Genomic DNA, 44114 nt, shown 5'->3' on the forward strand with positions numbered 1-44114 from the left:
CAAGAGATAAAAAATGAAGTAGTTTATGATTTTGCTTTCATTGGTGTTCCTCTATCGAAAAGTTCAATGAGTTTTTCTGGAGCTCATTTAAACCCGGAAGCTTTTCGTCAGTTATGGGGAGGTTTTACAACCTACAATATAGATAATGATATCGACTTAGCTGCATTAAAATCCGTGGATTTAGGGAATGTGAAAATGCATATTACAGATATTAAGCAATGTCATAACAATATAGAAGAGGCGCTTAAGGAAGTTAAGCAGCAATTTAAGAAAACGACATTGATTACTATTGGCGGAGACCACTCGATCACGTATCCCATTATTAAAGGGCTTAAAGATGATACAAAGGCAAAAATAGGGCTGATTCACTTTGATGCCCACTTAGACGTTAGAGATACATCTTTTGGTGGCCGGTTTAATGGCACGCCTGTACGAAGTCTGATTGAAACAGAAACAGTAAAAGGCGATCACATCGTTAGTATCGGCATTAGGGATTTTGCTAATTCCAAGGCATACCGAGATTATGCTTTGGAGGAAGGAATAACAATTTATACTGCTAACCAGGTTTACGAAAGAGGAATTGCGCCGATTCTGGAGGAAAGTGTAGCAGCTCTGAAGGATAAATGTGATGAAATTTATGTAACATATGATATGGATGTGATGGATCAAGCATATGTTCCCGGTGCACCAGCAATTGGACCTGGCGGTTTAAATCCTCAAGACATTTTTTATACAGCTGCTGAATTAGGAAAACTAGAAGAAGTTACAGGTATTGATATTGTATGTAATGATCCATCAAAGGATTTTAGGGATGTAACAGCTCGTGTAGCTTTGCATATTTTCCTCAATTTTGCAAAAGGATATTATATCCGGAAACACAGTGCCCAATAAGCAAAACAAAAAGCGGACTTTGCAAAAATTGCGAAGTCCGCTTTTTTTAATTTCGAATCATATAATCAAAGGCACCTAATGCAGCAGTTGCACCTGATCCCATTGAAATAATAATTTGGTTATAAGCGCTGTCTGTGCAATCTCCCGCAGCAAATACGCCAGGAATTGTTGTTGCTCCGCGCTTGTCAACGATGATTTCACCGATGCGATTGCGCTCAACAGTGCCTTCAAGCCATTCAGTGTTTGGCACAAGACCGATTTGGACAAATACACCTTGAAGTTCAACATGATGTTCTTCGTTTGTTTCACGGTCTGTGTACGTAATGCCAGTTACATTATCAGTACCAGTAATCTCTTTAGTCGCAGCATTTGTGACAACTGTTACGTTTGGCAGGCTGTTTAAGCGTTCTTGAAGTACGCTGTCTGCTTTTAGTTCAGAAGCGAACTCAAGAACTGTGACATGTTTCACAATCCCAGCCAGATCAATCGCTGCTTCAATACCAGAGTTACCGCCGCCGATTACGGCTACGTCTTTACCGGCAAATAATGGACCATCACAGTGCGGGCAGTATGCTACACCTTTGTTTTTAAGCTCTTGTTCACCAGGAACATTAATATTGCGCCAGCGGGCACCAGTTGAAATGATGACGGTCTTACTCTTAAGAACAGCACCGTTTTCAAGTTCAAGTTCAAAAAGGTCTTTCTTTTCAAGACGCTTTGCACGCTGTAAGTCCATGATATCAATATCATACTCTTTTACATGCTCTTCAAGCGCTTGTGCAAGTTTTGGACCTTCTGTTGCTTTTACGCTGATAAAATTTTCGATGCTTAGAGTGTCAAGGATTTGTCCGCCAAAGCGTTCCGCAACAATACCAGTACGGATTCCTTTACGAGCAGAATAAATAGCAGCACTTGAACCGGCTGGTCCGCCGCCGACAACTAAAACATCATATGGTTCTTTATCTGCAAAATCTTCAGCACTTAAGCCTTCGCCTAATTTTGCTAAGATTTCCTGCAGTGAAATACGTCCGCCGTTCCAGAACTCTCCATTTAAGAAGACAGCTGGTACTGCCATAACGTTTTTGCTTTCAACTTCTTCTTTAAAAGCAGCTCCATCAATCATCGTGTGCGTAATATTTGGATTAAGTACACTCATGATATTTAGCGCCTGTACAACATCAGGACAATTGTGGCATGTTAAGCTAACATATGTTTCAAAGTTATACTTGCCATCGATTTTTTTGATTTGGTCAATGACGCTTTGCTCAACCTTTGGAGCTCGGCCGCTGACCTGAAGCAATGCTAATACTAAAGAAGTAAACTCGTGTCCTAAAGGAATTCCGGCAAACGTTACGCCAGTATCCTCGCCAGCACGGTTAATGCTAAAGCTAGGTGTTCTATATAACTCTGCTCTTTCGACAGTGATTTTAGATGACATGGAAGCTAGCTCTTCAACAAGAGCTAGCATTTCCTTTGAAACGTCATCTGTACCTGCACTGACTTTAAGCAGAATGTCATTTTCTAAAAGCTGAAGATATTGATTTAATTGTGACTTGATTTCTGCATCCAGTGCCATTGTTTAAGCCTCCTTAGATTTTACCAACAAGGTCAAGGCTTGGCTTAAGTGTTTCGCTGCCTTCTTGCCATTTAGCCGGGCAAACTTCGCCTGGGTTGTTGCGAACATATTGTGCTGCTTTAATTTTGTTCACGATTGTGCTAGCGTCACGGCCAATGCCATCAGCATTAATTTCAACAGCTTGGATTACGCCGTCAGGATCAATGATGAAAGTACCGCGGTCAGCTTGTCCTAATTCTTCAACTAATACATCAAATTGACGAGAAAGAACGTGAGCTGGGTCACCGATCATTGTGTAAGTGATTTTGCCGATTGCTTCAGAAGTATCGTGCCAAGCTTTGTGTGTGAAGTGAGAGTCTCTAGATGCAGAGAATACTTCTACTCCAAGTTCTTGAAGTGCTGGGTATTGGTTTTGAAGATCTTCAAGCTCAGTTGGACAAACGAATGTGAAATCTGCAGGGTAGAAGCAAAGAACGCTCCAGTTGCCTTTGAAGTTTTCTTCTGTTACTTCGATGAAATCACCGTTTTTGTAAGCTTGTAATGTGAATGGTTCAACTTGTTTACCGATTAATGGCATAATAAAATTCCTCCTAAAATTTAATATGTAGATATTATAGAAATGTATAGTTCCTATAATAGATACTAATTTGTAATTATTATTATATAGGATTGATTCTCTTTGTCAACTGATTTGAGGTGGTTTTCATTTATATTAATAAACTTGTAACAAAGAAGCAGTGATGAGAGCAGGAAATGGATGAATTCCCGAACTTGATGTAATAATATCTGATGGCTGGGAAACATAACCACGCCGATTAGTATAATCTAATCATTTTTGTTCTATACATTAGAATTCATAGGGTTACAGGTTAGGTTTTGATTAAAAAGGTTAATCGAATGAAAGAAAAATAAGAAGCAAATGAATAGGGATTGCGGCAGCAGGATGCATATGTTTCGGATATAAAGACGGATTTGTGAAACCGTTCCTCCCTTTCTAATCTATCAATAACAGGGGAAAATGGCAAAAGAAACGATTAAAAATTCTCAATGAAAATAAATGTTACAAATAGATGAACATACCATTGTTCCTTATGCTATTTTCAATTGTACCCTTCCTGATGAAAATACCATTTCTTCTGACGATGGTGAGTGTCAGTTAGATTAAACACAATTTCTTATGATGAGAGTAAAGAAATAATGAGATATGATGATATTGTTTAGATAAAAGAATACAGCACTAAGGAGGCTGAGCGCTTTGTACCTTTCAATTGAACTGCAAATGCTTATTCAATTAATCGAACGAGCAGCACTTTTACTGATTACATTATTCTTTATGACCAGAGTGCCAAGATTTAAAGAAATATTGCAAAGAGATCGGCATTCTCCTACAGAGCTATCTATTATCACGGTGATCTTCTGTTTATTTGCCCTATTTGGAACCTATTCAGGAATAGAAGTTGAAGGCTCGATTGTGAATATCCGAACAATCGCCATCACCGCTGGAGGCATTCTTTTTGGTCCTTGGGTTGGGATTATAACTGGAATTGTCTCAGGGGTTCACCGGTATTTAATCGATATTGGGGGAGTAACGTCTATCCCCTGTTTGATTACGAGTATTCTTGCTGGGATTGTATCCGGTTATATCCATCTTTATATGAAAAAAGCGAGAAGGTGGATATATGGAATTGCAGCCGGAATGTTTTGTGAGATCTTAACAATGATCCTTATACTTCTTATGGCAGAACCATATCAACTAGGAGTGGACATCGTTTCAAAAATTGCATTTCCTATGATTTTAGGGCAGGGAAGTATTGGATTGATCGTATTGATGATTGCCAGTGTGGAGGGTGAAAAAGAGCGTATTGCTGCACAGCAGTCACAATTAGCTCTTAATATTGCGAATAAAACACTGCCTTATTTTCGATCCATCAACACGGAATCTCTTCATACCATTTGCACCATTATAAAAAAAGATATTAAAGCAGATGCCGTTGCGATTACAGATACAAGGGACGTGCTAGCCTATGTGGGATTTGGGGAAGAAAAATATCAAATTGGCCAAGAGATTATAAGCGATCTAACGAAAGAGACAATCCGCAGCGGGATGATAACGATCCGAAACAATATTGCAGATCATCATACTCCGCAGATTCATTGCCTGCTGATCATTCCTTTAGAGGAAAGGGGTATTATTACGGGCACGCTGAAAATCTATTATCGTAAGGCTTATACGATTACATATACACTTCAGACAATGGCCATCGGACTTGCCCAGATTATTTCTACCTTAATGGAAGTTTCAAGGGTAGAGCAGATTAAGGAAGAGGCAAATAAAGCAGAATTAAGGGCGCTGCAGACAAAAATTAATCCTCACTTTTTATTTAACGCATTGAATGCAATCGCTTCTACAACAAGACGTGACCCTGATAAGGCAAGAGAGCTGATCATCAGCTTATCAGGCTATATGCGCTATAATTTAGAGGTGGATGAAGAGCTAATTGATATTGGTACAGCTCTGCAGCAAGTAGAGAATTATATCAAAATCGAAAAAGCAAGATTTGGAGAGCGTCTTCAAGTTGAATATGATATAGATGATATCCAGCTGAAATTGCCGAGTTTGCTGATCCAGCCATTGGTAGAAAATGCTGTAATTCATGGTATTCTCAAAAGAAAAGGGCCAGGAAAAATAACAATTTCAATTAAAGATACAGGCCGGAAAATTCGAGTAAGTGTTCGGGATACAGGAGTGGGTATTGGTCAGGATGTCATTGATCATTTATACCAGGGAACGGTTTCATCTAAGCAAATCGGTTTATCAAATGTACATCAGCGTGTGAAATTAATTTACGGAACAGGTCTAGTCATTCATCGGCTGGAGCCGGGAACGGAAGTTTATTTTGACATTATAAAGGAGATATCATGAGAGCGATTATTGTAGAAGATGAGATTCCTGCGAAGGAAGAGCTGGAATATTTAATAGAAACGCATAGTGGAATTGACATTGTTGCAGCATTTGAAGATGGTCTGGATGTCTTGAAGTTTTTACAAGAAGAAGAAGTGGATGCGATCTTTTTAGATATCAATATTCCTTCATTGGATGGCATGCTCCTTGCTGGAAGTATAAGCAAATTCGCCAAAAAACCGTATATTATTTTTACAACAGCTTATAAGGAACATGCAGCACAGGCCTTTGAGTTAGAGGCTTTTGATTACATCTTAAAGCCATACGAGGAAAAAAGAATCGCAGCGATGTTAGCGAAGCTGGAATCAGCTTTTAAAAAGGAGCAGCAGCCGCAGGATGAGGTGCTATCCGATTCTAATCGCAGAATTAACCTCCGAAAAAATGAAAATATTATTGTTACGAACGTGAATGATATTTATTATGCAGAAGCAAGTGAGAAGACGACACGTGTTTATACTAAAACAGATGAATATACCATGCCCATGTCGATAAGCGAATTTCATGATAAGCTGCCGCAGGATGCTTTCTTTAAATGTCACCGTTCCTACAGCGTGAACCTGTCAAAAATACATGAAATTGTTCCTTGGTTCAACAATACTTATATCGTACGTTTAAAGGATATAAAGGCAGAAATACCAGTCAGCAGAAGTAAATCAAAAACCTTTCGGCAGATTATGCATTTGTAAATACCATTCATTCCAAATCTGATGCATTTCATTCTGATACCGATTTCACAAAGCTTTCTAGCGGTAAAATTCAAGTATAGAAACCGTTAAGAAAGAGGAGATCGGAATGAATAACCAAAATGTAAATCGCTTTCTTATTATAATAGGTACAGTAATTGTTCAAATGGGTCTGGGAACTATTTATACATGGAGTTTATTTAATCAGCCGCTAGTCGAAAAATTTGGCTGGGATTTAAGTGCAACAGCTATTACGTTCTCGATCACAAGCTTTGCGCTTGCGTTCGCTACCCTTTTCTCAGGGAAGCTGCAGGACAAGTGGGGACTCCGCCGCTTGGTTGCTGTGGCTGGGATCTTATTAGGTGCTGGGCTAATTTTAAGTTCCCAAGTATCTTCTTTATGGATGCTATACATTGTTGCAGGTGTCATTGTTGGTTTTGCTGACGGTACAGCATATATTACTTCCTTAAGTAATTTGATTAAGTGGTTCCCGGAGAAAAAAGGATTGATCTCTGGAATTTCAGTGGGTGCATTCGGAACAGGCAGCTTGATTTTCAAATATGTCAACGCAAGCTTCATTTCTTCATTTGGTGTTTCAACAGCCTTCTTATTATGGGGAATCATCGTGTTAGTCATGGTCGTTGGCGGTTCTTTCTTATTAAAAGAAGCGAAGGTTTCTGGAGAGAGCACAGCACAAACTGCATCAGCTCAAAGAGATTATACAGTAAAAGAGATGCTTAAAACGAAACAGGCATACATGCTATTTATCATCTTCTTTACAGCTTGTATGAGCGGTTTATATTTAGTTGGAATTGTTAAGGACATTGGTGTGAGTCTAGCTGGCTTAGATGTAGCCACCGCAGCCAATGCAGTTGCATTAGTAGCAATCTTTAATACAACAGGCCGAATTATTTTAGGGGCTCTGTCAGACAAAGTGGGCCGGATGCAGGTCATCTGCGGAACACTATTAGCCACAGCTATTGCTGTATCAGTACTAAGCTTTGTGCCATTGAATTTCCCAATTTTCTTTGCCTGTGTAGCAGCCATTGCCTTCTGCTTTGGAGGAAATATTACTGTTTTCCCGGCCATCGTAGCCGATTTCTTTGGACTTAAAAACCAAGGTAAAAACTATGGTGTCATTTATCAGGGCTTTGGAATAGGTGCTTTAGCAGGGTCGATCGTTGCAGCGATTCTTGGAGGCTTCCAGGCAACGTTTACAGTTATTGCTGTTCTATGTATTATTTCTCTCATCCTTGCGATTACAATCAGACCTCCGCATGAAGCGGATCAAGTGAAAGAAAGTACGGGTAAGATGAAGAATATGCAGGCTGGAACAAGAATGGGATAAGAAAATGAGAGGTAATACCAGGTGCGGTACTCAGCGCAAAGCCTCGTTGTTTCTACCAAAATAATGCAGTAATTTCTAAAAAATATTAATAAATCCAAGAAACTGATGAATTTTTATTTCAGTTTATAATACACCCGAACAATTAGCAGGTATTAAAAAGATCTGTCTAATTGTTCGGTTTTTTTGTTGCTTTTAAGATTAAATATTTGATGAGTTCATTTGTCTTTTGCGTGAAAAAAGTGTTTATATTCATAATAGTTTTTTGTTCGGAAAGATTGAAACAATATTCCCTCTTTATTCGTATGCTGAAAAAGAAATTGAATTTAGAAAATGAAATACAATTGATTGAATACATATAGAACTGGGGTGATAACATGCCAAGTATGGAAGAAGTCCAGCAGCAGCTTCAAGAACTGCATGTAAGTGATCAAAGAAGAAAATTAATGAAAAAAGAGATTGAAGAACTGCCCAATATTTTAAAGGGAAATGAAAAGATTTACCGTTTAATGGGCGGCACATATCAAACATATACTGGAATGTTCATTGCAACCAATAGCCGGTTTCTTTTTACTGATAAAGGCTATAAAGGAAAATTAACAGTGTATGAATTTAAGTATGATGAGCTTTTAGATATGAAATACAATCTAGGCTGGGTTTATGGAAAAATAGATATATTCTACTTGGGAAAATGGATTAAATTAGAGATGTTGGAGAAAGAAGAAACAGAGTCTTTTTTTCACTTTATAAACGACCAGAGGGGTCGTTTTAGCTCATCAGTTGATGACAGCACTATGGCAGAAATAAAAATCGAAAAAGAGATGAATCCTCCATCTCATCGCAAATCTGGCCTATTTTATGAAGTATCTGATTTTCAGATTGAAGAACGTCCCGTATTGAAGGAGAAGGTAAGCAGCTGGCTCGGCTTCAACCCTTTAGATCCTTCTCAGGAGCAATATATAAAGAAGCTGAAAAAACGTTATTTTTGGAGAGTATTTTTAACGGCTTTTATTATGGCAGCGATGGTTATAAGCCTCGTTGTACGCAGTTCCTTAACAGAAGTATGGGAATTTGCTGTTTTCTTGAGTGTTCTTTGGATTGGAGGAGCATGGGTACTGAGAAAAGATCTGAATGAAGATACAAATAGAAAGAAAAATACTTCTTCACTCGTAATCTATAAGTATTGCATCAGATATTGGAATAGTTTCTTTGAATATCTTATACCTAACAGTGGCTATAGAACAAAACCTGATGTCACTAAAATGTTTTTTAAATATGGTTTTGAGAATCGCAGGAACATAAAGATAACTAGGTTCTTTCAATTTCCGAAGCTGCAAAAAGACCGTATTTATTATATCTCTTATAAAATGAAGAAGCATACTGAAAATACGAGAAGGCTGGGATTATATTTCGAGCTTACGCTGCCAAAAGAAACGAGGCAGAGTTTAAATTCCTTTTTGCTAATCCCTAAAGGCAATAAAATAAAAATTGAAAAGTATAAATTGCAGCAATCACTAATTGCTCATAATCTTTTTACAGAGAAGGCAATCCCTCAAGTACAACTCGATGAAATCCTTGCTTTTCTTCAGCCGCTTATCAAACGAGACATTGGAGTTGCTGTGAAGTTCCATCATCATTTAGAAATCTATCTTCCTTATTTTCTGGAGACAAAGGAACAGCTAAAGTCAGAAGAGCAAATACAGCAGATTATAGAAGATATTCACTTATGGTATGCATTTTACGAAAGAAGTATCATCTGGCGTTATGGACAGCTTCCAGCAGAATGGAAAGAAGGAGAAGAGAAGGCGCTGGAGTATTAAAATGATATTGTCCTTTTGGAAGTACTCTTCTTTCATCTTAAATTCTTTTAATTCTGTTTAGCAGGCGTACCATAAAAGAACTGTAAAAATGGTACAATGATGCCGATAAAGTTAATGTTGTCATTTGTGCTAATGATTCATAAATCAGAAATAGGATGTGAGAGGTTGTTTAATCAAGTTATACCTGCGATCCGTAATATGAAGGATTTTGAATATGCGTTAAATAAAGACCATGAATATATCATTTTTTTAGAAACCCGCCTTTCCCAGGCAGAAAGTGTTGTTAAGTATGCGAAGAAGAACGGTAAAAAGGTGTTTATGCATGCGGATCTGATTCAGGGCTTGAAAATGGATGAATATGGGATCGAATATTTAATCAATAATGTGAAGGTGGATGGTATTATCTCCACTAGAGTAAATGTGATTACTTTGGCAAAAAAGCACAATATTATTGCCATTCAGAGGCTGTTTGCATTAGACAGTCATGTGCTTGAGAACAATGTGAAAGTATGCAGAAAAATCCAGCCCGATTATATAGAAGTGCTGCCGGGTATAATACCAGGCATCATGGAAGAAATTCATGAAAAAACAGGTATTCCGCTGATTGCTGGCGGTTTAATCCGTACGAAAGAGGATATCGAGAAGTCTATAGAAAACGGTGCTATCGCCGTTACGACATCAAATAAAGAACTTTGGTAAGATCCGTAGAAGGCCTTTTTGAAATAATCTTAACTCATCCCCCCGAAATATTTTGTTGACACCGTTTTCATATAGTTATACACTGTATTTAAGTTAATAACTAGTGACCGTGATCAGGAGACACATTAAATGCTTTGGATTTATATTCAAGGGTATTTAATGTGTCTTTTTTATGCTCTAAAAAGGTCATCGTTATTGGGGGATGGAGTTTTAAAGAGAGATAAAAAGGGGGATTAATATGAAAAACATGAAAAAAACAGTCATCTTATTAGTGTTGTCATTACTGCTGATTTTAGTTGGCAGCTTTTCAGCTTCTCAGTTTAATAGTTCGAGTGGGGATGTGGATGTATCAAGGATTTACTTTGATACACCAAGAGGAGAGCTTTCTGGTCTCTTGTATAAACCAGAAGGAAGTGACGAACAGCCGCGGCCAACGATTATTGCGACTCACGGTTATCTGAATTCTGGTGAGATGCAAGATGCACAGACAATTGAAATGTCCAAAAGAGGCTATGTCGTTTTAGCATTAGATCAATATGATCATGGACATTCAACAGGTACAATGGAAAAGCCAGTTCCGTTCTTCTCATTCTGGCCTCAAGCCATTTATGATGCCGTTCAATATATGTATGATCAGGACTTTGTTCTGAAAGATGAAAGCGGTAATGGAATCATGGCAGTTTCTGGGCATTCAATGGGTGGCTTCTCGTCAACTCACGCCGTTATGCTTGATGAAATGGATTTTCAGGAAACTGGCATTAGAAAAATCTTTAGTTCTCTAACAATGGGCTCTGATTATCAGTGGCTGAGATCACTGGAATACACAGATGAAATCATCAACAATTCATATGGTCCAAGAACGTCTGGTAAAATTGCAGGTATCTATGATGAATTCTTCTTTGATGCTGACGCAGCAGCGGCCGGGGCACCTGTAGTGAAGAAAAATTACATAGGTACAGCAGAAGGGCAAGGATTTTTAGGCAACCCGGAAAATCCAGCGGCAGGCACTATATATGAAGTCAATGGCGGAAAAAGGGTTATTTATCAGCCAAATGAAACACACCCTTGGAATCATTTTTCAAAAACATCTACAGAATACGCTATTGATTTTTATGATATGACATTTGCTGATTACAGTAATATTGTAACAGTAGATGCGGACGGTCAGACATGGATGTATAAAGAGTGGTTCTCTTTCCTTGCGCTGATTGGATTCTTCATGCTATTCATACCAGTTGTATCATTGCTTTCGAAACTGCCTTTCTTGAAAAACGTTTATAGTGGCAGACCTGATCTGCTTCCAGAAGCAAAAACAAATGGATCAAAGCTTGCAGGTTTATTCTTAATTGTCATTGGTCTGCTGTTCCCTGCTTTATTCTTCTCTGCATTATATAGTGGAGATCTATACGGAATGAGGCTCTTGAGACAAGTGAGTATGGTCTTTATTACTATTTCTGCCATTGCTCTAATCTTCTCAATGGTGAAAAAGTCAGAGCGTACAATCACAGTAGTTTCTTCTATTATGCTTGTTTTGAGTGTGGTTCAATATGTTATTTTAAGAAACCAAGATACTCTTATTGCAACAACAGAATTCTTTGGAGCACCAACTGTAAATCCGGTTCTTTATTGGGCTCTTAATGTCGCGATTGTCACTTTAATGATTATGGTTGGCTATCACTATATTGCTAAAAAGCCTGAGGGTGCAACGATTAAGAGCTATGGAATTAAGGTTTCTATTAAAACGGTTCTAGCAGCCTTCGTAACGGCTATTGCAGCAGTAGCGATCGGCTTTGGAATTCTATATCTTGCAGATGCTTTATTCAAGGTTGATTTCCGTCTGTGGACACTAGCTGTGAAAACGTTTGAAGATCAGCATCTGGTTGCTTTATTAAAATATGCTCCACTATTCTTTATTTACTATTTCATCGTTGGCTTATCTGTCAATATGAATACAGCTGGTGTAAAATATGATGGATTTAAAGGTTATTTCGTTTCCATCGTTCACTTTATAGGCGGTTTAGTTTTATATTTAGGCTATCAATATGGTTTACTATTTACGACAGGTACAGCAGGTTATACGGGAGAATCGCTATCCTCTATTATCGTCATTGGACTGGTGCCCGTTCTTCTCGTAGCTGCCATCTTTAATCGCTACTTTTATAGAAAAACCGGCAATGTGTATGTAGGTGCTATTCTAAATACCGTGTTAATGACACTCATTACACTGGCAAATACTGCGCTGTATACAATTTTTTAATAGAATATAAATTAGGAGAGAGCAAGGAGCAATGTGTTTCGGGCTCTCTTTTATTCACAATCTAAGACGTGGAAGAGTACGGCAAGTAATGATAGATGAAAGAGGAGGAATACGGATGGGAAAATATATATTAGCATTGGACCAAGGAACAACAAGCTCCCGTGCTATTCTTTTTAATCAAAAGGGCGAAATTGTTGGGACCGCTCAGCAGGAGTTTGAACAATTTTTCCCGAAACCAGGCTGGGTAGAGCATGATGCAAATGAAATTTGGACTTCCATCCTTGCTTGTATTGCCTCTGTGCTGCGAAAGGCAGATGTAGAGCCTGGGGAAGTAGCAGGAATAGGCATTACAAACCAGCGTGAAACAACCATTATTTGGGATAAGAACACCGGGAAACCAATTTATCATGCGATCGTCTGGCAGTCACGCCAAACGGAGGGCATTTGCCAGGAACTGCGTGACAAAGGATATAATGAATTATTTAACAGTAAAACAGGTCTGCTTTTAGATCCCTATTTCTCTGGAACGAAAGTAAAATGGATTCTTGATCATGTAGAAGGTGCCAGAGAGAAGGCTGATAATGGAGAGCTTTTATTTGGTACGATTGATACTTGGCTGGTCTATAAGCTTTCAGGCGGCAAGGAGCATGTAACCGATTATTCAAACGCTTCCCGGACACTTATGTTTAATATTTATGACCTGCAATGGGATGATGAGCTGCTTGAGATTTTAGATATACCAAAAAGCATGCTGCCTGAAGTCCGTCAGTCTTCAGAGGTTTACGCACATACAGTAGACTATCATTTCTTTGGCCACAACGTACCGATTGCCGGTATTGCCGGCGATCAGCAGGCAGCTTTGTTTGGCCAGGCATGTTTTGAGAAGGGCATGGCTAAAAATACGTATGGAACAGGCTGCTTTATGTTAATGAATACCGGCAGTGAAGGAGTTAAGTCCGAGCATGGACTTCTTACGACGATTGCATGGGGTGTTGACGGGAAAGTTGAATACGCGCTGGAGGGAAGTATATTTGTCGCTGGATCTGCCATTCAATGGCTGCGTGATGGAATGAGAATGATTGACAGTGCCAAGGCAAGCGAAGACTATGCCAGCAAAGTCGAATCAACTGAAGGCGTATATATGGTACCTGCCTTTGTAGGAATGGGTACCCCTTATTGGGACAGTGATGCTCGCGGAGCCGTATTTGGTCTGACACGCGGTACAACCAAGGAGCACTTTATTCGTGCGACATTGGAGTCTCTTGCCTATCAGACAAGAGATGTATTAGATGCAATGACTGCAGACTCTGGCATTGATTTAAAATCATTGCGAGTGGACGGTGGTGCTGTTCAGAATGACTTTTTAATGCAATTCCAAAGTGATATTTTAGGAGTTCCTGTGGACCGGCCTGTTGTGAATGAAACTACAGCACTAGGCGCTGCTTTTCTTGCTGGCCTTGCAGTTGATTTCTGGTCTGAAAAAGAAGAAATCGCTCAGCAATGGAGAAAGGATCGTACCTTTACAGATAATATGGCGGAGGAGAAGCGTGAACTGCTCTATAATGGCTGGAAAAAAGCGGTCAAAGCAACACGTGAATATAAATAGATTTTACATTTGCTGTAACGTTAAACTTTAAAATATATGCATCAAATGTTATACTAAAGATAAGTTAATAATATTTGGCTGGAGATCTCGAGAGACCACAATCACCCTTTTTTGGCAACAAAAAGCAGGGTCGGTTTGTGGTCTCTTTTTTTGTACCTTCAGAAAGCAGGGACGAAAACATTTTTTAATAACATTTAATGACATAGTGAATGAAGAACATAAAACGAGAGGATTGACTTGTATGAAATTCACGAACTTAGTAAGACAAGATGTTAAAGATCAAATGCAAAAAGAGCCTTTGGATCTCCTTGTGATTGGAGGCGGAATCACTGGAGCGGGAATTGCACTGGACGCTGTTGCACGGGGAATGAAAGCAGCTGTTGTAGAAATGCAGGATTTTGCTGCCGGCACATCAAGCAGATCGACCAAACTTGTCCATGGAGGATTGCGCTATTTAAAGCAGTTTGAAGTTGGAGTTGTGGCTGAAGTAGGAAAGGAAAGAGCCATTGTATATGAAAATGGCCCACATGTAACAACGCCAGAGTGGATGCTGCTGCCTTTCTATAAAGGAGGAACTTTTGGTCCTTTTACCACAAATATTGGCTTAAGAGTGTACGATTTTCTAGCGGGAGTCAAAAAAAGTGAAAGAAGAAAAATGTTTACCCCAGAGGAAGCGTTAAGACGTGAGCCATTATTGAAAAAAGAAGGAATGAAAGGTGCAGGCTATTATGTAGAATACAAGACAGATGATGCCCGCCTGACCCTCGAAGTAATGAAAAAGGCTGTTGAAAAAGGCGCATTGGCTCTCAATTATATGAAGGTCATTGACCTAGTATATGAAAATAGGAAAGTCGTTGGGATTACAGCAGAGGATTTAACAGATGGATCTGTTCAGGAGATTCGGGCAAAGAAAATTGTGAATGCTGCAGGCCCTTGGGTCGATACTCTAAGGGAGATTGACAAGTCAAGAAAAGGCAAGTCACTGCAGCTGACAAAAGGTATTCACCTTGTCTTCGATCACAGCCGTTTTCCATTAAAACAGGCAATATACTTCGATACACCTGATGGGCGCATGGTATTTGCCATTCCAAGAGAAGGCAAGACATATGTGGGCACGACAGATACGGTTTATAAGGGGGATATTGCTCATCCCAAAATGACAGTTGAAGATCGTGATTATGTATTAAAAGCGATTGATTTTATGTTTCCAGAAGTGAAGATTACATCAGAGGATGTGGAATCAAGCTGGGCAGGGCTTAGACCATTGATACATGAGGATGGAAAGTCTCCATCAGAAATTTCAAGAAAAGATGAAATTTTTGTTTCAGAATCGGGATTTATCTCCATAGCTGGAGGGAAATTGACAGGCTACCGTAAAATGGCGGAAAACATTGTTGATTTAGTGGCGGAGCAGCTTCACAAAGAGGAAGGAAGAGAATTTCCTGCAACACAAACAAAGCATATGGCCATTTCGGGCGGTGATGTAGGCGGTTCGAAAGGATTCATCGCATTTGCACAGAGCAAGGTAGAAGAAGGCAAGAAGCTAGGTCTGACAGAAGCTGAAGCGGAAAAATTAGTGCAGCGCTATGGATCAAATGTGGATCAAGTGTATTCTATTTATCAGGAAGAAGCAGACAAAGCGCTAGCAGAAAATCTTGATCCAGTCGTTTATGCGTGTTTAACGTATGCCATAAATGATGAGCAGGTCTATAAGCCAGCAGACTTCTTTATTCGAAGAACCAGTGCCCTCTTTTTCGATATTGCCTGGGTTCAAGCACATAAGGAATCGGTCATTCAGTATATGAAAAAAGTCTTTAACTGGAGCAGTGAGCAGGAAGTGGAATATAAAAAAGAACTGGAACAGTTCCTTTATGAGGCATCACATCCAATTGCTAAGGAAGAGTTTTAATTCGTTACATCTGACCATTTTGAACTAAATCCAGCAGAGTAAATTCTCTAGCTGGATTTAGTTTTTATCTTGCCAATGATAAAAATGTTCAAAAAATCACAAAAAACTATTCTAAGAGAATAATTTTAAGCAATTTTATTAGGATACATACCTTTTGTTTTTTCTCTTTGCTTCTTTAGTAGAAAAGCCCAGAGATACAAGTAAAGCAATAAAACAGGTGCCGGCTAAAAATAAAAAAGCCATTGTCATTGAAAGCTGCTCATAAATACTGCCGCTAATCATTGGAAAAATCGTCATTCCTATTGCGTAGACAGCTTGGAAAAATCCCATAGCGGTTGAATTTTTTTTAGTTGGAACACTTGATACAGCTTCAGAAGTCAGAAGAGAGAATAGAATTCCAGTTCCTATGCCAGGAATTAATTGAAGTAAACAGACAATAGCAACCGATTGTGATTGCGGGACTAGGAGACAGTAGAGACCGAGCAGTAAAAAACTTGAGCTAATCCACTGTTTTTTGGTCAGCAGTTCAAGAAACTTAGTTGATGCCAGTTTGGCAAATAGGACCGCTGAAAGCATGTAAATGATGGAGGAGAAGCCAAGAACTGAGTTGGTTCCGCCAAGCTCCTGAATAATTTGGTTTGTAAACGACATAGTGGTAGACATTTGTACTCCCTGCTGCACGAGAGCTAAGCCTGAGAACAATAATAAGTTTCTGTCTTTTACAACAGAGAGTAAATCCATAATATGTAATTTAGGCGGGTTTGCTGGTTTAGTTGCCTGCAAAAAAAAGGAGAGAATAAAACCTATAAGACCAGCTCCTAAACCGAAGGCGCAGATGACCTTCATGCCAACCGCATCATACAGAAGTGTGCTTGTGATAAACCCTAGCAGCATGCCGAAGTTATTAGCCATAATGATCTTGCTTGTTGCGCTGGTTTGTTCGGCTTTAGTAAAAAAGCTCATATACAAAATCATAAAAGAGATCCAAGTTGCACTCGCTGTTCCAGACAAAATATTTCCAACGAAAAAGCCTATATGATCTGGTAATAAAATGCGAAAAAGTGAAGCGATCCCTGCAAAAAAGGAACCTAACAGGATAAAAAGTTTATGATTACTGCTAAGATCAGCAAGAATTCCTACAGGAAGTCTAAGGATCAGCTGCGAAATTCCATATGCTCCGATGATGGCCCCAACTAAGTTGCTGGAAATATTCACTAGCAGCAAATACGTTGTCTGGTAAGGAATATAGACATATTGGGCAAACCAGAAACATACGACAATCCCTAAGATTAATGATGTTTGTTTATCTTGAAATTTAGCCAATTTATTAGGACTCCTTTCGTGTTTTTTTTAGTTAATCTCACAAAGAAAACAAGTGAAGCGCTGCTCAATTTTTCTGAATTTTAATTTCTAACGCAGTATCTTATCTCAAAATAAAAATTTGCACAAGAATAAAAATAATTTTGAATTCAGTGGAAATGGCGGTGAAAAAAGTTCTTGCTAACAAAATGAAAGCGTGATAAATTATAGCTAAGTTAAATTACGGGATACACTTTGACATGTTACTGGTAAAGCAGGCAAGATCAAATGTACACCAAATAACCATAGGGAATTTTCATTCTCCAATGGGCTATTTGTGTATATTTGATCTTTTTTTGTTTTAGTGTCTCCTTACCCGTTGGCCAGCGGATTAATCTAGTGAAGGAGCTAAGACGATGAATACACAGCAATTGGCCCAAGACATCTTAACGAATGTTGGAGGGAAAGAAAACGTTTCGCAATTAACACATTGTTATACTCGCTTGCGTTTCGTGTTAAAGAATACAAAAAAAGCCAATAAAGAAAACCTGGAGAACATGGACGGAATTATCTCGGTTGTAGAGAGTGCAGGTCAATTCCAGGTGGTTATTGGAAACAGAGTTGAAGATGTGTACGCACACATCATGAAGCATTTGGGTGACTTAGGCAGTCCTCAGGAAAAGAAAGAAGATAAGAGTTCTATTGGCAGCAGGATATTAAATACGGTTACAGCCATTTTCACACCAATTATTCCAGCAATTGCTGCATCCGGAATGATTAAAGGAATTCTAGCACTTGCTGTTATGATTGCGACTAGTTACTATGGCGTTGATATTAAAGAGTACAATACATATATTATCTTGAATGCTGCATCAAGCGCCGTGTTTTACTTCTTCCCAATTGTGATCGGTTATGCCGCATCTAGAGTGTTTAAAACAAATGAATTTATTGCAATGGTATTAGCTGCAACCCTGTGTTACCCTGACATTGTTGCATTAATGACAAGTGAAAATCCTGTTACCTTATTTGGAATTGGCATAACAGAAGCTAACTATACTTCTACTGTGATTCCAATCATCATTGCGATTTTTATCATGGCTTATGTTCAGCGTTTCTTTGAGCGTGTGATACCTGAGGTTCTAAAGATTATCATGGTGCCTACCTTTACATTATTGGTCATGGTTCCTGCAACTTTAATTGTTTTCGGTCCTATTGGTATTTATTTGGGAGACTTTATTAACTGGCTGTATTACGTCATTATGGATATTAGTCCAATTTTATTAGGAGCATTCATAGGCGGAATCTGGTGTGTCCTTGTGATCTTTGGTGCACATAAAGCAATTGTTCCAATCGGCATTAATGATGTTGCTAAAACTGGACAGCAGAATCTGCTGGCATTTGCAGGAGCAGCTAACTTTTCCCAAGCAGGGGCAGCAGCAGGAGTATTCTTAAAGACAAAAAATAAAAAACTTAAAACATTAGCAGCTACCTCCACGATTACAGCGCTTTTTGGAATCACAGAACCCGCGATTTATGGTGTTAACCTGCGATTGAAAAAGCCAATGGTTTACGCAGTCATCAGCGGTGCGTTAGGCGGAGCTTTAATGGGGTGGGGCGGTTCTTACGGTACAGCCTTCGCAAACCAAGGAGTTCTAACCATTCCGGTATATATTGAAGCAGGAACAAAGGCTTTCTTATGTTATATAATCGGGATTGCAATCGCCTTTTTTGGTGCTGCTGCAATGACCATGATTTTTGGCTTTAAAGATGTACCTGAAGAAGCAGAAATGGATGAAGCACCTAAAAATACAGATAAAATTGTTCCAGCAGCTATTAAAGCAGATGGAGATATTGGAATTCCCTCACCGCTACAAGGAAAAGTACTGCCTTTATCGCAAATAAATGATGAGGTTTTTGCCTCAGGCGCATTAGGGGAAGGGATCGCCATTTATCCTGAAATTGGAGAAGTTGTCGCACCAATGGATTGTAAAGTATCAATCTTATATCCTACGTTGCATGCAATAGGTTTACAGTTTGAAAATGGAGTAGAAATGCTGATTCATATTGGCATTAATACAGTAGAGCTTAAGGGTGAAGGATTTAAGGCACATGTCCAAGCCGGTGATGAAATTAAAAAAGGGACAAAAATTGTTTCCTTTAATATAAAAGAAATTGAAGCGAAAGGTTACGATCTCAGCACCCCCATTATTATTACAAATTCAACACAGTATCAAAGCGTTTCGTTTTCAGAAAACAATCTAGCAACACCTCAAGGACAATTACTACTAATTAAAGCATAGGAGTGTTATATATGAAGAATTATTTTAAAAAGGACTTTTGGTGGGGCGCTTCTTCCTCCGCCTTCCAAATTGAAGGTGCATGGGATAAAGATGGAAAAGGGAAATCAGTAGCGGATCATAATTCATTTATGAAGTCAGATGTACAAGCCGATACAACGGTTGCAAGCGATTTTTATCACAACTACAAAGAAGACATATTATTAATGAAGGAACTCGGTTTAAAAACATACCGATTCTCCATTTCCTGGGCAAGGATTATCCCGGATGGAGACGGGGAAGTAAACCAAAAGGGGATCGATTTCTATAATGATGTGATTGATTTCTTATTAGAGAATGATATTATTCCTTTTGTGACTCTTTATCACTTTGATCTTCCATTTGCCTTGGTTGAAAAGTACAATGGATGGGAGAGCCGTGATTCTGTATATGCATTTGAAAGATATGCAAGAGTCTGTTATGAAGCATTTGGTGATCGTGTGAAGCACTGGCAAGTGAATAATGAGCAAAACCTTATGGTCCGTGTAAACATCCGCATGAATATTTACGATGTTCCAGCTGATCAAGTAGAAAGAATGAGAGCCCAGATGGATTATCATATGTTTGTGGCGCATGCACTCGCAACAAATGCTTGTCACGAAATGCTCCCAGATGCAAAAATTGGTCCAGCGGTATCTTCTACAATGACATATCCAAGCTCAAACCGTCCGGAAGATGTTTGGGCAGCGCGTATGAACGATAACTTTAAAACCAACTATGCTCTAGAAATGTATTGCTACGGTGATTATCCAGGTTACTATAAAGAGTATTTAAGAAAATGTGACATTTACCCTATCACAAAGCCTGAAGATCAAGGAATTCTAAAGGCTGCAAAACCTGATTTTATTGCTTTAAACTACTATCGTACCCTTGTGGCCAGCTATCTGCCGGCAGATGAAGCAAATCCGTTTGGTACAAAGGTAAATGATATAGACTTTGATTTATATGGATACTTTAAGATTGAAAAGAATCCAAACTTAGTAGTTACAGATTACGGAATTCAAGTAGATCCAATGGGATTAAGATTGGTGTTAAATGATTATTATGAAAAATACCGTTTGCCATTAATCATTACAGAAAATGGATTAGGTACAGGAGATCAGCTGACAGAAGACGGCAAGGTTCATGACGATTATCGTATTGACTACTTGAAAAATCATATCGCAGCTTGCAATGATGCTATAGCAGATGGGGTTGAACTATTTGGATACTGTCCGTGGTCTGTGATGGATTTATTGAGCTCTCGTCAAGGATTTATGAAACGTTATGGATTTATCTATGTAGACAGAGATGATTTCGATGAAAAGCAATTACGCAGAATTAAAAAGGATAGCTTTCATTGGTATCAAGAGGTTATTAAAAACAACGGATTAATCTAATCCATCGATAAGGAAAATAGCCATGCAGATTCTAAAAGTTATGAACAACTCATTGATATTGGCAGTGAATGATTCGGGAAATCAATGTATATTGATGGGGAAGGGAATCGGGTACAAAAAATCCCACGGCCAAAATGTCTTAGAATCGGAAGTTGAAAAGATTTTTATATTAAAAGATAAAACATTACTTAAAAACTTTGTCCAATTAGCATCTGAGCTGGACGATACGTATTTTAATATTGTGAAAGAGATCATTGAATATGCTACGAAGGAATATAACATTGAAGTGATGGATTATCTGTATGTATCCCTTTCTGATCATATTGCCTTTGCTGTCAATCGGTATCATGAAGGAAGAGTCAGTGAGAAATTCAATTATATTGAAGTGGTGAAATATCATCAAAAAGAATATGGTGTTGGGAAATATGCAGTACAGCTTATAAATCAAACACTCGGAGTTGAACTTCCTGAGAGTGAAGCATCCGCCATTGGTTTGCACTTTGTGAATGCTCGCTTAAATTCAGAATCCTATAATCAGGAAGTTCAAGTGTTCAAACTCATCGATCATATAGAAGCTATTGTTAAAAGAAAAGCGAATGCAAGCTTTGAAAAAGACAGCCTATCTTATTCAAGGTTTGTGACGCATCTCAAATATTTTGCGGAGAGAATCATAAAAAAACAAGTATTTGAGGACACAGATTCTGATATTCTATACGACCAATTGAGCACTTCGATGGTAAAAGAGCATAACATGATTGAAAGCATTGCTGCATTTGTCAAACAAAAACATGAAGTAGATTTAACGAAACAGGAAAAAATCTATTTAATTATCCATATTCATCGAATATTGGGCGGAAGTCGCTAATATGATAAAAAAAACGCCTCTAAGCGTGTGCTTAGAGGCGTTTTTTTGTGGCTTAGATATCTTACCCCACAAGGCGAGATATTTAAGCAACATTTTTATGTTTATACTCTATCAGCATGATAGCGGCCAATCGGAACAACAGACGGCGATCCGGAAACAGGATCTTCAATCACAGTTGAGTTAAGACCAAAGATGTCTTTAATCAAGGTGCTTGTGATAACGTCCGATGGTTTCCCCTCCGCTGCCAGCTTTCCGCTGTGCATCGCGAAAATATAATCAGCATAACGGGCTGATAAATTAATATCATGCAGAACCATAACAATGGTTGTTCCGCGTTTTCGATTTAGATCTGTCAGCAGATCAAGAATTTCAACCTGATACGTAATATCTAAAAAGGTGGTTGGTTCATCAAGAAATAAAATATCTGTTTGCTGTGCTAAGGCCATGGCAATCCAGACACGCTGTCTTTGACCGCCGGAAAGCTCATCAATATTGCGATTGGCAAGCTCGGTAATATTCATAATATCCATGGCATCTGCGACCGCTTCATAATCTTTTTTTGTCCAGCCGCTAAATAAGGATTGGTGAGGAAATCTGCCTCTGCCAACCAAATCTGACACTGATATTCCCTCAGGCACAATTGGAGATTGCGGCAGCAGCCCAACAATTCTGGCTAATTCTTTAGCCGGAATTTTACTGATCTGTTTGTCATCAAGCGTGATGCTGCCGGAAGTGGGCTTGATTAGCCGTGCCAATGTTTTTAAAAGCGTCGATTTCCCGCAGGCGTTTGCGCCAATAATAACACTTATTTTGTTGCTGGGAATGGTTAAGCTTACTTCATGTAAAATCTTCTTATTTTCATAGCCAGCTTCGATTTTTTCTGCTTTAAACACATGCGGTGATATCATCATAAGTCTCCCTTTCGATTCATTCGGATGAGCAGGAAGATCAGATATGGCGCTCCGAGTATTCCTGTTATGATTCCTACAGGGAATCTGACTTCAAATGCAAATTGACCGATCAGATCTGCTGCCAAGACGAGATTTGCACCTACAAGGCCTGCAGGGATAATGCTGGAAAAACCAATTCCGACAATTCTTTTCGCAATTGGTCCGGCCAGAAATGAAACAAAGGCAATAGGACCAGTCGTTGCAGTAGCAAGTGCAATCATGCAGACCGAGCTGACAATTAATAATATTCTTGCAAGGTCTGTTCTTACGCCTAAAGTAGTTGCAGCTTGTTCACCAAGCTCTAATATACTTAAATGTTTCCCCAATAAAAGAACAATAGGCGTACAAATCAGTACGGCGATTACAAGAGGAGGAAGTTCATCCATTTGTGATCCATTAAGACTGCCGCTCAGCCACCTGATGGCTGCCGGGATGTCCTGCTGATCCCCTTTTAAAAGAACATATGAAATAAAAGCATCCAGCATTGCCTGGATTCCAATTCCCACTAAAATAAGGCGGCCGATGGAAAAGGTTCTTCCTTTCGATAATAAGTAAATGAGTATAACGGTTATAAGTGCAGCAATCACAGAGACTATGGAAACAACCGTATTACTGGTATGAAGGATAACAATGCAAAAAACTGCCGCTGCACTTGAACCAGATGTAATTCCGATGACATTAGGATTTGCAAGTGGATTGCGCAGCATCGTTTGAAAGATGTATCCTGCTATACCGAAAGCAAAGCCGGCAAAAAGACCCGCCAGCATCCGCGGCAGACGGATGGTATTAACAGCAAATGTTACCCCTTTAATTTGTTCGCCGGAAAGAGTGCGAATGACATCGTTTACTGGGTAGATCGTGTTTCCCAGTAAAAGCATGGCACAGCAAAGGGCGATTGCAAGAATAAAGAGGAGGCTAGTGACCAATATCCAGCGGCGGCGTCTAAGACGTCTGCCTTGTTTGATGATTTCAATAGAATTATTTTTCATAGTGAACGCACTTTCGCTTTCATGGCTATAATAATCAGGATTGGAGCGCCAATAAAGGCAGTTACAACTCCAACTTCCAATTCTCCAGGACTGCCGATAAGCCTGCCTGCTACGTCAGAAATGGTTAATATAATGGCTCCTGAAAGGGCGGCCATTGGAATAACGAAACGAAGATCAGGACCAATCATCAGACGGATTACATGCGTAGCCAGTAATCCAACAAAGCCTATTGGACCAGCTAGTGCTGTTGCTGCACCACATAGAAGTACCCCGGCAAAAGCGGCAATAATTCTTAGCGTTCCTGTACGCACGCCTAATCCGGTTGCTACATCATCACCTAGCGCCAAGGCATTTAAGGCTGAAGCTGCCAGGGTTCCAATGACAAGGCCGGTAATGAGAAATGGCAAAAAGAGAGAAATAGACTCCCAATTCCCAGAGCCAACACTTCCTACTTGCCAAAATCTAAATTGATCCATCACGTAAGAGCGTGGAATCATAATAGCACTGACAAGGGATGAAAGGGCTGCACTTGTCGCGGCACCAGCCAAAACAAGCTTAAGAGGCGTGGCACCCCCACGCCCCATAGAGCCAATACCATATACAAATACAGCTGTGACCATCGCCCCAGCTATTGCCAGCCACATATATTCACCCGCAGTACTAATGTTAAAGAATGCGAGTCCGCAAATAACGAAAAGGGATGCACCTGTGTTGACTCCTAAAATGCTTGGATCTGCAATGGGATTACGTGTAACAGCCTGCATAAGCGCTCCGGAAACACCAAGTGCTGCACCGCAAAATAAACTGAAAATGGTCCGGCTTATTCTCTGACGAACGACGCTGGCCCCATAGGAGTCAACGTCGTTGTGAAATAAGCCAGCCATCAGTTCATTCCAGCTCACAGTACGAGAGCCAAGCGCCAGAGAGGCGACTATACATACACCAAGCAGGATCAAACAAGCAGTCAATACGATTATGAAGTTTTTTGGTAAATACGCATTTTTCTGCTTTATAGTTTGATCTGTTAAACTACTCATTTATCTTTTCAATAGCTCCTCCGATTAACTCTAAATATTCATCAATCGTATAGTCAATTGCAAGCGGATTCGGGTTGCCAGCTGCTCCTAATGGAGAGGTACCATTGATGAATACTACAGAACCTCTTTCAATGGCAGGAATCTTCCCTAATAGAGGATCAGCTTTTACTGCCTCATATAAACTATCATCGCCATAGCCAACAATTAAATCAGCATCATGAAGTAAATCAGCATTTTCAGCACTTAAACTTAAAGAGTAACTAGAAGGATCTGTAATCTCGTTTGTAATACTTTCAGGATACTCCATTCCCAGCTCCATTAAGAATTCTCCACGAGGATCTGCAGGTGTGTAAAGGTGAAGTTTGGACATATCATCAGCTGAGAAGTTTACCCACACAACCTTTTTCCCTTCCATTTCAGGATGTTCAGCAGCTTTTTCCTTAATTAAATTCTCCGTGTCTGCAATCAGCTGTTCTCCTTCTTCCTTCATACCCATACCAGTCGCGCTAAGAAGAACTTGCTCACGCCATGTTGTAGCCCAAGGTCCTGTTTGATATGCAACAACTGGAGCAATTTGACTTAATAAATCATAGTCTTCCTGGGTAATGCCTGAGTATGCTGCCAAAATGACATCTGGATCTGAATCAGAAATTGCTTCAAAATCAAGGCCATCTGTATCTTGGAAAACATTCGGGTTTTCTTCCCCAAGTTCTTCAAGCTTTTCTGCTGTCCAAGGCAATAAACCACTGTCATCCTGAACACCAAAGTTTGCAGCTGAAAAACCGACAGGCACAACACCAAGAGCAAGTGCTACATCATGGTTTGCCCATTGAACAGTAGCTACACGTTCTGGTTTGCTTTCAATAACTGTTTCACCAAAAGCATGCTCAATCGTTATTGGATATTCAGAGTTTTCCTCTTCGGCAGCAGCTGTCTCTTCGGACGAGTCTGAGTTATTCTCATTCTCATTTGAAGCTGTATCAGAATCCTGGCCAGAACATGCAGCAAGCAGGAATAGGGTCATAGCAAAAATAATGAAGGTAATAAATCTTTTGTTCGCTTTCATTCTTTTTCTCATCCTTTTCGTCATTAAGTTAGTAGTACTTGAAATGCCTGCAATCATTTTAAACCTTTGTATTAATGGATTACTTTCTTCATTTATTTTGAAAGCGGTTATAAATCTATGTAAATACGATTAGCCATCAGTAAAAATGAAGAGTATTGCAAAACTCGTTGAAAAATGTTTGGTAATGAGATTCGTTTTCAATGATAATCGTTATCAGTTAATGTGTCAATCCTAATTTTCATAGAATGCAGTTTTTTCAGAAAGAAATAAACGCTACCCTATCAAAATTAAAGAAAATCCGCTCAAATAGCAATTCAGATTTGGATTTGTAACAAAATGTTCATAAGATAAGTCCGGTGGTTATAGTTATATTATTTTCTAAAAGTGTAAGTTAAAGAAGCAAATCATATCATGAAGATATCTATTTTCCGGCAAAATGATTTCATCTTGTAGATCTGATATGATTATGATGTTAAGCAACACCATAAACTATTGATAGGATGACAAGATGAAAAAAGATGTCACTTTAACTGTTAAAAGTAAATCTGTGAGTAAATTTAAGGGCGGCTATCCGCTGATCTCAAAGGACTCTGTTCAAAATCTGCATGATGGGATAGAAGAAGGTACCATCGTTAAGCTTGTAGATGAAAAGAACAGATTTATTGCAAGAGGCTATTATGGCAAGCAAAACAAAGGATACGGCTGGGTTTTGACAAGAAATGAGAATGAACTGATTGACCAATCCTTTTTTATAAAGCAACTAAAGAAGGCCATTGAGAGCCGGAAATCATTTTTTAATAACCAGGAAACCACTGCCTTCAGAGTAGTAAACGGCGAGGGAGATGGATTAGGCGGATTAACGATTGAGTATTTTGATGGCTACTATTTAATCCATTGGTACAGCAAAGGAATTTACAGCTTTCGAGAATCTATTATCGGGGCATTGAAGGAATTGGTACAGTACAAAGCAATCTATCAAAAGAAACGATTTGCTGAGAGCGGCAAGTATATTGAGGAAGATGATTTTGTTACTGGAGAAAGAGGCACTTTTCCGATTATCGTAAAAGAGAATGGAGTTCATTTTGCCGTTTATCTTAATGAAAGTGCAATGGTTGGGGTCTTTTTAGATCAAAGGGAAGTTAGAAAAAGAATCCGTGATGCATATGCAGCAGGAAAGACTGTATTAAATACTTTTTCCTATACAGGCGCCTTTTCCGTTTTTGCAGCTTTAGGAGATGCTCAAAAAACAACAAGTGTTGATTTAGCTAATAGAAGCTTAAGTAAAACAATCGAACAGTTCAGCATCAATGGAGTTGATTACGAAGCGCAGGAGATTATTGTAGAAGATGTATTCCGTTACTTTAAATATGCGGTGAAGAAGCAGCTGAAATTTGATATGGTCATTCTCGATCCTCCTAGCTTTGCAAGATCGAAAAAGATGGTATTCAGTGCCGAAAAAGACTACAAAAATCTATTAAAAGAAGCAATTTCCATTACTGAAGAGGGTGGAATCATTGTAGCATCGACAAATGCCAGCTCTTTTAATATGGATAGATTTAAGGGGTTTATTGATCAGGCTTATAAAGAATCAAATAAGAAGTATCAGCTTTTGGAGGAATATTCGCTGCCGGAAGATTTTAAAACCGTTAAGTCATTTCCTGAGGGAGATTACCTGAAGGTTGTGTTTATTAAAAACGCAAAGTAAGGGGAGGGGGATAATCCCTTCCCCGCTTTACTTATTTTTTTCCACCGTATGGCCCCCGAATTCATTTCGCAGTGCGGCAACAACTTTACCTGTGAATGTATCGGTCTCCAGTGAACGGTAGCGCATAAGCAGCGACATCGCAATGACTGGTGTGGCAGCCTGCAAATCTAAGGCTGTTTCAACTGTCCATTTTCCTTCACCAGACGAGTTCATAATGCCTTTAATGTCATCGAGTTCAGCGTCCTTGGAAAAGGCCTGCTGTGTTAATTCCATTAGCCAGGAACGGATGACGGATCCATGATTCCATATCTTTGCCACCTTTTCATAATCATAGTCAAATTGGCTTTTCTCCAATACTTCAAAGCCTTCTCCAATTGCAGCCATCATGCCGTACTCTATGCCATTGTGCACCATTTTTAAGAAATGGCCGCTTCCTGCTTCACCTGTATAAAGATACCCATTATCTACTGCTGTATCCTTAAATATTGGCTCTATGATTTCCCAGGCTTCTTTGTCTCCGCCGATCATATAGCAAGCTCCATTTCGGGCACCGTCTATACCGCCTGAAGTCCCTACATCAACAAAATGGATACCTTGTTCTCTTAACGAGCTGTATCGGGTTAAGGATTCTTTGTAATGAGAATTTCCAGCATCAATGACAATATCTCCTTCATCTAAGTAAGACAAAAGCTCATGGATAACAGTATCTACGACAGGATGAGGCACCATCAGCCAGAGAATGCGCGGTTTAGTTAAAGCTTGAACAAGTTCTTTCAGGCTTTCGGACCCGATGGCACCATATTGACCAAGTTCTTCGACAGCCATGCTGTTTAGGTCAAAGGCAACGACCTCATGTTTATGATCTATTAAATTTTTTCCTAAATGCAAACCCATTTTCCCTAAGCCTATTAATCCAACTTTCATATAACATATCCTCCTTAATTATCCCCCGCCACTATGCTTGCTTACTCTTATCTACCACCATCTATGACCCACTTCATCTAATAGCTGCTGGGCTGCATCAGGTCCCATTGATCCTGAAGAATAATGGTGCAGCGGAATGGAATCTTCTTCAAATGCTTCCAGGATCGGCTCAACCCATTTCCATGAACTTTCAACTTCTTCCCAATGAGCAAAGAAGGTAGGATCCCCGCTAAGAGCATCAAAGAGCAATCGTTCGTATGCTTCTGGCAAATCGCGCTGACTGGCAGAAAAATGCACGTTAATCGGCTCAATCTTTCCACTCATTAGACTTTTGCTATTTAACTGCAGCGAAACGCCTTCATTGGGAAAAATACTAATCGTTAATAGGTTTGGTTTTATGTTTTCTATTTCAACAGAATCCAGATCACTGGAATTTCTGAATTCAACAACAATCTTTGTTGTTTTTTCCTGCATTCGTTTTCCTGTTCGAATATAAAAAGGTACACCATTCCAGTACGGATGATCGATCCATACGCGGGCAGCGATAAAAGTGTCATTTTTGGATTGCGCTTGAACTCCTGTTTCTTCGCTATAGGAAACAACCGGCTGTCCGTTTATTTCACCTGCGAGATATTGTCCTCTTACTATTTGTGCTTTGGCACCCTCTTTAGTTAATGGTCTTATTGATTCCATTACCTCTCTTTTTCCATTTCGGATATCATGAGCACTCTTTTTCTCAGGAATGCGCATAGCCGTCATCATAAGCATCTGGAGCAAATGGTTTTGTACCATATCACGGATGGCTCCAGTATGATCATAATATTCTGCTCGATCTTCAACTCCTACCGTTTCGCTGGCTGTAATTTGGACATTCGAGATAAACTGATTGTTCCAAATGGCTTTTAAGAGCGGATTGGCAAGCACGAAAGCCTCCAGGTTTTGCACCATTGGTTTTCCGAGATAATGGTCGATTCGAAAGATTTCCTCTTCCTCAAAGGTTCTGATTAGTTTTTCATTTAGAGCTTTTGCAGATGAAACATCATGACCAAATGGCTTCTCTATGATTAATCGCTTCCAGCCATTGGTGCTACCTAAGCCGCTTTTCTTAATATTTAGAGCAATGACATCAAAAAGTTGTGGAGCAACTGATAAATAAAACATTCTATTCTCTGCAATTTGCTGTTCTGCTTCATGTTTTTCTGCTAATTTCAGCAATTTATGATAGCCTTCCGGGTCGGTCACATCTAATTGGCAGTAATGAAATAATTTAACAAATTCCTTTTTTTTAGAAACGTCGTTTAAAAGATGTCTTGAGAACGTATAAAGCGAATCTTTTACTTTAGCCTGAAATTCAGTGTCAGTGCAGTTATTTCTTCCAACTCCTATAATTGAAAAGGATTTCGGTAATTTCTGATCAAGAAATAAGTTGAACAGTGCAGGATAGATTTTCCTTTTTGCTAAATCACCTGTTGCCCCAAATAATACAAAGGTCATAGAATCCATGAACAGCCCTACTTTCTGATAAAATGACAACAAATGATACATAGTTTCAGCTCTTATATATTTCTGAGAGGTTACATCTCTATTTATTGTTGCTTTGCGAAATCAGTATATTATGTATAGTCAGCAGGTGAAAGTACGCACTTTATTTTCATCTAGTTACATAAAAGTGCAATAGTGAATAAAAAGGAACCATAAAAAAGCCTTATCAATGATGCTAATCACTGATAAGGCTTCTTAGATTTATTTTGTTGCTGATTGTTCTTCTGATTCTTTTTCCAGGACATCTTCAATATAATCTTTGCCCCATTCATACATGGATTCCAAAATAGGCATGAGTCTCTGGCCATGTTCTGTTAATGAATACTCCACTTTAGGAGGGACAACCGGATACACTTCACGATGAACAATTAAATGGTCCTCTAATTCACGCAATTGATTGACAAGCATTCTCTGGGTAATGCCGGGCATAAGGGACTTTAACTCTCCAAATCGCTTCGTCCCTTCTTTGCCCAGATACCAAAGTATCAGCATTTTCCACTTGCCACCAATAATCGCAAGTGTTAATTCTTTCTCACAATTAAATGTTCTTTCACCTAAATTTGGCATTGTTCTCACGTCTCCTTTTTCAAATGTTAAGGAAAATATATAGCTGAGTGATTTTGGAGAAATAACGTAGCTTTTGATTCTCCGTCAGCCCAGTTATATCAAATAGTATACTTTTTAGCACTATATGCTTTTAAAGTGCGTACTTTTTCTTTTGATATATGTTCAGTATACTAAGCCGTATATTGATGAGTAAATGTTTTTAACTAAACTTATCAAAATATTCCAGTAGGAGTGAATGTTCATGAAATTACAGCTAGCATTAGATTTAGTCGATATTCCAGGAGCAATTGAAGTTGTTAAAGAAGTTCAAGATCATGTGGATGTTGTAGAAATCGGGACACCGGTTGTCATCAATGAAGGTCTTAAAGCTGTAAAAGAAGTAAAAGCAGCATTTCCTAACATGACGGTTCTTGCTGATTTGAAAATCATGGACGCAGCTGGCTATGAAGTGAGTCAAGCATCAGCAGCAGGTGCTGATATTGTGACGATTCTTGGTGCAGCTGAAGATGAGTCAATTAAAGGTGCAGTAGAAGAAGCAAAGAAACAAGGCAAGCAAATTCTTGCTGACATGATTGCTGTGAAAGATATTGCTGCACGTGCAAAAGAGCTGGATGAGCTTGGTGTCGATTATATTTGTGTCCATACAGGCTACGATCTTCAAGCTGTTGGCAAAGACTCGTTTGAAGACCTTGCAACGATTAAAAGTGTTGTTAAAAATGCGAAAACAGCTGTTGCAGGCGGAATTAAACTAGAAACACTTCCTGATGTTATTAAGCAGCAGCCAGATCTTGTAATCGTTGGCGGAGGCATTACTGGTAAAGATGATAAAAAAGCAGTCGCACAAGAAATGCAAAAGCTAATCCAGCAAGGATAATTAGTGATGAAGACGACGACTGAATACTTAACAGAAATTGTTCAGGAATTAAGTCAAACGGTTCATTTGATCTCTGAATCTGAAGCAGATGCTTTGGTCGAACAGATTTTAAAGGCTAAAAAGGTTTTTGTGGCTGGTGCAGGCAGATCTGGATTTATGGGTAAATCCTTTGTAATGCGAATGATGCATATGGGCATTGATGCTTATATAGTAGGTGAAACCGTAACAGCCAATTTAGAAAAGGATGATTTATTGATCATCGGTTCTGGTTCAGGTGAAACGAAAACCCTGGTAGCAATTGCTGAAAAGGCAAAAAGCATTGGCGGTACCATTGCAGCCATTACCATTTCGCCTAACTCAACAATTGGCGAATTGGCTGATATTGTTGTGAAACTGCCTGGCGTAACAAAAGATCAATCTGAAGGGGACTATAAAACCATTCAGCCTATGGGATCTTTATTTGAACAAACGATGCTGTTATTTTACGATGCCCTTATTTTAAGCTTTATGGATAAAAAGGGTCTGGATTCTAACAAAATGTATGGCAAGCATGCCAATCTTGAATAAGAGAAAAACAAACAAAAAGAGGGCCGCGTTTATAGCGGCCTTCTTTTTGTTTAAATTTCTTATTTTGCTACTGCAGTTCTTTCTACTTTCACATTTCCTTCAATAGCACGGGAATATGGGCAGACTGCGTGCGCCTTCTCCATAAGCTCTTCAGCTTCTTCTTGTGTGACACCTTCCATTTCAGCAATCAATTTAACGCTTAAGCCAAAGCCTGCACCTTGTTTTTCAATGCTGACTTCAGCTGTTACAGCAGATGTAATTCTTTTTTTCGCTTGTCCTGCAACTAATTGAAGGGCACTGTCAAAACACGCTGAATAGCCAGCAGAGAATAATTGTTCAGGGTTAGTTGTTCCCTCTTTTTCTGTGCCGCCTAATCCTTTTGGCATGGAAAGAGCCAAATCTAGTGTACCATCAGATGATTTAACGGAACCTTGACGGCCGCCTGAAGCTGTTGATGAAGCAGTATATAATGCTGACATTATGAAACACTCCTTTTGAATTAATTGTTTACGATTAAATTGTACACAATTTAATTATCATTAGTCAAATCTTATATAATTATTCCCCTTCCTTGATATAATAAACTTAGGAGTGATTACCAATGACGAAGGAAATATTAAAATTAGATAATCAAATTTGTTTCCCGCTTTATGCAGCAACAAGGGAGATGACAAAATTATATCGTCCATTACTAACGGAGTTAAACATTACGTATCCGCAATATTTAGTTTTGCTCGTTCTCTGGGAAACAGATCGCATCTCTGTTAAAGCATTAGGTGAAAAACTTTATCTTGATTCTGGCACTTTAACACCGATGCTGAAGAGAATGGAGGAGAATGGGTTAATTAACCGGACACGCTTAAAGGAAGACGAGCGCGTAGTAGAGGTGACATTAACAGAGCAGGGAAAACAAGCAGAAGCACAAGCTGAAAAGATCCCGCTGAAATTCCTTGAGCAAACGAATCTAAATGAAGAAGAGTTTATCCAGCTGAAACGTATTTTAATAAAAATGCTGGGTGAAGCTTAACAATATACCTGCTATATATAAGGAATTGGACGGTGTTAAGCAGGTTACAATAACTTTATACAGAATTGCTTCACTTCTATAAAATAGAGCTTCCTCGACTGAATATTAGACTGTCATTTGAGGGAGCTATTCTTTTAAGTAGAGTCTTATCGATTAAAATGAATATGACATGCGGATTTACGCCAATTATGTTGCCATTTTAATCTAATCGCTTTATAGTGGATACGAGTATAAAATGGAACATTTATTATAGAGAAAATAAGGCTTGATGGTTTATACAAAGGAGAATGACGGATATGCTAGCATCAATGAATAACTTTCGGATTGAGAAAGATTTTTTAGGGGAGAAGGAAGTTCCTGCAGAGGCGTATTATGGGGTACAAACGCTTCGGGCAGTAGAAAATTTTCCAATTACGGGGTATAGAATTCATCCTGAACTAATTAGAGCCATGGCAATGGTAAAGAAGGCGGCAGCCATGGCAAATATGGATGTTAAGCAGTTGTATTCTGGAATTGGAAATGCAATTGTACAAGCAGCAGATGAAATGATTGAAGGACAATGGCATGACCAGATCATTGTGGATCCAATTCAAGGCGGAGCTGGAACATCTATTAATATGAACATAAATGAAGTTCTTGCCAATCGTGCCATTGAACTTCTTGGAGAAGAGAAAGGAAATTATTTTCATTGCAGTCCCAATACGCATGTGAATATGTCTCAATCAACAAACGATTCTTTTCCAACAGCTATGCATATTGCCATTTTAAGTCTGCTGGAACAGCTCATTATAACGATGGAGCAAATGCAAACTGTTTTTCTTGAAAAAGGAAAAGAGTTTAATCATGTGATTAAAATGGGCAGAACACATCTGCAGGATGCTGTACCCATTCGGCTTGGACAGGAATTTGAAGCATATAGCCGTGTAATCGGCCGTGATATTAAGCGAATTAAGCAGTCAAGACAGCATTTATATGAATTGAATATGGGTGCTACTGCTGTTGGGACAGGTTTAAACGCTTTGCCTCGCTATATTGAACTGGTTGTACAATATTTGGCTGATATAAGCGGGATGCCGTTTAAAGGTGCTGAACACTTGGTGGACGCCACTCAAAATACGGATTCCTACACAGAAGTGTCTGCTGCGTTAAAAATCTGTATGACCAATATGTCTAAGATTGCCAATGATTTAAGGCTTATGGCTTCAGGCCCAAGAGCAGGCTTAGGGGAAATTACACTGCCCGCCAGACAGCCTGGTTCATCTATCATGCCAGGGAAAGTTAATCCCGTTATGCCAGAACTTATTAACCAAGTGGCTTTTCAGGTAATTGGAAATGATCATACGATCTCTCTTGCTTCTGAAGCAGGACAGCTTGAACTAAATGTGATGGAGCCAGTTTTGATCTTTAATCTTCTGCAGTCGATTAGCATCATGAAAAACGCATTTACCAGTTTTACGGAGCATTGTGTTAAAGGCATTGAAGCAAATGAAGCAAGATTAAAGGAATACGTCGAAAAGAGCGCAGGAATTATCACTGCTGTTAATCCGCATCTTGGCTATGAAGTAGCTGCCAGAATTGCTAGAGAAGCGATCCTGAATGGTACCTCCATTAGAGACCTATGTCTCAAATACGACGTACTCACTGAAGAAGAATTAGACCTCATTCTAGATCCATATGAAATGACCCACCCTGGTATTTCAGGAGCGGCATTATTGGAAAAAGATTGACATAAAAAGAGCCAGGAGGGCGGTCTCCTGGCTCTTTTATAGGTATAATTAATTTTCCTTTTTAAGAAGTAAAACAAGCAGAGTGCTGAAAAAATTGTTTACACATCTATTATGCGTTCAATTCTTGCTATCAAAATTGCTGGAAATGTCCCTGCTGTTCACCTGGTAATCCAATTGAGAGTGCCTGGTAGTGCCGGAGTATGGCCGTTATTTGGGGAGTTAGGGACTCGGGGGACTCTATGACGATAATAACCTGCTGGCGGCTTTCCTTTAAGGTTTTATGATATTTGGCTTTTTTGAAAAGTTTTGAGACTGCTAATCCGATGATAAAACCTGTAAATGCGCCAATTATACCACAAAGAATAGGCCCAAGCATGAGGGTAAATCCAAGGCTGGCTCCTATAACGGCAGCTCCAGTAGCACAGGCAACGCCGACTTCAAAATCATGGGGAGGAGGGTGCTGCTTGTTGCTGCCTTGCTTGTTTTGATCCATAAACACGATAAGGATTTGTTCGTTTAAAACGGAGAATCCCTCTAACTCTGCAAGTGCTTGTTCTAATTCAATTGACTGCTCAAATAATCCAAAAATCAACATGGTCAAGCACCTGCTTATGAGAAGATTCTTAATTTCGAATTTTTATACCTCTTGGATAGATAAGTTCTTTGTTCCAAGCGAAATAGTTGGTTTTGTTCCAATGTTGCTAAATAAGATTGGTAAATAGATCCAAACAGAACAGAAGGCATAAATAAGAACCAATGAGGGTTTAGCATATTATTAGAAGCTTCAAGTTGTCCAAGCAAAAGGGTCAATAATGCTTCATGTGCTTTTGAAAGCCAGATGTAGATCCACCACCAGAACATCGCGTAAAAGGCAAGGCCAAATCGATGGTTATATAATTGTCCTAATCCCGGAAAGAAAAAAGAATAAAAAGCACTGAAAAACGGACTTTTTTCCTCAAGATATTGAATTTCTGAGGCTGTGACTGCCAGACATGGTATGTTGTTGCTTTCTTTGAGGACCAGATGAGTAAGTTTATTTTGATATAAAGCAATTCGAAAACTATCTCCTATTGTGTACAGGTAAATTACCAAGTATCCAAACGTCCATGTCGGTTCCAATATAGCTGTGGCTAGTTCAAATTTTCCGCAAAAGGAATAAACCATTGCTTCATTAATGTGAGCTAAAGTATTTATAATAACTTCTGATAAGGTCAGTAATGTGGCACGTACATACTGATTAAGCAGATAGTGGCCAAATCCGGGAAATACGGCAGACCACCATGCGATCATATAGGGATTATGGTCTTTTAAATAGGTGATGCCGAACATACTAATCTTTAAAAGCTTTCTTCGTGGCTGAGCGTTCATGTTGCCCCTCTTTTTTGCTCTAGTTATCGGTAATGGATAGTTTGCCCAATGTCTGCCCCAGTATGTATATTTTTAGTTTTTTAATGGGCTATTTTACATTTAAAGGAAGTTGTGCAAAACAGAAAGCATTGAAATGCACCGCCATTATCGTATATGCTAATAGCATGAAATTTCCAAAAGAGGGACTCTATTATGAATTCTGAACTAACAGCGTATATCACCCTTGTCAGCACTTCGGGTGTGTTAAATATGTACTTGTTTATAAATGTTTTCCTTAACCGCCACAAATATACGAGTATAGGGAAGGTTTTTAGCTTATATACCTTTTTAATTACTGTATATTGTTTTTCCTCTGCATTTGGCTTGATGTCGACAAATATTGAGCAAATCAAGCTATGGACCATCATTCAATACACAGCAATGCCACTATCCGCCCCTGTTGGCTTGTTATTCATCATGAATTACTTAGGATTTGAACTAACACGCAAAAAATGGATTGCGCTCTTAACAATCCCGCTTATCAGTCTGTTCATGGTAGCAACGAATGACTTTCATCACCTCCATTATCGTGTCTATGAAATCGACCCATTATTAGGTGCTCCGTATGTGCATCAGGAAATGGGCGTTTGGTACGTGATTCATGGCATCTATACCTTTGCAAGTATGTTTTTTGCTTTCGTTCTTGTCCTCACTAGATGGAAAGAAACAGAACGAGTGTATCGTCCCCAATTAATATCCTTATTGTTTGGCCAATTTGTTCCAATGGCTACGGCTTTCATTTATTTAATTGGATTAACTCCTCCTGGTCTGGATCCAGTTCCAATCGTTTTATGGCTAACATCTATCTTATATATTTGGTCAATTAGTTCATCACGAATGTTTACCCTTATGCCAATTGCGAAAGAAGCGATCTTTCATAGCATTAATGATGGGGTTATCGTTTTGGATGAAGCAAAACAGATCATTGAGTTTAATCATGCATGTAAAAATATGTTTCCGAGATTAAATAAGAAGATGTTTGGTCTGCCGTTTCACCAAATTTGGAATGATCTGTCAGGCGGCCAGGTTCCTTTTTCAATTGAAACGGCTGCCTCCCGGGAGGTTAACCATGGCGATCATATTTATCAGGTTCGTACAACACCGCTGCAGCAGTCTGGAAATACTAAAGGCTTATTAATTATTTTCACGGATATCACAGAGTTAAAAAGATTACAGATTAAATTGCAGCATCAGGCTGACTATGACGAACTCACCCAAATTTATAACCGCAGAGCCTTTTTTCAGATCTCTAAACAAATGCTTCTGGAAGCTAAGAAAAAGGTTCAGCCGCTATCATTTATTCTAATGGATATCGATTACTTTAAAAAAGTAAATGACACATACGGGCACGATGCAGGAGATCAGCTATTAAGACATGTCGTTAAGGTATGTAATACGTTAGTAAATGAAGACATGCTATTTGCCCGTTACGGAGGAGAGGAATTTGTCTTTGCTTTAAAGGGGTCAAAAGGAAAAATCCAAGCTGAAGAGCTTCGGCAGCTTTTGGCATCACAGCCCCTTGTTATTGATGGAACAAAGATTTATGTAACGGTTAGTATGGGTATAGCCGCAGCCGAATTAGACGAAGAAGAAACCTTAAATCAGCTGCTGCAAAAAGCGGACAAAGCCTTGTACAAAGCTAAGCGGGAAGGGCGTAATACTGTAAAAGAGTATATTCACGATGATTTATAAGACTTGGGATCTTCCAGTTTTATTTTTTTGATTCAAGAATATAAGTAAGAGAGGATTGCTATAATGAAGTATTTTCTTATTCAAATTATTATACCCTGATACTTTTGAAAGAAAGCTGAAGAGGATTTAATAGTCATTCCTATTAATACTAGGGGAAATTAAGGGATTAAACCTCTTTTTATTAGAGCGCTTTCAATACAAAGTGGTTTTTCCTTTTCATTTCCAAAACCTTTCCCTTTTTTTCAAGCTATAAATAGTTTATAATTATCAGATAATACTAGATATTTTATTGCATAAATTATTATAATAATATTATGATATTGTTTTTCTAGACACGGTGTGGTGTGCTCTTAAGGGGTATGGAAGGGCTTAACCGAATGTTTTGGCAAATTTGGGGATGAGGATGATTGTGATGAGCAGCGTACAGAAAAAAACAGATGTTATTTTAATTGGTGCTGGAATCATGAGTGCGACTTTAGGTGCTTTACTGAAAGAATTAGCTCCAGAATGGGAAATAAAAGTGTTTGAAAAGCTTGCAGATGCAGGAGAAGAGAGTTCGAACGAATGGAATAATGCAGGCACAGGCCATTCCGCTCTGTGTGAGCTTAATTATACTTCTGAACGTCCGGATGGAACCATTGATATTAGCAAGGCTGTAAAGATCAATGAGCAGTTTCAGCTTTCAAGACAATTTTGGTCTTATTTAGTCAAAAGCAATCTTATACAAAATCCGCAGGAATTTATTATGCCGATTCCACATATGAGCTTTGTAGAAGGCGAAAAAAATGTCACTTTTCTTAAAAAACGTTTGGAAGCGTTATCAGCCACTCTTTTATTCCAAGGGATGGAATTCTCGAGTGATCCAGAGAAACTGAAGGAATGGATCCCGCTGATGATGGAGGGAAGAACCTCATCAGAACCGATTGCTGCAACGAAAATTGATTCTGGTACGGATGTGAATTTTGGTGCATTAACACGCATTCTTTTTAATCACTTAAAAAGGCAGAATGTTCATGTGAATTATAAGCATAGTGTAGAAAACATTAAGCGCAGCAGTGATGGCACTTGGGAGTTAAAGGTTCAGGATATGGAAGGCGGAAAAATTGAATATCATACAGCATCCTTTGTTTTTATCGGAGGAGGAGGGGGCAGCTTGCCGCTGCTGCAAAAAACGGGTATTCCGGAATCAAAACAGATTGGGGGATTCCCAGTCAGCGGTTTATTTATGGTGTGCAATAATCCAGAAGTTGCGGCTCAGCACCATGCAAAGGTATATGGAAAGGCAAAGGTAGGAGCGCCGCCGATGTCCGTGCCTCACCTTGATACGAGATACATCAACAATAAAAAATCATTATTATTTGGACCATTTGCAGGGTTCTCTCCCAAGTTTTTGAAAACTGGTTCAAATCTGGACCTAATTAAGTCGGTAAAACCGAATAATGTGCTGACGATGCTGGCAGCAGGAGTAAAAGAAATGGCTTTAACCAAGTACCTGATTGGTCAGGTTTTGCTGTCTAATGAAAAACGCATGGAAGAATTGCGGGAATTTATTCCCAATGCTAAAGCAGAGGATTGGGACATTGTTGTTGCTGGCCAGCGTGTACAGGTTATCAAGGATACACCTGCAGGGAAAGGAACATTGCAATTTGGGACAGAGGTTGTCAGTTCTTCTGACGGATCGGTTGCTGCTTTGCTTGGAGCCTCTCCAGGAGCTTCAACAGCCGTTCATGTCATGCTTGAAGTATTAGAAAAATGCTTCCCGCAGCGAATGAATGAATGGGAACCTAAGATTAAAGAAATGGTTCCGTCCTATGGAGTATCATTAGAGGCGAATCCTCGCCTATTCCAGGAATTGCTGCATTCAACAGCGGAGACACTTGGACTTAGTAAAGAACAGCCTGTTCACAGCTAATCGTTATTGAACTTTTAGTAATAAATTCTCTCCTTAAAATCCGAAAAATGCTTCAAATTCTTTCTGAATGAGGAGCAATTCGGATTTTTTATTTTTACATATATTCTGTTGCACAGCCTATCATTTCATTAAACATAAACATAAAAGGAATAAGGATTGGCAATGGAATGGTCTCCCCATGACATCCACCCTTTATTAAGCTATAATAAATTGCGTTGTCATTACCCGTTCTTTCTGGATAGGGGGTTTTTTTGTGATTACATTACAAAATGTGAGCAAGAGCTTTTCACGATTTGAAGCAATTAAATCAGTGACTTTAACGATTGAAAAAGGAGAAATTCACGGATTAGTCGGTGCGAGCGGATCAGGGAAGTCTACATTGCTGCGGCTGATGAATTTATTAGAACTTCCTGATACAGGGGATGTGGAAGTAAACGGGCAGACGCTAACTCGCTTGAGTGCCAAAGAACTTCGGCTCGTCCGCAAGTCGATTGGAATGATTTTTCAGCACTTTCATCTTGTTGCCAACAAAACAGTATTCGATAACGTAGCGGTAGCACTGCAGCTGGCAGGTTCAAGGAAAAGTGATATACGGCTGCGCGTGTTAGAATGCCTGCAGTTTGTTGGTCTTGAGAAGATGGCAGAAAAATATCCGGCACAGTTAAGCGGAGGTCAAAAGCAGCGTGTGGCTATTGCGAGAGCACTTGCCAATAATCCGCAGGTTTTGCTTTGTGATGAGCCGACATCTTCACTTGACCCGAACACGACGGCAGAGATTTTGACTGTTTTGAACAATATTAACCAGCAGCTGGGCGTAACAATCGTATTCGTCAGCCATGAGATGGACGTTGTAAAAAAAATCTGCAGCAGGGTGTCTGTTATGTCAGAAGGAGAGATCTATGATACCGTCACGATTGAACCTTTAGGAATACAGGCAATAGACAATCGTCCTGAATATTTTGTTCAGCAGCTTAAAAGGGACGGTGAAGAATAGATGCCTGACATTATACTGCAGTATGAAGCAGAGATTTGGCAGTCCATTGGTGAAACATTTGTTATGGTCGGTGTGTCCATACTGGCAGCAATCTTAATTGGACTGCCTGTAGGTACCTTTCTTTTTTTAAGCAGAAAAGGTCAATTGCTCGAAAATAGATATGTTTTCTCGGTCCTGAATCTTTTGGTCAATGTGATTCGATCCTTTCCATTCTTGTTATTAGTCGTTTTCTTAATCCCGTTTACAAGACTCCTGCTTGGGACAGCGATTGGGACGGCAGCTGCAACAGTACCATTATCGATTATCGCGATAGCCCATTATTCGCGACTAGTGGAACAATCGCTTTTGGATGTGCCTAAAGGCGTATTAGAGGCAGCGGTATCTATGGGTGCTTCTATCAGAGAAATTATTTTTAAATTCTTATACATTGAAGCGAGATCAGGACTTGTGCTCGGATTAACGACATCGATCATAAGCTTTATCTCATATTCAACCATTATGGGTGTTGTTGGAGGAGGAGGGATTGGTGATTTCGCCATCAGATATGGCTATCAGCAATTTCAGACTGAACTGATGATGTATATGATTATCATTATGGTTATACTTGTACAACTAATTCAATTTACTGGAACTACTGTGTCCAGAGTAATTGATAAAAGATAAACTTGGAGGATGCCAGCATGAAGAAACTATTATTTCTATTAGCAGCTGTACTTTTATTCGTAACAGGCTGCAGCGGTCAAGATGAAGAAACACAGGAACAAGCAACAGAGGCGCAACCGGAGCAAGAAGAAGTCACACTAAAGGTAGCTTCTTTAATTCCGCCGATGACGGAAATCCTAGATTTGGTTAAACCGCATCTTGAAGAAGAAGGAATTAACCTTGAGGTTGTTGTGCTTGGTGATAATGTACAGCCCAATAATGCACTTGCAGCAAAAGAAGTTGATGCAAACTTCTTTCAGCATGTTCCTTACATGGAGGAATTTAATCGCAGTAACGATGCTGAACTAGTGCCTGTCACACCAATTTACTTTGCCAATTATGGTGTGTATGCAAAGGAATACGATGAGATTGGCCAGCTGCCAGAGGGAGCAGTGATTGCAATAGCGAATGATGTATCGAACATCGACCGTTCCTTAGCACTGCTTGCTCAGCATGAAGTAATTGCACTGAAGGAAAAAACAGGACCATATTATACAATCGGGGATATCACAGAAAATCCTAAAAACTATCAATTTGAAGAAGTTGATCTGCTCATGCTGGCGAGAATGTATGATGATGCCGATGCAGTCGTGATGACGCCTGCTTATGCAGCACCACTGGGACTCACTCCAAAAAATGATGCCCTGCTGACTGAAGGAGTAGACAACGACTTCGCGATCTCCTTAGTGGCACGCAAAGACAATGCTGAATCTGAGGCGATTCAAAAACTTGCCGAGGCTATGACAAGTCCGGAAGTTAAGCAATTCCTGGAAGAAAACTACGACGAAACAGCTATTCCTGCGTTTTAATTAAGCAGGCGATAAGAGAATTTGTAAACAAAAAGGCTGTCCAATTAGTCATTTATTTGACGTTTGGACAGCCTTTTAATTTTCAGAACAATCTCAGGTCAACTGGTCAGAGTTATCCTAGTAGGCAGTCCAGCCGCCATCGACAGCAATGACTTGGCCATTGACGAAGCTTGATTCTTCTGAACCGAGGAAGAGAGCCATTTGAGCAATTTCTTCCGGCTGTCCGGCACGTGGGTTGATTGACATGCCGAGTGACTGCCTGCTTGCGCCATATTCGCTCACATTGGTCATCGAAGAGCTGATATTTGTTATAACTGCTCCTGGTGCAATTCCGTTGCAGCGGATGTTTTTATTTGCATACATAAAGGCAGTGTTTTTCGTTAAACCAACTACTGCATGCTTTGAAGCCGTATAGGCTGCTCCTGCACGAGCACCGTATAGACCACCTGCAGAAATGTTATTAACGATCGTTCCATGTCCTTGCTCTAAAAAGAGATTAATAGCAATACGAGAAGCTTTCATAACAGAGCCTGTATTGACCGCGAAGACTTTGTCCCAGCGTTCATCGGAAATCTCGCCAACCGGCTCCATACCGTCCATGATCCCTGCATTATTGACAAGAATATCAAGCTTTCCAAATGAGTTTTTCGTTTCATTGAACAGCTGCTCCAAATCTGAATCAGACGTCACATTTGTTTGAATGGCAATCGCTTCGCCGCCAGCATTATTAATTTCATCTGCTGCAGCCTTAGCACCTTCAAAGTTTAAATCCGAAACAACTACTTTTGCTCCTTCTTTTGCATACAATTCGGCGATTGCTTTCCCCATGCCGGATGCTGCACCAGTGATAATCGCTACTTTGTCTTGTAATCGCATTGTGAACATCTCCTTTAAACTCATTGTGACAAGAGCACATCCATTCATAGATGGTAATAATCTCAAACGAGTTTTATTGTACACTTGTTGAATAAATAATATTATAAAGAGTAAAACGCTTTCAATAGATGGTGCAGAAAGATTCTGCTGTTAGTGCACAGATTTTAAAAATTTGTTTATTAAGAGGTGAAAAAATGACAAAACAAGATATGAGAATTGTAAAAACTAAAAATGCCCTGCACCATGCCCTGCTGGATTTATTAGATAAAAAGCTGCTTGAAGACATTTCAGTAACGGAAATTTGCCGTACTGCTAATATAAATAGAGGAACTTTTTATTTACACTATGCTCAAATTGAAGACCTCTTCGAAGAATATTTTAAAGAAATAACAGGAGATCTTTCGCGTGCTTATCAAGAACCTTATCGATTTGTTTCTGTCTTGAAAGTAAGCAGGTTAAACTCTTCAACGATTCGCATCTTTCATCATATTCAAAAGTATGAACACTTTTACAGGATTGTCTTTTCTAAGAAAGTTCCTCTTATGTATTACTATTTGCTGTTTGAAGAAATCAACCGTTTATTGCTGCAAGAAGCGGATCCTAAAATGCCAGAAGACCTAAATGTGCAGATTCACTGTGCATATCAAGCCAATGCTATTATCGGTATTATCATTGAGTGGTATAAAAGTGATTTCTCCTACAGCGCAGATTATTTAAATGATCAGCTCGTGAAAATATTAAATCTATCACACAGACCTACCTGAAAGAGGAGAAATATTCTCTTTTCCGCCTTCTTTTTGTAAATAATACCTTTTGAGGCTGGGACATAAGTAACTAACACACCTATTGAACCGAATGGTAAGGAAGGTCATCTTTCTAATCATTCGGTTTTTTATTTATAATTTTAAAATATATTTTATTTACATGAGTAAAATGGAGCGGAGGGCCCTCGACTCCTGCGGGCTGCAGAGCAAAGGGTGAGACCCCGCAGGAACGAAGTGAGGGCACTGAAAAAGTCCTTTTTAAAGCCAGTGAAACATTGTTTCGCTGGCTTTTTGTTTTATAATGAAAGTAATAATTATATTGCAGGTGAAATCCAATGATATCCAACCAACAATCT

The 44114-nt window shown here is 39.3% G+C and carries 37 protein-coding genes (1 of these 37 only partly in view); 23 read left to right on the plus strand and 14 right to left on the minus strand.

The genetic code is table 11. The features are described 5' to 3' along the window. A protein-coding gene (locus F7732_RS19530; RefSeq protein ID WP_151575742.1) for an agmatinase family protein crosses the window boundary here: on the plus strand, window positions 1-891 show its 3' portion. The gene continues 87 nt to the left of window position 1, outside the view; the window shows 891 of its 978 coding nt (coding positions 88-978); its start codon lies beyond the left edge, outside the window; it ends in the stop codon at window positions 889-891. A gap of 46 nt (window positions 892-937) precedes the next feature. On the opposite strand, the gene ahpF is transcribed toward F7732_RS19530, so the two are convergent. Together ahpF and ahpC are read right to left on the minus strand one after the other, a co-directional pair. After that, window positions 938-2467, minus strand: coding sequence for an alkyl hydroperoxide reductase subunit F (gene ahpF, locus F7732_RS19535; protein ID WP_151575743.1), 1530 nt, complete (start codon window positions 2465-2467; stop codon window positions 938-940). Between the two features lie 13 nt (window positions 2468-2480). Then, complete coding sequence (ahpC, locus tag F7732_RS19540; RefSeq protein WP_151575744.1) at window positions 2481-3044, minus strand: alkyl hydroperoxide reductase subunit C; 564 nt, start codon at window positions 3042-3044, stop codon at window positions 2481-2483. Window positions 3045-3746: 702 nt separating this feature from the next. Here ahpC and F7732_RS19545 point away from each other — a divergent pair. From F7732_RS19545 to F7732_RS19580, 8 genes are all read left to right on the plus strand, one after another. Continuing rightward, complete coding sequence (locus F7732_RS19545; protein ID WP_151575776.1) at window positions 3747-5390, plus strand: sensor histidine kinase; 1644 nt, start codon at window positions 3747-3749, stop codon at window positions 5388-5390. Beyond that, complete coding sequence (locus F7732_RS19550; RefSeq protein WP_151575745.1) at window positions 5387-6115, plus strand: LytR/AlgR family response regulator transcription factor; 729 nt, start codon at window positions 5387-5389, stop codon at window positions 6113-6115. Before F7732_RS19545 ends, F7732_RS19550 begins: the two co-directional genes overlap by 4 nt. Window positions 6116-6221: 106 nt before the next feature. Beyond that, complete coding sequence (locus tag F7732_RS19555) at window positions 6222-7460, plus strand: L-lactate MFS transporter (protein WP_151575746.1); 1239 nt, start codon at window positions 6222-6224, stop codon at window positions 7458-7460. Between the two features lie 374 nt (window positions 7461-7834). Beyond that, the gene (locus F7732_RS19560; RefSeq protein ID WP_151575747.1) at window positions 7835-9277 is read left to right on the plus strand and encodes a PH domain-containing protein; all 1443 of its coding nucleotides are present in this window, start codon (window positions 7835-7837) and stop codon (window positions 9275-9277) included. Window positions 9278-9409: 132 nt separating this feature from the next. Continuing rightward, complete coding sequence (locus F7732_RS19565; RefSeq protein ID WP_151575777.1) at window positions 9410-9976, plus strand: glycerol-3-phosphate responsive antiterminator; 567 nt, start codon at window positions 9410-9412, stop codon at window positions 9974-9976. Window positions 9977-10214: 238 nt separating this feature from the next. Continuing rightward, entirely contained in the window at window positions 10215-12233 is a 2019-nt protein-coding gene (locus F7732_RS19570; RefSeq protein WP_151575748.1) for a serine aminopeptidase domain-containing protein, read from the plus strand. A 115-nt stretch (window positions 12234-12348) separates the two neighbouring features. Then, window positions 12349-13839 (plus strand): glycerol kinase GlpK, encoded by a 1491-nt coding sequence (gene glpK, locus F7732_RS19575; protein WP_151575749.1) that lies wholly within the window; start codon window positions 12349-12351, stop codon window positions 13837-13839. 241 nt (window positions 13840-14080) lie between these two features. Then, complete coding sequence (locus F7732_RS19580; protein WP_151575750.1) at window positions 14081-15748, plus strand: glycerol-3-phosphate dehydrogenase/oxidase; 1668 nt, start codon at window positions 14081-14083, stop codon at window positions 15746-15748. A 138-nt stretch (window positions 15749-15886) separates the two neighbouring features. Here F7732_RS19580 and F7732_RS19585 read toward each other — a convergent pair whose 3' ends face one another. Then, window positions 15887-17071 (minus strand): MFS transporter, encoded by a 1185-nt coding sequence (locus F7732_RS19585; protein WP_151575751.1) that lies wholly within the window; start codon window positions 17069-17071, stop codon window positions 15887-15889. 392 nt (window positions 17072-17463) lie between these two features. On the opposite strand from F7732_RS19585, the gene F7732_RS19590 reads away from it, so the two are divergent. The 3 genes from F7732_RS19590 to F7732_RS19600 are packed head-to-tail and all read left to right on the plus strand — an operon-like array spanning window position 17464 to window position 21627. After that, on the plus strand, window positions 17464-19347 hold the full coding sequence (locus tag F7732_RS19590; protein WP_151575752.1) for a beta-glucoside-specific PTS transporter subunit IIABC: 1884 nt from the start codon (window positions 17464-17466) through the stop codon (window positions 19345-19347). A gap of 11 nt (window positions 19348-19358) precedes the next feature. Next, entirely contained in the window at window positions 19359-20762 is a 1404-nt protein-coding gene (locus F7732_RS19595; protein ID WP_151575753.1) for a glycoside hydrolase family 1 protein, read from the plus strand. A 22-nt stretch (window positions 20763-20784) separates the two neighbouring features. Next, entirely contained in the window at window positions 20785-21627 is an 843-nt protein-coding gene (locus F7732_RS19600) for a PRD domain-containing protein (protein WP_151575754.1), read from the plus strand. 101 nt (window positions 21628-21728) lie between these two features. On the opposite strand, the gene F7732_RS19605 is transcribed toward F7732_RS19600, so the two are convergent. Genes F7732_RS19605 through F7732_RS19620 form a run of 4 tightly spaced genes read right to left on the minus strand, consistent with a single transcriptional unit; the run spans window position 21729 to window position 25669 of the window. After that, window positions 21729-22535, minus strand: coding sequence for an ABC transporter ATP-binding protein (locus F7732_RS19605; RefSeq protein WP_151575755.1), 807 nt, complete (start codon window positions 22533-22535; stop codon window positions 21729-21731). Further along, window positions 22535-23566, minus strand: coding sequence for a FecCD family ABC transporter permease (locus F7732_RS19610; RefSeq protein WP_066442065.1), 1032 nt, complete (start codon window positions 23564-23566; stop codon window positions 22535-22537). Before F7732_RS19610 ends, F7732_RS19605 begins: the two co-directional genes overlap by 1 nt. Beyond that, window positions 23563-24603, minus strand: a complete 1041-nt coding sequence (locus F7732_RS19615; protein WP_066442066.1) for a FecCD family ABC transporter permease — start codon at window positions 24601-24603, stop codon at window positions 23563-23565. Before F7732_RS19615 ends, F7732_RS19610 begins: the two co-directional genes overlap by 4 nt. Beyond that, window positions 24596-25669: an iron-siderophore ABC transporter substrate-binding protein gene (locus F7732_RS19620; RefSeq protein WP_151575756.1), complete on the minus strand. Its 1074-nt coding sequence runs from the start codon at window positions 25667-25669 to the stop codon at window positions 24596-24598. Before F7732_RS19620 ends, F7732_RS19615 begins: the two co-directional genes overlap by 8 nt. A gap of 508 nt (window positions 25670-26177) precedes the next feature. On the opposite strand from F7732_RS19620, the gene F7732_RS19625 reads away from it, so the two are divergent. Continuing rightward, a complete protein-coding gene (locus F7732_RS19625) occupies window positions 26178-27374 on the plus strand; it encodes a class I SAM-dependent rRNA methyltransferase (protein WP_151575757.1) in 1197 nt (398 codons plus the stop codon). A 27-nt stretch (window positions 27375-27401) separates the two neighbouring features. On the opposite strand, the gene gnd is transcribed toward F7732_RS19625, so the two are convergent. From gnd to F7732_RS19640, 3 genes are all read right to left on the minus strand, one after another. After that, a complete protein-coding gene (gene gnd / locus F7732_RS19630) occupies window positions 27402-28298 on the minus strand; it encodes a phosphogluconate dehydrogenase (NAD(+)-dependent, decarboxylating) (protein ID WP_151575758.1) in 897 nt (298 codons plus the stop codon). A 51-nt stretch (window positions 28299-28349) separates the two neighbouring features. Next, entirely contained in the window at window positions 28350-29801 is a 1452-nt protein-coding gene (gene zwf, locus F7732_RS19635; RefSeq protein WP_151575759.1) for a glucose-6-phosphate dehydrogenase, read from the minus strand. A gap of 240 nt (window positions 29802-30041) precedes the next feature. Beyond that, window positions 30042-30407, minus strand: coding sequence for a winged helix-turn-helix transcriptional regulator (locus F7732_RS19640; RefSeq protein ID WP_066442075.1), 366 nt, complete (start codon window positions 30405-30407; stop codon window positions 30042-30044). 241 nt (window positions 30408-30648) lie between these two features. Here F7732_RS19640 and hxlA point away from each other — a divergent pair, with 241 nt between their 5' ends. After that, window positions 30649-31281, plus strand: coding sequence for a 3-hexulose-6-phosphate synthase (gene hxlA / locus F7732_RS19645; protein WP_066442077.1), 633 nt, complete (start codon window positions 30649-30651; stop codon window positions 31279-31281). Between the two features lie 6 nt (window positions 31282-31287). After that, complete coding sequence (gene hxlB / locus F7732_RS19650; RefSeq protein WP_066442078.1) at window positions 31288-31848, plus strand: 6-phospho-3-hexuloisomerase; 561 nt, start codon at window positions 31288-31290, stop codon at window positions 31846-31848. A gap of 59 nt (window positions 31849-31907) precedes the next feature. Here the strand turns inward: hxlB and F7732_RS19655 are convergent, their stop codons facing one another. Further along, window positions 31908-32327 (minus strand): organic hydroperoxide resistance protein, encoded by a 420-nt coding sequence (locus F7732_RS19655; RefSeq protein WP_205068226.1) that lies wholly within the window; start codon window positions 32325-32327, stop codon window positions 31908-31910. Window positions 32328-32449: 122 nt separating this feature from the next. Between F7732_RS19655 and F7732_RS19660 the strand changes: the two genes are divergently transcribed. Together F7732_RS19660 and aspA are read left to right on the plus strand one after the other, a co-directional pair. Continuing rightward, window positions 32450-32875 carry a MarR family winged helix-turn-helix transcriptional regulator gene (locus tag F7732_RS19660; protein ID WP_151575761.1) on the plus strand — a complete coding sequence of 142 codons (426 nt, stop codon included), beginning with the start codon at window positions 32450-32452 and terminating at the stop codon, window positions 32873-32875. Window positions 32876-33171: 296 nt separating this feature from the next. Beyond that, window positions 33172-34602: an aspartate ammonia-lyase gene (aspA, locus tag F7732_RS19665; RefSeq protein WP_151575762.1), complete on the plus strand. Its 1431-nt coding sequence runs from the start codon at window positions 33172-33174 to the stop codon at window positions 34600-34602. 130 nt (window positions 34603-34732) lie between these two features. On the opposite strand, the gene F7732_RS19670 is transcribed toward aspA, so the two are convergent. Together F7732_RS19670 and F7732_RS19675 are read right to left on the minus strand one after the other, a co-directional pair. Continuing rightward, window positions 34733-35197, minus strand: coding sequence for a hypothetical protein (locus F7732_RS19670; protein WP_151575763.1), 465 nt, complete (start codon window positions 35195-35197; stop codon window positions 34733-34735). Between the two features lie 14 nt (window positions 35198-35211). Continuing rightward, window positions 35212-35970, minus strand: a complete 759-nt coding sequence (locus tag F7732_RS19675) for a hypothetical protein (protein ID WP_151575764.1) — start codon at window positions 35968-35970, stop codon at window positions 35212-35214. A gap of 192 nt (window positions 35971-36162) precedes the next feature. Here F7732_RS19675 and F7732_RS19680 point away from each other — a divergent pair, with 192 nt between their 5' ends. From F7732_RS19680 to F7732_RS19700, 5 genes are all read left to right on the plus strand, one after another. Further along, window positions 36163-37701 carry a histidine kinase N-terminal 7TM domain-containing diguanylate cyclase gene (locus F7732_RS19680; protein WP_151575765.1) on the plus strand — a complete coding sequence of 513 codons (1539 nt, stop codon included), beginning with the start codon at window positions 36163-36165 and terminating at the stop codon, window positions 37699-37701. A 412-nt stretch (window positions 37702-38113) separates the two neighbouring features. Beyond that, window positions 38114-39613, plus strand: a complete 1500-nt coding sequence (locus F7732_RS19685; RefSeq protein ID WP_151575766.1) for a malate:quinone oxidoreductase — start codon at window positions 38114-38116, stop codon at window positions 39611-39613. Between the two features lie 253 nt (window positions 39614-39866). After that, the gene (locus tag F7732_RS19690) at window positions 39867-40607 is read left to right on the plus strand and encodes a methionine ABC transporter ATP-binding protein (protein WP_151575767.1); all 741 of its coding nucleotides are present in this window, start codon (window positions 39867-39869) and stop codon (window positions 40605-40607) included. Next, complete coding sequence (locus F7732_RS19695) at window positions 40608-41270, plus strand: methionine ABC transporter permease (RefSeq protein WP_151575768.1); 663 nt, start codon at window positions 40608-40610, stop codon at window positions 41268-41270. Window positions 41271-41287: 17 nt separating this feature from the next. Beyond that, the gene (locus F7732_RS19700; RefSeq protein WP_151575769.1) at window positions 41288-42118 is read left to right on the plus strand and encodes a MetQ/NlpA family ABC transporter substrate-binding protein; all 831 of its coding nucleotides are present in this window, start codon (window positions 41288-41290) and stop codon (window positions 42116-42118) included. A gap of 117 nt (window positions 42119-42235) precedes the next feature. On the opposite strand, the gene F7732_RS19705 is transcribed toward F7732_RS19700, so the two are convergent. Continuing rightward, complete coding sequence (locus tag F7732_RS19705; RefSeq protein ID WP_151575770.1) at window positions 42236-42994, minus strand: SDR family oxidoreductase; 759 nt, start codon at window positions 42992-42994, stop codon at window positions 42236-42238. A gap of 194 nt (window positions 42995-43188) precedes the next feature. Here F7732_RS19705 and F7732_RS19710 point away from each other — a divergent pair, with 194 nt between their 5' ends. Continuing rightward, window positions 43189-43758 (plus strand): TetR/AcrR family transcriptional regulator, encoded by a 570-nt coding sequence (locus F7732_RS19710; protein WP_151575771.1) that lies wholly within the window; start codon window positions 43189-43191, stop codon window positions 43756-43758. The last annotated feature ends 356 nt before the right edge of the window (window positions 43759-44114 follow it).

Source organism: Bacillus mesophilum (assembly GCF_008923265.1).
Lineage (GTDB): Bacteria > Bacillota > Bacilli > Bacillales > Cytobacillaceae > Cytobacillus > Cytobacillus mesophilum.

What these genes read in the sequence shown, in the direction of transcription:
- F7732_RS19570 (WP_151575748.1), top strand. Translation starts at nt 10,215, where the DNA reads ATGAAAAACATGAAAAAAACAGTCATCTTATTAGTGTTGTCATTACTG.
- F7732_RS19600 (WP_151575754.1), top strand. Translation starts at nt 20,785, where the DNA reads ATGCAGATTCTAAAAGTTATGAACAACTCATTGATATTGGCAGTGAAT.
- F7732_RS19670 (WP_151575763.1), bottom strand. Translation starts at nt 35,197, where the DNA reads ATGTTGATTTTTGGATTATTTGAGCAGTCAATTGAATTAGAACAAGCA.
- aspA (WP_151575762.1), top strand. Translation starts at nt 33,172, where the DNA reads ATGCTAGCATCAATGAATAACTTTCGGATTGAGAAAGATTTTTTAGGG.
- F7732_RS19685 (WP_151575766.1), top strand. Translation starts at nt 38,114, where the DNA reads ATGAGCAGCGTACAGAAAAAAACAGATGTTATTTTAATTGGTGCTGGA.
- F7732_RS19550 (WP_151575745.1), top strand. Translation starts at nt 5,387, where the DNA reads ATGAGAGCGATTATTGTAGAAGATGAGATTCCTGCGAAGGAAGAGCTG.
- ahpF (WP_151575743.1), bottom strand. Translation starts at nt 2,467, where the DNA reads ATGGCACTGGATGCAGAAATCAAGTCACAATTAAATCAATATCTTCAG.
- F7732_RS19615 (WP_066442066.1), bottom strand. Translation starts at nt 24,603, where the DNA reads ATGAGTAGTTTAACAGATCAAACTATAAAGCAGAAAAATGCGTATTTA.
- hxlB (WP_066442078.1), top strand. Translation starts at nt 31,288, where the DNA reads ATGAAGACGACGACTGAATACTTAACAGAAATTGTTCAGGAATTAAGT.
- F7732_RS19705 (WP_151575770.1), bottom strand. Translation starts at nt 42,994, where the DNA reads ATGCGATTACAAGACAAAGTAGCGATTATCACTGGTGCAGCATCCGGC.
- ahpC (WP_151575744.1), bottom strand. Translation starts at nt 3,044, where the DNA reads ATGCCATTAATCGGTAAACAAGTTGAACCATTCACATTACAAGCTTAC.
- F7732_RS19580 (WP_151575750.1), top strand. Translation starts at nt 14,081, where the DNA reads ATGAAATTCACGAACTTAGTAAGACAAGATGTTAAAGATCAAATGCAA.
- F7732_RS19675 (WP_151575764.1), bottom strand. Translation starts at nt 35,970, where the DNA reads ATGAACGCTCAGCCACGAAGAAAGCTTTTAAAGATTAGTATGTTCGGC.
- zwf (WP_151575759.1), bottom strand. Translation starts at nt 29,801, where the DNA reads ATGGATTCTATGACCTTTGTATTATTTGGGGCAACAGGTGATTTAGCA.
- F7732_RS19590 (WP_151575752.1), top strand. Translation starts at nt 17,464, where the DNA reads ATGAATACACAGCAATTGGCCCAAGACATCTTAACGAATGTTGGAGGG.
- F7732_RS19710 (WP_151575771.1), top strand. Translation starts at nt 43,189, where the DNA reads ATGACAAAACAAGATATGAGAATTGTAAAAACTAAAAATGCCCTGCAC.
- F7732_RS19660 (WP_151575761.1), top strand. Translation starts at nt 32,450, where the DNA reads ATGACGAAGGAAATATTAAAATTAGATAATCAAATTTGTTTCCCGCTT.
- F7732_RS19545 (WP_151575776.1), top strand. Translation starts at nt 3,747, where the DNA reads ATGCTTATTCAATTAATCGAACGAGCAGCACTTTTACTGATTACATTA.
- F7732_RS19680 (WP_151575765.1), top strand. Translation starts at nt 36,163, where the DNA reads ATGAATTCTGAACTAACAGCGTATATCACCCTTGTCAGCACTTCGGGT.
- hxlA (WP_066442077.1), top strand. Translation starts at nt 30,649, where the DNA reads ATGAAATTACAGCTAGCATTAGATTTAGTCGATATTCCAGGAGCAATT.
- gnd (WP_151575758.1), bottom strand. Translation starts at nt 28,298, where the DNA reads ATGAAAGTTGGATTAATAGGCTTAGGGAAAATGGGTTTGCATTTAGGA.
- F7732_RS19695 (WP_151575768.1), top strand. Translation starts at nt 40,608, where the DNA reads ATGCCTGACATTATACTGCAGTATGAAGCAGAGATTTGGCAGTCCATT.
- F7732_RS19555 (WP_151575746.1), top strand. Translation starts at nt 6,222, where the DNA reads ATGAATAACCAAAATGTAAATCGCTTTCTTATTATAATAGGTACAGTA.
- F7732_RS19610 (WP_066442065.1), bottom strand. Translation starts at nt 23,566, where the DNA reads ATGAAAAATAATTCTATTGAAATCATCAAACAAGGCAGACGTCTTAGA.
- F7732_RS19625 (WP_151575757.1), top strand. Translation starts at nt 26,178, where the DNA reads ATGAAAAAAGATGTCACTTTAACTGTTAAAAGTAAATCTGTGAGTAAA.
- glpK (WP_151575749.1), top strand. Translation starts at nt 12,349, where the DNA reads ATGGGAAAATATATATTAGCATTGGACCAAGGAACAACAAGCTCCCGT.
- F7732_RS19700 (WP_151575769.1), top strand. Translation starts at nt 41,288, where the DNA reads ATGAAGAAACTATTATTTCTATTAGCAGCTGTACTTTTATTCGTAACA.
- F7732_RS19565 (WP_151575777.1), top strand. Translation starts at nt 9,410, where the DNA reads ATGATTCATAAATCAGAAATAGGATGTGAGAGGTTGTTTAATCAAGTT.
- F7732_RS19655 (WP_205068226.1), bottom strand. Translation starts at nt 32,327, where the DNA reads ATGTCAGCATTATATACTGCTTCATCAACAGCTTCAGGCGGCCGTCAA.
- F7732_RS19605 (WP_151575755.1), bottom strand. Translation starts at nt 22,535, where the DNA reads ATGATATCACCGCATGTGTTTAAAGCAGAAAAAATCGAAGCTGGCTAT.
- F7732_RS19620 (WP_151575756.1), bottom strand. Translation starts at nt 25,669, where the DNA reads ATGAAAGCGAACAAAAGATTTATTACCTTCATTATTTTTGCTATGACC.
- F7732_RS19595 (WP_151575753.1), top strand. Translation starts at nt 19,359, where the DNA reads ATGAAGAATTATTTTAAAAAGGACTTTTGGTGGGGCGCTTCTTCCTCC.
- F7732_RS19560 (WP_151575747.1), top strand. Translation starts at nt 7,835, where the DNA reads ATGCCAAGTATGGAAGAAGTCCAGCAGCAGCTTCAAGAACTGCATGTA.
- F7732_RS19640 (WP_066442075.1), bottom strand. Translation starts at nt 30,407, where the DNA reads ATGCCAAATTTAGGTGAAAGAACATTTAATTGTGAGAAAGAATTAACA.